The following is a 45,893-nucleotide window of genomic DNA, read 5'->3' on the forward strand; positions in this document are numbered from 1 at the left end:
GTCGCGGCAACAGCCAGCGAATCGCGAACGTCGACGGCAGTCGCAGCGTGAGCACAGCTTTCCCGCCGGCCTGCGCGTCCGCGTGCTGCACGAGACGCACGAGCACGTCGATCGCGACGGTCAGCAGTGCCTGCCCTTCGGCCGTGAGCGTCAGCCCGGATGCATGGCGCACGAACAGCGGGCAACGATAGTGCGCTTCCAGTTGCTGAATCTGGCGGCTGATCGCGCCTTGCGTCCGGCAAAGATGCTCGGCAGCACGGCTGATACTGCCCAGGTGCGCGGCCGCGACGAAGGCCTGCAGCGACGCGATCGGCGGCAGCGGGCGCGTGAGGTCGGCCAGCGGGTATGCACCCGCCGCATGGCCGGGTTGCGGATTTTTCGATTGTTCGTTCATCGGCGCATCACTATCGTCCCGGTACCGGAAGCACGTTCGTTCGAGCGGCTCCGGCCGTCAACCCCTGATCGGAGCACACGATGACGTCGTCGCCGGCAGCACTGTACACCCAGCGGATCCAGGCCTACCTGCACGCGCTCGAGCGCGGCGACGTGGCCGCGATCTGTGCGCTGTTCAAACCCGATGCGCAGATATTCTCGCCGTTCCTCGGCTGGATGGCGCCCGCGCCATTCTTCGGAAAGGTCCGCGCAGCGTCCGGCGAAAGCCGCATTACGCTGATCGACATCTGTGTCAGCGCGACCGGAGCGCCGCGCGCGACCGGCTACTTCGTCTACGACTGGGGCCTGAAGGACGGTTCGGCCGTGCGCTTCGAATGCGTCGACGTATTCGAGTTCGATCGCGACGGACTCATCGAACGCATGGTCATCGTCTACGACACCCACCCGATCCGCAGCACGGTCGGCGACAAGTATGCGTAGCGCACGGCGGGCAGCCGCTGCCGCTCAGCGGCCGTCGGCCGCCGGCGACGCGACCGCCAGCGCAAACTCGAACACCGCACCCCGCCCGGCCCGGTCGACGAGCCGGATACTGCTGCCGTTCAGCGCCAGCATCCGGTGCACGATCAGCAGGCCGAGCCCGCCGCTCGTCACCGCGCCGCCGCTCATCGGCCGCTGCGGCCGCTGGAACAGCCCTTCGCGCCGCGCCGCCGGAATCCCTTCCCCGGTATCCGACACGATCACGACCACGCGGTCGCCCCGCGGCTCCAGCGCGACCTCGACCTCGCCGTGCGAAGGCGTGTGCCGCAGCGCGTTGTCGAGCAGGTTGGTCAGCACGCGCTCGATCATCCCGAGATCGGCCGACACGACCGGCACGCGCGGCGGAATCCGCGCATGCAGCGCGACGCCGCGCGCCTGCGCGGCCAGCTCGAATTTCTGGAACACGTCCTGCACGAGATCGACGAGCGAGAACGGCTCGCGCTCGGCCTGCACGCCGCCCGATTCGAGCCGCGCGAGCTCGAACAGCGCCTGCGCGAGCCGGCCGACCTTCGTGCTCTGCGCGAGCGCGATCGACAGGTAGCGCCGCCGTTCGGGCTCGGCGAGCGTGTCGGACTTCAGCGACAGCGTCTCCAGGTAGCCGTGCAACGACGTGAGCGGCGTGCGCAGGTCGTGCGAGATGTTCGTGATCAGTTCGCGCCGCTGCTGGTCCTGGTGCGTCAGCGCGCGCCACTGGTCGCCGATCCGGTCGGCCATCTGCGCGAACGCGGATTCGAGCACGACGATGTCGTCGCCGCGCCGGCCCGGCGGCGAGCGCGGCACCGGCGGCTGCGTGTCGGGCGTGCCGTTCGCGTCGAAGCGGCGCATCGCGTCCGTCAGCCGGCGCAGCGGGCGCGTGATGAAGCTGAACGCGGTGAGGCCCGCGAGCAGGCCGAGCAGCGCGACGAGCGCCATCGACCACAACGTCGTGCGCAGTACGTTGCCGGCATCGACGCGCGCGGCCAGCCGGTCGTGCGCCTCGCCGAGCAGCACCACGTAGATATAACCCGACGGCGGCTGCCCGGCGCGCTGCAGCGGCGCGGCGCTGAACACCTTGCGCGCGTCGGGGCTGCGCGGATCGTCGCCGAGGATCGGCAGCGGCTGGCCCGCGATGAAGCGCTGCACGGGCGCGAGATCGACGCGGTCGCGCTTCACGTGGCCGGGCGGCGCATCGTCGCCCTTGATCCGCCCCGCGTTGTCGAGCAGGTACACCTCGACGCTCGGGTTCACGCCCATCAACTGGCCGAACAGCGTGCGCACGGCGTCGGGGCGCAGCCCGTTCGCATCCATCAGCGGCGCGCTGTTGGCGATGTTGGCGGCCAGGTCGCGCGACAGCGCCTGCACGACTTCCTTCTCGCGCATGTCGTTCGCACGGATCTGCAGCCACGCCGACGCGCCCGAGCACGCGAGCAGCAGGACCGAGAACACGAGCGACAGCCGCTGGGTGAGCGTGAGTTTCATGACGCGTCCCGCTGGCCCGGCGCGGCGAGCTTGTAGCCGCGTCCCCACACGGTGAGGATCCGCACGGGCTCGGCCGGATCGGCCTCGATCTTCGCGCGCAGCCGGTTGATGTGGGTGTTGACCGTGTGTTCGTAGCCTTCGTGCTGGTAGCCCCACACGGCATTGAGCAGGTCCATCCGCGAGAACACTTTGCCCGGGTGCCGCGCGAAGAAATACAGCAGGTCGAATTCGCGCGGCGTGAGGTCGATGCGCGCGCCGTCGACGCTCGCCTCGCGCGCGATCGGGTCGATCGACAGCCCGGCGATGTCGAGCGTGCCCGCGTCGATCCGCGAATCGCGCGCGAGCGCGTCGACGCGCCGCAGCAGCGCCTTCACGCGCGCGACGAGCTCGAGCACCGAGAACGGCTTCGCCAGATAGTCGTCGGCGCCGAGTTCGAGGCCGAGGATCCGGTGCACCTCGCTCGAGCGCGCGCTCGTGATGATGATCGGCGTGTAGCGCGTCATCGCGCGGGCGCGCCGGCAGATTTCGAGGCCGTCGACGCCCGGCAGCATCAGGTCGAGGATCAGCGCGTCCCAGTTGCCCTGTTCGAGCAGGCGCAGCCCTTCCGTGCCGTCCGCGCTGTGCACGACTTCGTAGCGCTCGTCGCGCAGGTGCAGGCTCAGCACGTCGGCGATGTCGGCGTCGTCCTCGACGATCAGGATGCGTTTGGGGTGGTCCATGGCGGTGGGTGGCGGCACATTGGGCTCGGTAGTGATGGTTGGTAGTCGGCAGGCGATCGGTGACCGGTTCGGGCCGGCCCCGGTCCGGACGGCCGGTGACCGGGGGCGAATCGCGGCGGAAAGCCGCGCTGCCGCCATTGTGCAAAATTTTGCGGCGGCAAGTGATCACATTTCATTTAACTTTGGATCGTGTCGGCCCGGGGACCCAATGCCCGCGAGGCTTTCAGCTCAGGCCCCCAAGACAAAATTTGGGTTATCCCGCCCGAACACTAAACTGGAGTTGCCCCCGTAGTCGCGGACACTGCCTCACACTGCGGTTGATGAATCCACGGTGCGTCGAAACTCGCGTGGCGAGCGATATTTCAGTGCGCGACGGGGATGCTTCTCGTTGTAATGCTCGAACGCATTGGCGAGGTTCTGCACGGCCGTCACTGCATCCGGTTTCGGCATGAAGGCCACGTAGTCGCGCTTCATCGTCTTCACGATTGCGCCGCTCGTCAGCGTGGTTGCATAGTCGACGTTCGCGTAGCGCCCTTCGGGCATCACGGATGCATGCGTATAGCGGACGCGCGTCCTGGCGCCCAGCCGCGATGGCTGACCGCACCGACGGTCTGGCGGGCTCGCTGCATGTCGGCCGCGAACTGGTCCTGCTTGATGCGCGCCTTCACGAACGCGGCGGTATCGCTCCGCACCGCGCCACACCGGCCGGCGTCAAGCTGCTCGAACACTGCATCCGAATCGCGGAGCAGCGTGTCGGCCGATTCGCCGTCCGACCGCCTGCGCCGGATTCGACGATCACCTCGTCAAGCCAGTCGAGATGGCCACGCTCGACGCGCTATTGCAACGTGTCGCGCGCGACCTGCTGCCGGATGCCTGGCCTGCGATGTGCCTGGTTCATCTTTTCGCGGTTCGCGAACCCGCAGTGGAGGTATGAGTCCAGTGCCACCATTCATGGTGGTCCAGATTTCTAAGCAGTTCCGCGCGACGATGCTCGCGGCGATAGCGGTTCATCGCGGCAATTGCCGCAAACGCCAGCACGAACGCGCCAACCACGAATCCGACCCATGCTCCGTTCATCGCAGTCTCCGTCATTTTCGACCCACTCCGGATCACTCAACGCATTCGCGAGACCGCTTTCAGGACAGCGCGGCCCTCTGCGGTAACCTGGACACGCCGACAACCCGATGCCGGCTGATCAACGGCGATCAGACGATGCTCGATGAGCGCGACGAGTTCGTCGCGATCCAGCTCGATCTGATCCGGAGCATCCCAAACGATGATTAAAGTAGTAATTTCGTGCGGACTTAGCATGGTCTGCATGGAATGCTCGTGTCGGACAATTGGATTGTGTATACATGCGCGAACGCATGCCTCCCGCATTCAGCGCAACAAGGTGCTCGAGAGTTTGTAACGACTCCACCATTTCCCGCGACGATTCAATACAAATTTAGTGGGCCCATTCTAACGCGCTCGCATCCATTTCTGGTCCGTCACCTCGTAGGTGGATGCCCTGATCCGGAAACGTTACCATTGATCTAAATTAAGCGAACACACCAAATGATGTGAATATATAAATCCCCCTATATTTTATATAATCAATATTTTTAAGACTTAAGATAATGCAGGGGGATGTTTTTTAACGAAACATTCTTCCGGATTCATTCGAAATCCTCACCCTCGCTGTATCGCCGGAGAGAAACGGCCAGTGCATCGACATCGCTTTGATAGCTTGAAATGACATCCGCCCGCTCCGGAAATCGTTCGCGTTGCAACGACAGTGCCTCAACGGCTGCGGCATGACGCCTGACAAGCTGCCCGCGCGCCACCCATTCGTCATTTCCGCCGGTGAAGGACGCCTTGATGTGCTTCAGCACGCCGTCGCCGAGCGCCTTGAGCGGCGCGTGCCCATTGATGAATTCTGCGTAGTGTCCAGAGAAAAACCGCTCCCACTCGCTCCCCTCCGAGTCGCGCCGAAACGCGAGGATATGCCCGCCGAGATCGACCACGTAGCGATAGGACAAATTCTCATGCACATCGGGTGAAGTCAGCTCGGCAGACCTGTTCGCCCGATGAAATCTGTCGGCGAGCGATCCAGCACCATCGGACAGATGCGCGGCAAGGAAAAACCGGGCCGCGCCGGATGGGCAGCCGTTCAGAGGAATAAAGAACGTTGCATGGCTGCCGTGCTGCAATGCGAACGTGTAAGTCGCAAGTATCGTCATTACGATTTCCTCTTGATCCTCATGAAGACGATCGGCATCTGGACACTATTTCCCGGATCACTCGTCTGCGGGCGCAATCTCAGTAGCAAGCGATATGCCATCGCGATGCATTCGATTCGCATGGCGATATGACCCGCCGGAATACACGGAAAGTCGTCGTGTGCGGATGCAAATGTTTCAGCGCTGATACGTTTCGCACGGCTCGAGCGCCTGCACACGTCGCTCGCCCCTTGTCTGACCTGTCCGTGTCGGCCCGGACGGGTCATCTTCCCGATCCCATTGGGCTCGCCATTTTCCGACTCGCCTGCCCGGTTACAACGCTGAAACCGGTCGGCTGGCTGGTCGAAGCGCATGCGGGAACACGAATTGCGCTATCGTTTCCGTGAAGCACAACCCGGGAGTGAAAGATGCGCAACGGCCATACCGTCGGCAAGGTGGCTGCGTGGCTCGCCGGTGTCGTTACCCTGACGATTGCCGTGTTGTTCGTCTTCATCGTGACGTTCGACTGGAACCGCGCGCGCCCTTGGATCGATGACAAGGTATCGGACGCGATCGGACGACAGTTCGCCATCAACGGCGACCTGCGTGTCGGATGGCACCGGCCCGTGAGCGAGCATGGCTGGCGCGCCTGGGTGCCGTGGCCGCGATTCAGCGCCCGCAATGTCACGATTGCCAACCCGGACTGGGCGCGCACGAAGCATTTCGCCACGCTCGACGCGATCAGCTTCGAAGTCGAGGCGCTGCCGCTGATCGCGCGCCGCATTGTGATTCCGGCCATCGACCTCGTCAATCCGTCCGTCGACCTCGAACGCCTCGCGGACGGGCGCGTCAACTGGACGTTCCAGTTCAAGCGTTCCGATCGTCCGGGCAAGTGGACGCTCGACCTGCACGATATCGCGTTCGCCACCGGCAAGCTCCGCTACTACGACCAACAGAAGCAGTTCGACCTGAGCGGCGCGATCGACACGCTCGGCAGGCCGATTGCGTTCGGCGATGCGTTGAAGCAGCAGGCGGCGCTGGCGCGCAGCGAATCGGCGCAGACCGTCGGCCAGGAGGGCCAAAAGAAACTCGCGGCACAGGTGCACCGCGGTTCGACACGATCCCCGGCGCCCGTGTCGGGTATCGATGCGGCTTCCCGCGCATCGGCAGCGGCGTCGCAGGCAGTGGCCGCGGCGTCGCAAGCGTCGGCCGCGGTATCCACTACCGCGATCGCTCCGGCGGCATCGGCTGCGTCGAGCGCGTCCGCGACAGCGGCGTCGGGCGCGACGGCCTCGGCAGCGTCCGGCGCGTCGGCAGGCGCCGCGCCCGCGGCGTCCGTCAGCGCGGGCGATTACACGATCGGGTGGACCGTCGACGGAACCTACAAGAAAGGGCACGTCACCGGCAATGGCAAGATCGGAAACGTGCTGGGGCTGCAAGGAGTTCAGCGCCCGTTTCCGGTCCAGGCCAATTTGCGCTTCGGCGATACGAAGCTGGCGCTCGTCGGCACGCTGACCGATCCGGCACACCTGGCGGCGGTCGACCTGCGACTGTGGCTCGCGGGCACCAGCATGGCGCACCTGTACGACGTCACCGGCATCACGCTGCCCGAGACCCCGCCCTATGCGACCGACGGACGGCTGATCGGGCAATTCCGCACGTCCGGCGATGTCTTCAAGTACGAGGACTTCACGGGGCATGTCGGCGGCAGCGATCTCTCCGGCACGCTGGTGTACGTTTCGCGCGAACCGAGGCCGCTCCTGTCGGGCACGCTCGTGTCGAAGGTGCTGCGGTTCGCCGACCTTGCGCCGCTCGTCGGCGCCGACACGAATGCCAGCAAGGCGCGCCGCGGCGCGGCGGTCGTGCAGCCCGAGAACAAGACGCTGCCGGTCGAGGCGTTTCGCACGGAGCGCTGGACGAAGATCGACGCCGACGTCCGGTTCACCGGGCAGCGCATCATCAAGTCCCCGAGCTTGCCGATCAACGATCTGACGACCCACGTCGTCATGCAGGACGGCGTGCTGACGCTCAACCCGCTGAACTTCGGCGTCGCGGGCGGCACGCTGGCGTCGAACATCCACCTGGACGGCAGCGGCACGCCGCTCAAGGGGCGGTTCACGCTGCAGGCGCGGCACCTGAAGCTGAAGCAGCTATTCCCGACGTTCGCGGTCATGCAAACGGCGCTCGGCGAAGTCAACGGCGATGCCGCACTGTCGGCCACCGGCAACTCGCCGGCGGCGCTCGCCTCAACGTCCAACGGAGAAGTGAAGATGCTGGTCACGGACGGCACCGTAAGCCTGGTGCTGATGGAAGCGGCCGGGTTGAACGTGGCGAACGTGGTGTACGAGAAGCTGTTCGGCGATCGCGACGTGAAGATCAACTGCGCGGCGGCCGATTTCGTGGCCACCAATGGCGTGCTCGACTCGCGCGTATTCGCGCTCGACACCGAAGATGCGGTGATCGGCATGAACGGTAACGTGAACTTGCGGGACGAGACCATGAACCTGACGATTCGTCCGCATACCAAGGGGTTCCGGGTGATATCGCTGCGCTCGCCGCTGTACGTCACCGGCACCTTCAAGCAGCCTCACGTGGGCGTGAAGCCGGAGGCGCTCATCGCCCGCGGCGGGGCCGCGGTGGCGCTGGGCCTGCTGAATCCGCTCGCGAGTTTGCTCGCATTGCTCCAGCCGGGCCGCGATCAGCCGCTGCCGTGCAAGCAGATGCTGACCGACATGGAGCAGCGCCCGACCGCGCCGCCACCGGGAATACGAAAGGAGAAAAAGGCTGCACCTGCGTATATGGGTGCGGCGCCGCCTGCTTCACAGGCACACGCGCCGGCGAAGGTCGAACCCGAGCAAGCGACGCGCGCAGGCCGTACGACCTCTCCCGGCCGGTAAGGCAGCAGTACTCGAGATCGGACGGAGACGTCGGCCCGTGCGTCGAGCAATGGCGGCATGGGAGCGTAACGGCCCGGCCGCGCTCGAACGCGTCGCTCGGGTCAGCTTCCAGCGCCGAGCACGAGCACATCGCAAGCGATCGGCAAGCGTTTCCACGACAGGGACGTGATCCGTGGCGCGCGCACGAACACGAACATCGTGAACAGTGACGATCCGCCGCTCGAGCACAGACCGGGAACGCCCTTGCAGTACTTTCGCAGCGCTTTCGTTGAACGCCCCCAATACTCCGATGCGTCCTTTTCGGAAGCAACGATCCCCGCGCACGCACGCTCACTCGCCGGTTGGTCGGTGCCGGCGGCCAGCCCCTCGCTGACACGAAGTGAGCAGAATCGTCAGGATACCTGCACGGCAACCCCACCTCAGAAATTGTGGGCCAATCCGATCATGAACATGTCCTGGTCCGTGTTGTTGCCGGTCGCGACACGGTTGAAGCGAAGATTCGCAGTCCAGTCCTTGGTAAATTCATAGCCGATCTGCGCGCTGAAAAGCGCAGCAAGCTTCATCCGGCTAGACGGCGCACTCTTGTCGTATGCAAGATAGGGGCCGACGCCGGCACTGAGACTCCATCTGCTCAAGATCGGCGCAACGTACCAGAGTTGGGCTGCGGCGCCCCTTCTGGCAGCGACGTCGTTGACGCCCTCGTAAACGAAGCTTGCCGAATATGCCCAGGCAGTGCCGATCGGCCGTTTGAGCTCGACCAGGTAACCCTTCTGGATCGGAACCCTCGGCCGGTTCGTTTGCGAGGTTCCGGCCCAGACGCTCAGCTGAGTCCTGCCGTCGGAAAGCGACGGATGAGGGTCGCCGCCGAATCCCGAGCCGATGCCGAACAGCACCGCATCGGATGAGTGGCCGCCTGCCATCTGAACACGGTTGTACTGCGCCTTGAGGTAGATGCCATTGGGCGTGAGCTCGTAACGCAACGCAGCCGACGCGCGGATCCCGAGACGTTTTTCGTTGCGCGCCTCATCATCGACGTGTGTCGTGTTCATGCTGAAATACGGGCCCGCCGCCAATTCGAGCGTCATCCTCGCGCCAAGCAGCAAGCGCGCCGCGCCGAGCAGCGCGAAACCGTCGCGATGGTTGTCCGTCGGATGGCCTTCGTTCAGATAGGCGACGAACACCGACGCGTAGTCGTTCAGTGCCTGGCCGAAGCCGATTTCATAAGCGCGCCAGTGCATGTTGCCGCCCTCGCTCGCACGGCCATTACCATAAACGGCGTACGCGTCGAATGTGCGTTGCCCCGGACCGAGCCCACTCGACGGGCCCGGCGCGCCTTCGTCGGCATGCGCAAAGCCCGCAGCAGCCAAGCCAACGACGGCGACGAAAGCAAAACGGAAGCGAACATCAGAGTGTTTTCCCATTCCGGCGCGCTCCAACAATAACAACGGCTACAAACCAGAGGAACGGAGCGCGCCGCGCTTTGCAGGCGCCGGAACCCCTGGCGCCTTATAGCGCTAGCCGCGAGCGTTCACGCCTGGCCACCTCTCCAACGACAGTCAGCCATTACCGCTTGATGGATGTCGAGGTTGCTTCGGGCGACCTGAACCGCCTGCCGGCCGGTTCATTGCAGTGTTTCGCAAAGCGCGCTTGGCGGCAAGCGCCGAATCCGGCGCCGTGCTGGCGGCCTCGGAGCCGGCGGACGCAGTGTTCGCGACGTCCGCCACCGGCGTCCTGACTGATCGATCCGGATTTACCGGATCGTCTTTTCCAGAAACCGCGAGCGATCACGCAGCGGATGGCCGTCAAGTGCCGGCGGCGAGACGCGGGCCCGCGCCAAGCGGAGTCAACTCGGCTTCAGGCCGTGGCGACGGCAGCGCATGTACCCAAGGATCGATGCCCTGCTGCTGCACTTCTTCGAGAAACGCAACGCGCGTGCTCCAGTAGCTTGCTCGCAGTTTCGCATCGATGACACGCTGCTCGGCAGCGAACAATTCCATGCGTGCAGTCACCAGCATCGACGCGGCGGCTTTTTCCGGCGTCGGGGCGTGATGCATCGCCCAGCGGCTGATCCAGTTCACCATGCTGCCCCCCGTGAAAACGAACGGCCCCGGATCGGGCAATCGCGATCGGCCGCGCGCCTGTCTCGATGCGTCGCGGCCGCCATCGAACGTCACCACCCAGGTCCAGGCGCCATCGACACCCCGTATCGATGGCGATCGCCGCGGCATGCGCGCGCGGTTTACCTATCCTATGAATACTTTCCGGTTTGCGCGATACGGGTTTGCATCCAACGACACGTTTCATTCTTGAATCCGTGCATAGCACATGCGACTGTCAATTTCCATAAGCAATCGAAGTTTTTTCGCTACGGAGGAACGGGCGGCGCATCGTCGATGCGTGCACGCATTGGCATTGCGGCGGCGCACCGCTGTTGCTCGGCATTCCGGATCGCCCGACCCCGTATCACGCGTTATCGCACGCGCATGCGCCATGCCGTGCGAATCCCCGCGATTCCTTCACCCCGCCCGACGCGCACCCTGCGCCGGCTCACGCGACGGCATCTCGACGGCGGATTGCATGAACCGCTGATCGACCGTCGCGGAGATGCGCTGTGCCGTTTCGCACAGCGCGACGCCAATCTGCTTGATCGACATCCCCCCGGCTTCTCCCGAGAGCGCCAGGTAGGGGCAAGCGAGGATCGCGATTGCCGAGCCCGACTTGTCGACGATCGGCGTTGCGATATCCGTGATGCCGGGAATGCGCTCGTTCGGGCGGCAGATATAGCCGTCGACCAGATGGGTCGGCAATGCTTCATCGCTACGTGGCGGGTTCCACGACTCGACATCGTGCCCGATGGTCCGGAGCAATCGCGTTCGCACGTCGTCGTCCTGAAACGCCAGGTACATCTCTCCCGCGGCGCTGCCGTGCAGCGGAACGCGCGTGCCGACCCGGACCGCCAGGTTCCATTCCGTTTCAGCGCCGGCCGTTGCGATGACAACCAACGTGTCGCCATCGAATACCGTCAGGTAACACGACTGCATAGTCTGCAATGCGAACTGCTGCAAGAGCGGCGTGACAAGCGTGCCGAGCGATCGAGTCGGCGCATGATGTTGTCCGAGAAAGTAAAGCTTCATGGTCAGCGCGTAACGGTCGTAACGATCCACCCTGTAGATGTAGCCGCGATCCTCGAGCACCTGGATCATGCGATACAGCTCGCTCCGGCTGCGCTTCAACGCGCGACAGATGTCCGCCTGCGCCATGCCGAACTGGCGATCGACGAGCAACTCGAGGATATCGAGACCCTTCTCGAGCGCCGGCGCACGATAGTTCGCTTTTTTCTCGAGACCCGAACGGTCGGGATCAACCGGGTCTTCGTCTGGATTCCGCATGTGAAACGATGCCTCTGGAAGAATGCGGCGCAACTGCGAATGCAGGAAAAATATCGTGGATACCGCTCACGAAGGCCGGATCGCATGGATCATGCCGCGCAGGTTTCTGCATGACGCCTCCTTCACGCGCGGCAGCGTGGCATGCACCTGGTTGCGCAATTGCGGGAGTTCAGACACGAACCGGTCCAGTACCGCCGCCAGATGACCGGAGCGCATCGCTTCCTCGGGCTTCAGCAAGAAGCTGTCCGACAGACCGAAATGACTGAACAGCCCCTGGAACTTGTCCTGATAGGTCAGCGCCGCGACAGGCACGCCCATGCCAAGACTCGCGATCGCCAGATGCATGCGCCCGGTTACCACGCCGTCCACCTGCCCTGAAATGGCCTTCAGTTCCGCCGCCGACATCCTCGTGCGCGGGTAGCAAAGCCGCTCGCCCATCGTCGCGGCCAACGCGTGATGCAGCGGCTCGAGACAGGTATCGTCGCCGTCCCGGCCGCGATAGTCGTGGGACAGCAAAACGATGCTGATCCGATGAAGCGCCGCGAGTTCGAGAATGGCTGCCTGCGCCGACGCGACCAGCGCAGCGATATCGTCGTCGCTGGCCCGGCGGATCAGCATCGGGTGAAGGTTGAAGGCGATCACGATGTCGCCGGCCGCGCGGCGCGATTCGACCCACGCCGCCGTCCCCCTGACGCAATCGGACGAATCGTCCGGCTGAAGCATGAAGGCGGAATCCGCCACGAGCTCCGCGCTCGCCGAACTGAAACGCCTGAATCGATCGAGCGAGACGCCGTCGCGGACATTGACCAGCAGCCGGGCGTCGATCCGGTCGAATGCATGCCGCAACGGCATGTACGGCAGGCGGTTGAAGCTGAAGCCGAGAATCGTGCCGTGCACGCCGCGTCTGACCAGCAGATCCGCCGTTGCCAGCAACCTCAGCGACGTAATGGGCGAATAGTAGCCGTCCATCACGTCGGCGCCGATGACGACCACCGCAGTGGGTCGCAGTGCGGCGAGCCGTTCGACCGTGTCCGTCAGGCGCCATGGCTCGTTCCAAGCGTCGATCGCATGCAAGCCGAGCCGGGTCGCGGCGTCAGCTGCCGCGGGCGTGGCCGTGACGACCGACACCTGCAACGCGCCGTTCGCCTGTCGCAACCGCTCGACGACCGCGCGCAGCATCGCTTCATCGCCTTTCGAGCCGACCAGCGTCCACGGATCGCACGGCAATATCAGCAGATGGGCGCCGGATGCGCCGTCATTGCCTGCGGCACCTCGTGCGGCCTCGCGACGCCACTGCATGGTCAGTCGCTTCACATACAACCACACGCGAAGCCGCTGTTTCAGATCGGCCAGTTTCGACATGTTCGATTCCCCTGGTTGATTCGATGATTTCGATGGACGCATCCGTCAGGCCGGTGCGGCGACCGGCGGCCGCCGCCGGAGCGTGTCGCGAAGAACGCGCAGCTGCGCGTCGTGCCACGCTCGTGCGGAATCGCGCGCCGCCGCACCCTGGGCGATACGATGCGCGCGGTCCGTCGCAAGCCGGACGACCGCATCCGCAAAGCCCTGCGGATCGCCGTCCCGCACGACGGTCACCCCGCGCAGGTCATGCTCGCCGAGGCCGCGCGCGCCCGTCCGGGTACTGACGATCGGCACGCCGAGCGCCATGCTTTCGAGCAGCTTGATGTTGATGCCGGTGCCGAGCAGCATCGGATTGATCGAGATCGGTGCGATCGCGAATGCGTCGCCCAGCTCGGCGACGGGGCCGTGCTTGACGATGTGCGGCCCGTCGGGGACGGCCGACGCGATCGTGCCGGCGAGATGCACGCGAAACGCCGGCAGCCGGGCCACGATATGCGGCAGGATCTCGTCGACGAAGTATTTGACGGCGTCGCGATTCGGCTGGTTGTCGCTGCCGAGGAAAGTCGCGTCGGCATGCCCGGCACAATCCACCTGCGGCGGAAACGCCAGCAGGTGACTCAGCACCGCAACCTCCGGGGCGTCGCCGCTGCCGAGGCGCGCCGCCAGCAGGTCGCCCTCGTCGGCCTGGATGGCCAGCGCGACATGCGCGCGGCGCAATCCGTCGCACTCCCGTTGCGGCGGAATCGAAAACATGTAGCGCTTCGCGCCGGGGCGGCCGATGAACGGAACATGCCGGTCCGCAAAGATGTCGTGCGTATCGATGACCTTGACCACCGTATCGGGAAACGCATCGAGCGCGCGCGAATAGAACACGTATTCGACGAACACGGCATCGAATGCGTGGCGGTGCTGCAGCGCGCGCAACTGTCCGGTAAAGCGCCCGCTGAACAATTCGTCGAGCCCCGTGTAGTACGCATGTCGACTGCCGGCCGCTTTCGCGGCGAGACGACGCACCAGCCACGCCACCCGCTTGGCGCGATAGAGCGCGAGCGCCAGGCCCGCGCGGCGCAATATCGACACGCGGTCGGCACCGAACTCGCGGCAATGCGCTTCCAGGTCCATGCCTCCCGTCTGGCGCGATTCCAGATAGACGAAATGCACGTCGCAGCCGAGCGATTTGACCGCCCGCGCGAGATTCAGGATGCGACTGCGGTTGCCGGCATTGACGGGAAACAGCGGAATGGGCGAAACGATCGCAACTTTCATGAGGCGTTTCCTTTGAGCGGGACCGACGGCAGCGCGCCGCCCGGCGCACGATGACGAATGGCGATGAAGGTGCCGACGCGCACGGACTGACCCTGCGCGAATCCGACGCCGTGGACATAAATGCCCTTCTCGTGATCGGCGTCATACGCAAACGGGCCGCCCGGGACGGGCAGCCACCCGAATCGCGCGTCGTCGAACGTGCGCGCCGGCGTGTCGGTGCGCAGCGTCATCGGCGGGTAAGCCCCTACGCGCACGGCCGCCGCGCCCGCACCGCCGCCGTCCGGCACACGCACCGATGCGTAGAGATCCCAGCGCCCGTCGCGCGGCAGCTTGTCGAGCTTGAGCTGGACTGCCCAGACGCCCGAGTCGCCGCGTATCGCTATCGCGGCGCCGTCCGGCGCAGCGGGGTCGGCCACCACGTGTGCGCTGTCGTAGAGATTCACGCGCGAAACATCGATCGCGCGCCAGTCGCTGTCGGCGAGGCCCGCCACGAACGGCGGCGGAACGACGGGATGCCGGTCGATATCGAGCAATGCGCCGAGCGCCGCGAGATTGCCGCTTTGCCGGTACTGACGGACGCCCGCAGCCGAGATCGCCGCGTCGAAACGCGCGCGCCGCCCGCGAATATCGAGGTCCCAGCCTTCCTGCCCGGCGCGCGCCGCGTATCGATCGCGCAGCGCCAGGATCACGAAATCGAGCGGCATGCGCGCCTCGCGGACGCGCGCGCTGCGCACGGCATCCCCGTCGACCGCCCGGGCGGCGGCGTCGAAATCCCATTCCGACTGGCGGACGAAGTCGTACGTGTACATCGCCATGCCGACCGGCGTCTGTTCGGCCAGCACGTCGCCGCTCGCGCGCAGCGCGGCATGCATGCGATCGATGTAGCGCACGACGGCCGGCGCAGCCGCGCCGTAATAGGCGTCGCAGTATTCGCGGACGAGCGTGCGCGGGTCCGCGGTCGGCGTCCAGAGCAGCCGGGCGATCAACCACACGCGCAGGCTCGCGAATTCGCCGCCGCGCGACTGCCAGTCGCCTTCCGCGAAGTAGCCGTCGACGCTCGGCAACGTGGCGAGCCACGCGATGCTGCGGCCGATCGGATAGAGATTCGGCGTCGGCTGGAGGTAGCCGCCGAAGTTGACGACGTGATCCCACACGGTGACGTGCCGCGCGAGCTCGCTCCATTTGCGCAGACCGTCGCGCAGCGACGCGTTGCGGTCCTCGTTCAGCGCGACGCTGTAGTCGACCTGGATCGTCATCGGATACACGCGAACGTGATCCGGAACCTGCATGCCGTCCGGCGGCGTGAAGCCCCAGTGATAGGCCGGCATCGCGAAACGCGCGCCGGGAACTTCCTCCCGGACCCGCGCCGCCACGTCCCGCACCATATCGAGAAACGCGGCCGACGGCGCATCGCCATGCGCATCGGCAAACGCGCGGCTGGCTGCGTCCAGGTCCCAGCCCCAGTCCATGTCGCGGATCCCGAACCAGATGCGAGCCGGGTCGGATTGCCGCTTCAGGCGCTTCACGATCTCGGCCGCCATGGTGGCGCGGACGTCGGCCGACATCATCGCGAGTTGCCCGCCGGCATACCAGGCGGGATGTGCTGCCGCATACCGGTCGTGCGGCACGAGCGTCCAGAAATCGGCATCGCCGTCCCGCGCGAGCCAGCTGCGATCCCACATGTCGATACCGGGCGGGGAAGCGCGATACGACGTGCCGTGCGACTCGCCGTTCAGCAGGTTATGCGCGCGGAACGGCTTGTCCTCCCCTTCCGCGCTCAACACCTCCCGATACGCGAAGCGGGGAACCTGCCGGACGGGTGCCGTGTCGACGCGCAGCTCGGGCTGTCGCGGCACCTCGGTCGCATCGGGCGCGAGCCACTTCACGCCGAGCTTGCGGTCGAGCCACCAGTACGCGCCGAACAGCGTGCCGCGCGGCGTGTCGCCGGCCACGACGAGGTCGTCGCCGCTGCGGCAAACGACGAAGCCGTCGCTGCCGAGCGGGGCGGCGTTTGCCGAACGGCATCGTTCCGCCGCATGCTCGCCGCCGACGACAATGGCCGGCGTACGATCCTGCGCGTCGCCCGACACGGCAAACGACGCGCCGCTGATCCGCGACAGGTAGTCGGCAATCTCGTCCGCCGCATGCCGCGTCACGGCATCCGTCGCACCGGCGCGAACGATGTAGCGCGCGACGCCGTTCTGCGCGAGCAGCACGCGCGGCACCGACACCCGGGGATTTCCGGCGACGACGTTCGCGTCGTGCGGCGGCCGCGCCGGCTGCGCGCACTCGCCGCCGCGCGCGACCATCGCGCACAACACGACCACCGCGGCACGCACGGCGACACGAACCGGCGAGGCAGGCTTCATTGCCGTGCGATCCGCGAGATGCCGGGCGGCAACGACAGCGGCACGTGGAACTTGCGGTAGAACCGCCACAGGCTGCGCAGATGATGCCGTCCCGCGCGCGAAACGGGGCTCGCCGCCGACTGCCGCTGATGATCGTGCACGAGCGTGACGCCCGGCATGCCGAGCACCCGATAGCCGGCCAGCCAGGTCCGCGCGCACAGATCGACATCCTCCATGTACAGGAAATACGATTCGTCCATGCCGCCGAGCGACTCGAACAGGTCGCGCCGCACGACGAATCCCGTTCCCATCACCCATTCGGCATCGAACGGATTACCGCACGACCATGCGTCGATCATCAGGTGCCGGTTCATCCGGGCGCGAAAGCGGTCCGAGCGGCCGAGCGCGGTGCGTCGCGCGACGATGTCGAGCCAGCTGTAGAACCGTCGCGCCGAGTACTGGCGCCGGCCGTCGGGATACTGCAGATCGAGCCCGACGAGCCCGGCCTCCGGCCGTGTCTCGAACAGCTCCAGCACTTTCGCCAGCCCGTTCTCGCTGAAGCGCGTATCGGGATTGACCACCAGCACGTAGTCGCGTCGGCAGGCGGCCATGCCGAAATTCACGCCGGAGCCGAAGCCGCGATTGCAGGCGGCGCGCAGCAGCCTGACGCCGCGCGGCAATGCGTGTCGCAATCGCGTGTACGAGTCGTCCGGCGACGCATTCTCGACGACGACGATGTCGTCGGCGAGCGCGACGCGTAACGACGTCAATGACGCCACACATCGTATCGTCAGGTCGGGCGTGCCGTAATTGACGACGATGACGCTGATGCTTCCTTCGGTTTCCATCGTGATACCCCGCGCCGTGGTGGATTGTGTCGGCCGGTTTGCCCGGCTCTGTTCGTTGATGTGCGCGTCATGCCGACGCGCCGACCTGCTCGACGAGTTGCCAGAACTTGCGCGCCGACGTGTCCCAGTCGAACTGGCGGATCTGCTCCCGGCCGCGCGCGACGAGTGCGTCCCGCCACGCGGCCTCCGTGCCGAGCCGGCGCATCGCGACCGCGATGTCGACGACCGACAACGGGTTGACGAGCATCGCGGCGGCACCCGCCACTTCCGGCATGGCCGACACGGTCGACGTCAACACGGGCACGTCGGATGCCATCGCTTCCAGGATCGGCAAGCCAAAACCTTCGTACTGCGACACGAATGCGACGAACAGCGCGCCTCGATACAGTTTCGGCATCGCATCGTTCGGCAATACCCCCGCGAATACGAGGCCGTCCGCGCATCGGTGCTGCGCGGCGTGCGCCAGCAGCGCCGGGTCGGGATTGCCGGTCAGCATCAGACGCACGCCGAGCGGCAACAGCCCGCTCGCGCCGAATGCCTCGATCAACCGATGCAGGTTCTTGTAGTTGCGCCGGTTGCCCGGATAGAGCACGTACGGAAACGGATAGTCGAGCGTGTCGCGGTTGCGCTGGTATGCCGCGTCGGTCCCGTTGTGGATCACGTGAACGCGATCCGGCGGCATGCCCGACCAGCGGAGGAATTCGTCGCGCGTGAACTCGGACACGCAGACGATCGCCGTGCAACGCCGGTACAGCGGCCGCAGCACCGTGTCGTAGTAGAAGCGATGCGCGCGCGTGTAGAAATGGCGATGCGTGAGATCGTGCACCACGACGACCGACGGGAATCCCGGCAACGCGGCCGGGACGAACCCGGGATTCCAGAACACGGCGTTGCGGGCCGGCAGCCGCCTCAGCGCGCGGCTCAACGCGAGCGGCGACAGCGGGTGCGCGACCTCGCCGCCGACCGGCAACGGTTCGATGCGGACGGTCGACGGCGCGCGCTCGGCATAGGCCGCCATCACGTTGTGGATGCCGGTGCCAACCGGCCAGCGGGTGTCGGTATAGACCGTGAGGTGCGCGCGCTCAGTGCCGTCAGTGCGCTCGGCGCGCTCGGCGCATTCGGTCGAAGCGGAGAAGATCGTGTTCATCGTTCAATCCATCCAGCCAAGCAGTCGATGCGACGCGGCGATCCAGTAATACTTCGCACGCCGGGGATTGCGGCGCACACATGACAGCAGGCAGCCGGCGACGGGCCGCGCGATCATGTAGAGGACGTAGGCGAGCGGATAGCGATTGATCCGCAGCACGTGCCCGAACCCGCGGTTGTAGCGGCGGCCGCGCGCATAGGCCTGCTCGTCGAGCACGGCGAGCGGTTCGGGATGATGGACGCGCAGATGCGGGTCGTAGTCGATCCGGCACCCCGCTTGCAACGCGCGCACGAGAAAGTCGACTTCTTCCCCCGCTCCCCAGCGCGTGGTCGCGCCCACGCCGAGGTCCACGTCGAACTGCCCCGCCGCATGCACGGCGGACCGGCGCAGGAAGATCGTGTACGACGTCGCGCACACCCACACGTTGAAGCGGTTGACGATCTGCGCCGTGGTCGCCCACCGCCCTTGCGACGGCCGGCCCGCGGCGTCGACGCTCATGCCCGTCACGCCGTCGAGCATCCGGTCGGCGGACAAGCGCGCCGCGACCGCATGGAGCATCCCGGGCCGATACCAGCAATCGTCGTCGGGGAACCCGACCACGTCGCCCGTCACGGCCTTCAGGCCGACGTTCGTCGCCCGCGACTTGCCCTTGTCGGATCTCAGATGGACGATCGTCAGCCGGTCGCGATACCGGTCGACGATCCGCTCGACCCGGTCGTCCGGGTTCTGGTCGACGACGATGACTTCGAGGTCGGCGTAGGCCTGCCGCACGAGCGAATCGAACATGCGCTCGATCTCGTCGCTACGGCCGAGCGTCGCCATGATGAGAGAGAATTTCATCGAGGTTGTCCGGACGGGAAGATGGATCGGGGCCGCGACACGCACGGCGCAGCGCGCGCTTTCCGGCGTGCCGCCCGCGGCACGAACGCGAACGACGCGAGAAAGCCGACGAACAGGTATGACGTTTCGCTCTGGTGCATCGGGTTGATCAGCGACCAAGCCGCGATCGGCGCCAGCATGACCATCGCGCGCCGGCCCTGGCCGAGCCCCGTGAAGAACACCGCCCATGCGAGCAGCCCGATCGGGCCGGCGACCAGCATCAGATCCAGCGGTGCGCAAAAGACGGCGCTCGTGCCCTCGCCGAGCCCGCGAACGGCGACGGCCGAGTGCGAGAAGTAATGCTCGACGAAGCCGAAGCCGTGGCCGATCCAGTCGCGGCCGACCAGCTTGATCGATTCCGTAAAGGCCAGCCCGCGCTCCTGTTGCAGCCGGACCTGAAGCTGGTCGCCGGTCAGTTCGCGCGTGAACATGTACAGATAGAACGCCGCTCCGGCGGCCATCGTCAGCACTTTCGCGAAGAAATGGCCGCGCACCTGCAGCAGGATCACGATCGCGCACGCGATCAACACCGTCTTCGATTCGCTCAGCAGCGTCACGACGAGTGCGAGCGCAACGAACTTCACGACGTCGGGAATGCGGCGCGGCGACTGCCGGAAACACGCGTAGGCGGTCAGGAAGAAAAACGCCGCGAACCAGTTGCGCTCCTTGAACGAACCGTGAATCGCGTTCTGCATGAAGTCGACTTTCTCGTACAGCACCGGGACGTTGAAATACTGCAGCGCGTACTGAAGCGCCAGGAACCCCGCGATCGCGACATAGCCGAACGGCAACGGCCGCGTGCGTGCCCGCGCGCCGTAGTAGCGGCCGATCAAATAGAACGCCGGCATCACGAACACGAACTTCACGATCTGCTCGGCCGCCTTGAAGCGCGGATAGCCGGACAGGAACGTCGTCGACAACGCGACGCCGACAAACAGCGCAAAGGCCCAGATTTCCCACGCGCCGACGGGGATCCGGCGCCGCACCAGCAGCACCGGCAGCACGAGCACCGCGAACATCTGACCGAGTTGCGCACCGCCGATCTTCAGGAACTGGATCGAGCTCAGCAGCAGCAATACGAGCAGGACCGCGTCCGCGAGGTCGAAGCGCACCTGCGCCCCGATCGTCGACGCACCGGACGACGACGCGCGTGGCCGCGGCACCTGCAGCGCGACGCGGCTCATGTCCGTTTCCTCGCATCGCGCAATGCGATCAGCATCGCCACGGTTTGCCGGGCGGCCTGACGGCGCAACATCCAGGTTGCGCCGACATAAGCGGCGCCGAAGCCGACGATCAGCAGCGGCAGCCTGACCAGCGCCGGCACGCCGCAGAGGGTCGCGCCAAGCCGCGATACGATCAGCGCGCAGCCGAGCGCAAGCAGATACGGCGGCACCAGCCGACCCAGCAAGCGGCCGGGATCGACCTGCAGCTCGACGACAACGGCGCCGAAGCTGAGCGGCGTGATGAACAGCACCGCGCCGACATACAGCCACGCGAGCCCGGCGACGTCGTGCGACGGCAGGCAGACCATCGCGCCCAGCACCAGGACGAGCTTGACGACCGTCAGCCACATCGTGACGTTCGGCCGGCCGCGCGCCGACAGGAATGCACCGTTGACGAACTGGACCGTCTGAACCGCGCCGAGCCCCATCAGCGGCGTCATGATCGCGGCACTATCGGCCCAGCGTGCACCGAACAGCACGATCGTGATGTCGCGGCTCAACACGGCCATCAGGACGAACAGCGGCGCCGCGGCCATCGCGGCCAGCCCCGTGACGTCGAGGTAGGTGGCCGCCATTTTCCCGGCGTCGTGCGCGACCCGTGACAGCACCGCGAGCGCGACGTCGGTCGCGGCCCGGCACAGCAGTTCCAGCGCCGTCTGGTACAGCCTCGCGCCGATCGCGTAGATGCCCAGCCCGGCTGCGCCGTACAGCGCGACGACGATCAGGTCCACGGTGCGCGTCGCCCACCAGTCGATCAGCCTCGCCGCGACGACATGACCGCCGAAGCGCGCAATGGGCCAGAACGTCGACGCGTTCCGGCGGCCGCGCGGACGCCAGACCGGTCTGCGCCAGAGCCAGAGCGCGGACATCGTCATGAAGGTCGCCGCCTGCGCAATCAGGCTCCACGCACCGGCGCCCGCGATCGCCAGCGCGACCGCAACGGCGCCCGCAACGCTCACCGACACGAGTTGACGCATCGCCAGGGTACGGAAATCCAGCCGCCGCTTGTACAGCGCCTCCTGGAACGAACTCGCCGACCCGATCGGCACGAACGCGCACGCCACCCGCAGATACGGCGTCAGCCCGGGTACGCGCAGCCACGTTTCGACGTGCCCGGCGAGGACGAACAGCGCGGCCGCGAGCACGACCGCCATGCCGATCGAGCACGCGAACGGCCATTCGAGATCGTCGTCGTCGAGCGATGCGCGCTGAACCAGCGCGTCGCCCAGGCCGCCCTCGGCGATCATCAGGACCAGCGACAGCGACAGCGTGACCGAGGCCGCAAGCCCGACGTCCGCCGGGCCGAGCCAGCGCGCGACCAGCAGATAGGTGACGAGCGTGACGAGCTTGCCGCCCCATGCCTGCACCAGCGCCCACGCGAGGCTTCGCACCGTGCGCGCACCGAGTCGCTCGCCGGCGGGCGACGCACGGTCGCTCGCGGCGAGCAGCGCGAGGTCGCGCATCGCGGGCTCAGTGCTCGGTTTCATACGCGTATTTCCCTTCGCCGTACGCGCCGTAGACGGCCTGGCGCCGCGGCACGTCGTTCAGCACGACGCCGCTGATCGCGATGCCGGCGTTGCGCAGGCGACGCTCTGCCTCGCGAATCTCCGGCATCGAACTGCGGCCATGCCGGACGCACAGCAGCGTCGTCGCGCCGTGGCGGCCGATGGTCGCCGCATCGTGCAGCGCGAGGATCGGCGCCGTATCGACGATGACGATGTCGTAGAGACGCGATGCCGTGGCGAGCAGCAGCTTGAAGCGGCCGTCGTTGAACAGCTCCGACGTGCGGGCGACGGCCCCGCGCGCCAGCACGTCGACACCGGCGACCGCCGATTTCTGGACGCCGCGCTCGAGCGCGCCGCTCGCGATCGCGTCGGGCAGGCCGGGCGCCGCCGGCAGCCCGAAGTGACGATGCGACTGGCCGCGGCGAATATCGGCATCGATCAGCAGCACGCGCTTGCCGCCCGATGCGAACAGCGAAGCCAGATTCGCGCAGAGGAACGACTTGCCCGCACTGGGCTGCGGGCTCGTGACCATGATCACGTTGTGCCCCGACTCGGACATCGTGAACTGCAGCGTTGTGCGCAGGCTGCGGATCGCGTCGACGGTCACATCCTCCGGAATTTCCGATGCGAGAACGTGCGCGCCCTGTCCCGCACGCTGCTGGTTGCGCACGAGGCGTCGCTGCTCCCGACTGTGCGGCACCACCGCATAGACCGGCACGCCCAGCACCTGCTCGAGGTGCTCGGAATGTTCGACGCGGCCCCATACCGCCCGCTGTGCGAACGGGGCGGCGACGCCAAGGGCAATCCCGACACACAACGACAGCGCGACCAGCAGCAGGCGCTTGGGCTTGACGGGTTTCACCGGCAGGACCGGCAAGTCGACGGCGCGGACATTGCCGATCTCGCTTCGCTTCGCGATCTCGAGCTGTTGTCCGGTGTTCAGCAGGTTCGTATACAGCTCGGTGTTGACGCGCACGTCACGCAACACGCCGAGACCCTCCCGCTCCGTATCGGGCAACTTCGCTTCGAGCGCCTTCAGTTCCTTCGCCTTGCCCGCCAGCTCCGCGAGGTTGGCGTCGAGCGCCTGCACGGCCGGATGACCGTCGGCGAACCGCGCGATCAGGTCGATGCGTTTTTGCTTGAGTTCGAGCGTGCGCGTCTCGATGTCCACTTCCTGACCGAGCAGCAGCTTGCCCTGTTCGTCGAGATCGACCGTCCCCGTGCGCGCGCGGAACGCCGCGTATCGGTCCTCGGCGTCCTTCAGTGCCTTCATGACCGTCGGCATGCTGCTCTTCAGCGATTCCAACGTCGCGGCGGCCTCCTCGCTGCGGTACTCCTTGTTCTGCTGGACGTAGCCGTCGACCACGGCCCGCAGGATGTCCCGGATGCGCGTCCGGTCGTCGCCCTCGAGCGTGACGGTCAGGATGCCGGATTGCTTGGCCTTTTCCTCGACGGTCAGATCGTCCTGGAGCTGGGAAACCGCTTCGAGCTGCGGGATGCGCTTGAGCCGGAACGTCGTGCCCGGCCGCGCATCGAGGGCGGCAACCAGCAGCGTCAGCGGCTGCGCCTTGTACTGCCCGTGTGCCGGCACGCCGACCTCGCCTTTCAGCACGATGTCGTCATCCTCGTCCCTGACCACGTAGCGCCCGCCGCCTTTGGCGGTCACGACGAACCAGAGCCCGTCCAGCGCGTCGATGCCGTCGTGGCTTTTCTTGCCGGCCGTCTCGAACGTGACGACATCGAATCGCTCGCCGCCCCATGCAAACCGGGACATTCCCCACAGCGGCGGCGCGACGCCGTCGTCCCGATAGCGACGGGCGACCCAGCGGCCGATCAACGGGAAATAGCGCGGTTCGGCAACGATGTTGAGATGCTGCTTCGTGACGACCGAGTCGATCACCATGCGCGCGCGCACGAGTTCGAGTTCGGCCGCGGTCGTGCTCCCGTTGTCGAGCAACGCCGCGATGTCGTGCAACGGAGAATTGCCCGCCGCGGTCGATTCGTTGACCTGGATCGTCGCGTCGACACGATAGACCGGCGTCGCGAATACGACATACAGCAGCCCCAGCAGGAACACGCCGGCCGCGATGCCCAGCACCAGGCGCCACCGGGCCAGCACGATGTCGACGTAGGACGAAAGCGGCGCATCGTCGTACAACGCCGCGTCGTACAGCCGTGCTTCGGAAAGGTCTGTCATGGCAAATCCAGTGTCGATCGGGTTCCGGCGGTTCATTTCGCGACCAGCGCGCCGGTCATGCCGGCATTGATGGCGGGCAACAACAGCGACAGCACGCGGCTGAGTCGGACGAGGCCGTTGCCATCGACATAGACGACATCCTTCGGCGCCAGCCTGAAGTCGTTCGCGAGCACCATCGCGACCGGCGACTTCGCATCGAGATGAAACACGTCGGGCGTACTCGAGCCGCGCCCGCGAATCACGTAGACCTGCGCCGTGTCGGCGGTGCCGCTGTTGAAGCTGCCGGCTTGCTGCAACGCATCGCCGAGCGTCAACGAGCCGTCGCGCAGCGGCAGCGCGAGCGTCGGCTTCGCGACCTCGCCCATCACGAACGCACCGTTGTCCTCGCGCGACTGCACGCGCAGCACGTCCCGGTTGCGCAACAGGATGCTGGCCGGGTCGATCCGTCGTGCGACGAGCTGCGACAGGTTCAGCACGTAGTGCTCGTCGCCGCGCATCAGCTCGATACGGCTTCGATCGGCCGTCGGCTGAAGCCCGCCCGCGCGATCGATCGCCTCGATCAGCGTCATCGGCACGTCGTTGATCGGCTGGACGCCCGGATTGCGCACCTCGCCTTCGACGTACACCTGCTGGCTGCGGTACGACGTGACGCGCACGGTGACCTGCGGGTCGCGGAAGGTTTTCGTCAACGCGACGCGGAACGCATCGCGAACCTCGGTCGTCGTCCTGCCCGACACCGCGAGCGTGCCGACGTACGGAAACTGCACGCTGCCGGTTTCATCGACGACAAAGCCGCTGACGGGGTCGCTCTGCCGCTGTGCCGACGACGACTGAGTCGTCGGCGCCGCCGCGGACAGTTCGGGGTGATCCCACACCGTGATCTGCAATACGTCGCCGGCGCCGATCCGATAGCCGCCCTTCGCGCGCTCGCGCAACAGCGCGTCGACGTGCCCGGTCGCTTCGCTGTCGTCGCGCATCGACTGCAGCAGGTTGACATCGATTTCCCGGATCGGCACATCGAGCGACTGTGCCGGTTCGCCGTTGCGCGCGCTCGCCACCGGCAATTCCTGCGAGCCGGTCATCCGCATGCCGGGCGCGACGGCGCACGCCGTCAGGAATACGGACAACACGAGCGGCGCCAGCGCGCGGCCCCGTCTGCTGCCTGTCGATACACCGTCGAATGTTTTGCCCATTGCTGCCTCGTATGTCGCGCTATCGTCAATTCCGTCCGTGGCGCCGTGCTCACGGTCGTGTTCATTTCGTCGCGTATTGGTTCGGTTCGCTTCGCCCCCGTCCCGCGCCGCCCGGTCGATCACCATGACGAACGGGCCCAGGGCGGCGCCATGCCCGGCCAGTCGTCTGTCGCGTTGTCGTTCCCGCCGCGCGGCCGAATCTGGACGCGCGCCGCGCCGCGCGTGCGACGCACCGTCGGCATGCCCAGCGCGTCGATCGACAACGCCCGCATCTGCCGCTCGATCGGCAGCGGCGCGTAGTGGTCGACCGCCGGCGCGGCGACGCCCGACGCGACCGCCGGCTTTGCGACCGACCCGCGCCACGGATTCGAGGTTTGGGGCGCGGTATCCGCGAGACCCGCGATCCGCCGTGGCGCGTTCGTCGCAGGGCGCGCCGCCGGGGCACTGCCCTGCGCAGCCGACGCACACGTCAGGCCGATCAGCATCGCGAGTTGACCGACGTGGCGTCGCATCAGCAGTGCCCTCGTGCGGCAGCCGCCGGAATCCGCGCGATCCAATGCGCCACCGCGCGCTCGATGTGGCGCGCCACGGCATCGAACACTTGCGCCGACTTGCCGACCGGATCCGCGATATCGCATTTCGCGGCATGGTCGAGCTGGAAGACGCGACCGCGCGCGAACGGATAACGCCGCTCGATCTCGCGGCATTGCACGAGCGTCATCGCGAGGATCAGTTGCGATGCGCGCACGTGGCCGAGATGCACCGGTTGCGCGATATGCGACGTGATGTCGAAGCCGCGTTCGCGCATCACGTCGATCGCTGCCTGGGCGGCCGGCCGGCCCGCCAGCGCGATCAGCCCCGCGCAACGCACCTGCACGGACGGCAGCGCGCGTGCCAGCATCGCGCTCGCCATCGGGCTGCGGCATGCGTTGCCGTCGCAGACGACCAGAATGCGTTCGATCATGGCCGGGCTCAGTACGCGTTCGGATGGACGAAGCCCTTCAGCACCGTGGCTGCGACAATCTTCATGTCGAGCCCGAAGGACCAGTTGCGCAGGTAATAGAGGTCGTGCTGGACACGGCCGACCATCTTGTCGAGGTGATCCGTCTCGCCGCGATAGCCGTTGACCTGCGCCCATCCGGTGATGCCCGGCTTGATCCGGTAGCGATGGATGTATCCCTCGACGAGCGGCCGGTACAGATCGTCGTGCTCGATCGCGTGCGGCCTCGGCCCGACGACCGACATGTCGCCGCGCAGCACGTTGAAGAACTGCGGCAACTCGTCGAGGCTGGTGCGACGCAGGAATGCGCCGACGCGCGTGATGCGTGCGTCGCCCCGGGTTGCCTGGCGCACGATGCCGGCCTGTTCGGCATGCACGCGCATCGTGCGGAACTTGTAGATCCGGAACACCCGGCCGTCGGCGCCTTTCCGGTACTGCGTAAACAGCACCGGGCCCGACGACGACAGCTTGACCGCCAGCGCGATCATGCCGAGCAGCGGCGCCAGCGCGACGAGCGCTGCTGCCGCGAATATCCGATCGAACAGCGCCTTCTGCATCAATGCGCGATGGGACATCGGCGATGCAACGAGGTTGATCGCCGGCATGCCGACGAGATCCATCATCGTTCCGCCGAGCAACGCGATGCTGCACATGTCCGGCATGAAGCGGATATTGATCAGATCGTCGCCGAACGTCTTCAGCACGCGCCGGATCGTCCCTTCCTCGGAGATCGGCAACGCGAGCCAGATTTCCGTCGCGGCTTCGGCACGCACGGCCGCGACGAATTCGGTGAAATCCGCGATCGTCGGGATGGTTCCGTTGGACGATCCCGCGGGATCGTGGAGCATGACGGGGCGAAACCCGCTCGCCGGGGACAGCGCCAGCGTTTCGATCACACGCACGGCATGCGCGCCGTTTCCGACGATCGCCACCTTGCGAAGATTCAGGCCCGCATGCCTGACGCGTGCGAGCATCGTATAGGCGGCCAGGCGGATAACCATGAATCCGCATCCCGCGATCGCCGTCCAGTAGACGAACCACAGCCGCGACACCTGATCGGCGCGATGCATCGCGAACAGCAGCACGAGGTTGCATGCCTGCACGGCGACCCATGCAGCACTGATGCGGCTGATCATCGCGATCCACGATCGCCCGCGCCACGACTGATACACCTGAAATGCCGGAAAGACGGCAAGCGTCAGCATCGCGACGAACGGGACGACCATCGCGTCCGGCCGGCCGAGCGTATCGTCATCGAACCGCACATGCGACGCGGCAGCCGCCCCCAGCACCACGACGAGTGCATCGAGCAGGCGCGCAATGATCGACTGAAATCCGAACATGGTTCTTCTCCACGCGGCGCACGATGGCGCCCGTATTTGCCGTCAAACGCGGCCGTATGCGTCGTCGAAGCGCACGATGTCGTCTTCGGCACGGCGCGAATCGTCGACGAACTCAAGAGTGCTCATTTCATGTAGTCCTCAACATCCGGTGTTCCGCACGCAATCAACCCCTGGCGCTACCCGACTGCCCGTGCTCCGCGCCCGCCGCCACGCCGACGGACATTTCCCGACTGACGCCGGACATGCTCCGCCCTCGGTATCCCGATGCATCGACAGCATTCATCCCGGGCGTCATCGCCCCGTCGATGAATCAATCAATTCGTATTCCTATATGAAATGGAACGCCCCTTTATCGAACGGACGGTTCAATTCACATCAGAATTCCAGACGACGGACGAACTGCGGCTTGCCCAGGCTCAGGCGCACGCCCCCGCGCCGATGCATGACCGCCGCAAGGACGTGTCGACCCGGTTCGGTATGGCAACGGAAATGCCGCGCCCGCGCCATCCTGAATGGATTGGCGAATGGACGCGATTTATCGATTGAATGTCCGGAATCGACCGCTTCGCCCCCGCGTCGCGTCCGGAAATCGGAGTGTGGATCTTATTCATGATTGGTCTAGCGTTATGGTATTAACTACTTCGGCACGTAGCGTTTAAAGCATGATCCGTGCCACCGGAACGCATTCTCGTGTTGCAACGCGGAAAATCCTCGCTAAACCAATGACCTATGTAGGAAATACGAAAGGTATGAATAAATCGAAATAATCCGGTGCAACGTTTGCGCAATCGCACCGTTCGCGCACGTTACGTAACGACACGCCGTAACGCGTCTGACAGGAACGGGATCCGGAAGGCGCAGATTGCTGCCGTGTGCACGGCAGTGTGAGGGGCGTTATTCCTGCCGTAGACAGGCGCACTTCTCTTCCGCGCGTCAGGCCGCGTGAGTCCGGGGCAGGCCCGGTGGGCGTTCAGGGCCGCAACGACCGCAGAGCGATTTCGTTGCCGACATGCGGGAGGGTATGTACTCAACCCCGCGTCGAATACATCCGCGATCCGGCGCTCATGAAACGACTCCGCACGGGCGGAACGAGATTTTCCGGTTGATTACCAGCACCGTGTCGCCTTGCAAAACCCGAGTTGTTTCGCGGGGTGGCGGTTCGATGCGGATGCTCGCGAGCACGAGCTGAATCGAAGCGAGTCATTTCTCGAAGCAAGATCGAACTTCGAGCGATCAGCTATCGGAAGTATGGGTAGACATTTCAATTTTGACGCAGCATGAGCATTTTTCCCGATTACCCGCGGAAAATGGCCGATGCGGCAAGAGAAACGCGTGGCGCACTTCTGTCGTCGCTTCCGGACGATTTTTTTAATCCGTTTGCCCTTTATATCGACAGCGGCATAATGTCCGTTTCACGGGCGGCCTGATCTGCAGACGGCCCGTCCAGCGCTCAAGGCTCCGGATGCGGCGCATTCATTCCCGCTCCCCGGACAGGTACGTTCGTAGCGTTTCGACACGACGTCGACATTCAGACCATCGCCTCCGCCGCTTCGGCATCGCCGGCGAGCCAGTCATTCATCACGCGCGCGTCCGCCTGCCGATCCAGCGACAGGCACAGGTCGCCCAGCGCATCGACCTGCGCACTGTCGAGCGCCATGCCCGCCAGCGCACGATATTTCGCCAACAGCGCCGCGTCCGACAATGGATTGCGCGGGTCGCCGAGCGCGATCGGCACGTGTCGCGATTCCCGCGCTCCGTTCGCGCGATGCAGGATCACCGTCGGCTCGTCGAGATCGCCGAGCGCCGGATCGACGTCGACCACGATGCGCGCGAGCAGCGCGGTCACGCACGGATCGGTACGCCGGCCTGCGCGATACACGCCGATCCCCGTGTCGCCGAATGCAAGCGCCGCCGCCACCGCGTACGGCAGGCTCATCTGCGCGGACGACAGCGTCGACAGGTCGCGACCGCCGCACATGCGGGCCACGAACGCGCTCGCGCGCACGACTACCCGCTCGATCTCGCCGGCCCCGACGGGGCGGCCGTCGGCAAGCTGCAGCGCCGCGTCGACGGCCGCATGCGCGCTGCGGCACGATGCGTGCGGCTTGATCGAGCAGCGCATCAGCTTCCAGTGCGCGCCGAGGCCGTCGGTCAATGCGTCGGGCGCATGCGATTGCGCGGCGAACGTGTTGAAGAATCCGCCCCATACGTCGTCGAACACGTGCGCGGGGCCGCTCACGCCTTCGCGCGCGAGCAGCGCCGCGAGCACGCCGCCCTCCGCCGCGCGCCCGGCGTGCAGCCGCTTCGTCTGCGAACCGTCGTGGATGAAGCCCCACAGGCCGCCCGCGAAACTCGCCGCATGGCCGAGCGCGTCGAGCGTGCGAACGGCGTCGAGCCCGAGCACGCGCGCGCTCGCGGCCGCCGCGCCGAACACGCCGCAGCTGAGCGTCGAGTGCCAGCCCGCCCCGTTGTGGGCCGAGTAGCCGCCCGCCGCCTCGAGCACGCGCCGGCCGACGTCATAGCCGAGCACGATCGCCGCCACGCATTCGCGGCCGGTCACCGGGCGCCCCGCGCACGACAGTGCGGCGAGCACGGCCGGCAGCACGACCGCGCCGGAATGATCGCAGCCGCCTGAATCGTCGAGTTCGAGCGCGTGCGCGGCAATCCCGTTGACGAACGCTGCATCGCGCGCGCCCGCGGCGCGGCGCGTGCCCCACAGCGACGCGCCGCCATCCGCGACGGCGCCGGTCAGCGCACGGGCACTGCGCGTCTCGACGGCCGACGCGCCCGCCAGCGCGGCACCGAACGTATCGAGCACATGACGCTTGGCCTTCGCGACGACCTCATCCGGCACTGCGTCGGCATCGGTCTGCGCGACGAACGCCGCAAGCTGCATTGCGCGCGTTTCGGTTTTCATCGTCATCGTGCCGCCTCCTCTGCCACGCAGTGCGCGAACACGTCGACCGGATGCCCCGGGGCATTGACGGGCGCCTGTGCACGCCACCAGTTCGCAATGTCACGCCCCGTCGCGAACCAGACGTCGCCCGCATCACGCAGATGCGCGAGCAACGCGCGCAGCAAGTCGATCCGCGCTGCCGTGCCGATGATCTCGGGATGCACGCGCAGCACGCAGCACAGCCCGAAGCGCCGAAACCCGTCGACGTCGCGCCGCCAGTTGTCGAGCACGTCGCGATACGCCGCGATGCGCGGCTGACCGGCCGGCACCGGCGGCGACAGGTTGAACTCGAAATAAGGCTCGTCCTCGAGTTCGTAGTGCAGCGGCAGCTCGACGAGCCGCGCGCCGTCCGCGCGGCCGTCGCCGCGTGGATGCACGTACGGCAGATCGTCGCCGCGCCACGACGACGACCACGTGAAGCCTTCCGCGACGAGGAAATCCGCAAAACCGTCGGCCCAGTTGCCGGTGAACGAGCGAAAGCCTTGCACGTCGCGTCCGATCGTGTCGGCGAGCGCCGCCCGCCCGGCGCGGCATGCATCGACCTGCGCGGCGAGCGGCAGCGCGTCGAAATCCTCGCAGCGATAGCCGCTCACGCCGAGCTCGTGGCCGGCTGCGGCGATCGCGCGCACCGCTTCCGCATGCGTTTCGGCGACGACGCCCGGGACGAACCAGCTCGCCGGTACGCCGAACGCGTCGAATGTCGCAAGGAGCCGGTCGGCGCCGCGCGTCGCGCCGTAACGCCAGACCGACAGTGATTTCTCGCGGCCGACGATGCGCGGTTCGCGTGTCTGGATACCGTGAATGTCGTTGAAGTCGACCGTGATCGCGACCGCGCATCGCGCGCCGCCCGGCCATGAAGGGAGTGTCGTCACAGGCTGCTCCGTTGCGTGGGTTGCGCGTCTCGCGCGTGCTGCGCAAGCCACCAGTCGGCCACTTCGCGGCAGCGCGCGAACCAGACACCGTCCTGTGCGCGCATGTGACCGAGCCACGCCTCGAGCAGCGCAATGCGGCCGGGCTTGCCGCAGACCTTCGGATGCAGCAGCGTCGTCAGGCACAGCCCTTCGCGGTAGACGCCGTCGAATTCGCGCATCCAGTTGTCGAGCGTCGCGCCGTAGCCGGCGATCCGGTCGAGCCCGGCCGGATAATCGGGGTTGCGGTGATACGCAAGCGACGCGTAGTCGTCGGTCTCCCAGCGGCCCGGTATCTCGACGAGCGGCGGCTCGCCGTCGGCGCCGGGCAGCAGGTACGGCCGGTCGTCGCCGCGCATCGAACTCGAATAACGCACGCCGGCTTCGCGCAGCACGGCCACCGTCGCCGCGCTCCAGTCGCCGGACGGCGTGCGGAACCCGACCGGCCGCACGCCGAGCGTACGCGCAAGGACCTCGGCCGACTGCGCCATGATCTCGCGTTGCCGCTCGGGCTCGAGCGTCCAGAACGCTTCGTGCCGATAGCCGTGGTAGCCAATCTCGTGGCCGCGCTCGACGATCGCCGCGCATTGCGCGGGCCACGTCTGCGCGACCCACGCAGGCACGAAGAACGTCGCGGGCAGTTCGTACGCCGCGAGCAGGTCGAGCAAGCGGCCGAGCGCACGCCACGGCCCGTAGCTGCCGAGCGTGAAATACGCGGGGTTGCGCCAGATCGACCCGTTCAGCATCGCGTCGCCGGTCGGGCCGTCGAGATCGAACGCGAGCGCGACGCATGCGCGCTTCGCGTCCGGCCAGCGGGGAGCGAGAGCCGTCATCGCGCGCTCAGTGCGTGCCGTTGATCATCGCTTTCGTCACCGCGTGCTCCTGCAGCCCCCACTTCGCCAGGATCTTCTGGTAGGAACCGTCCGCGATCAGCTGGTTGAGCGCCGTCGTCAGCGCGCTGCTCAGCGCGGTATTGCTCTTCGCGACGCCGATGCCCGTGTATTGCGACAGGAACGGCTTGCCGACCGGCGCGTACGCGTTCTGCTCGAGGCTGTTCTGGTACGGCAGCGTCTCGCCGCCCTGCACGGCTGCATCGATACGGTTCTGGCGCAACTGCATGCGCGCGTCCGACGAGCCGTCGGTGCCGACCACGACGATCGCCGGCTTGCCGGCCTTCACGCAGTTCTCCGCGCTCCATGCGGTCGTGTTGTCCGGGAACGACGTGCGCCGGCTCGACCCGACGCGCTTGCCGCACAGCGCGCCCATCTGCGCGAACTCGCCGGCGCGCGCCTTCAGCGTGTAGAACTGCGGCCCCGTCTCGATGTAGTCGACGAACGTCACCGCGTCGCGGCGCGTCGGCAGGTCGGTCATGCCGGACAGGATCATGTCGACGCGTTGCGTCGCGACCGCGCTCATCATCTGGTCGAAGCTCGTCTCGACCCAGTTCAGCTTCGCGCCCATCTTCGCGGCGAGCGCTTCGCCGAGATCGACGTCGAAGCCCGCGAGCTTGTCGGTCGCCGGATCCTTGTATTCGAACGGCGGATAGTTCGGCACGATCGCGACGTTCAGCGTGCGCTTCGCGCTCGCGGCCTGGGCGACTGCGAAGGAGGCATGAAGCGCGAGCGCGCCGAATGCAACGGCGGCCAGCGTGCGGGTCAGGACGGATGCTTTCATGGGTGTCGCCTTGTCGTGGTGAAGTAATGGGGTGCTGCGCCGGTCTGGTTGACGGCTCCATCGATCGGGCGCGGCAATACGGGGCGCCCGGCCCGTTTACGCAATCACGGCCGAGATGAAATCGCGCGTGCGCGCGTGCGTCGGCGCGGACAGCACCTGGTCGGGCGGCCCGCTCTCGACGATCCGGCCGCCGTCCATGAACACGACGCGGTCGGCCACCTCGCGCGCGAAGCCGAGCTCGTGCGTGACGACGATCATCGTCATCCCGCTCTTCGCGAGATCGCGCATCACGGCCAGCACTTCGCCGACGAGCTCGGGATCGAGCGCCGACGTCGGCTCGTCGAACAGGATCAGTTGCGGATGCATCGCGAGCGCCCGCGCGATCGCGACGCGCTGCTGCTGGCCGCCCGACAGCTCGACCGGAAACGCGTCGCATTTGTGCGCGAGCCCGACGCGCGCGAGCAGCGCGCGCGCTTCCTCCTCCGCTTGCGCGCGGCGGCGCTTGAGCACCTGCACGGGGCCCTCGATCACGTTCTCGAGCGCGGTCTTGTGCGGGAACAGGTTGAAGCGCTGGAACACCATGCTCGTCGCCAGCCGCTGGCGCGCGACCTGGCGCTCCGACAATTCGTGGAGCCGGTTGCCGGTGCGCCGGAAGCCGGCCAGTTCGCCGTTGACCCACAGCGCGCCCGCGCTGATCGTCTCGAGCTGGTTGATGCAGCGCAGGAACGTGCTCTTGCCCGAGCCCGACGGCCCGATGATGCACAGCACTTCGCCCTGCGCGACGTCGAGCGTGATGCCGTGCAGCGCCTGGAAATCGCCGTACGACTTGCGTACGTCGACCGCGCGAACGACCGCGTTCGTCATGACGTTCTCCCGATGGTTGAGGGTCGTGTCGTTCATGCGCGGCCCGCCGCGCGCCCCGCGCCGCGTGCAAAGCGCCGTTCGACGCGTGCCTGCGCGAGCGACAGCACGGTGACGACCGCGAGATACCAGATGCCCGCGACGATCAGCAACTCGATCACGCGGGCGTTCGCGTAGTAGATGTTCTGCGCGTTGTGCAGCATCTCCGCGTACTGCACGACGCTCGCGAGCGACGTCAGCTTGACCATGCTGATCAGCTCGTTGCCGATCGGCGGCACGATCACGCGCATCGCCTGCGGCAGGATGATCCGGCGCAGCGCCTGCAGGCGCGGCATGCCGATCGATTTCGCGGCCTCGTACTGGCCGGTGTCGACCGACAGCAGCCCCGCGCGCACGACTTCCGACGTATAAGCGCCCTGGTTGATGCCGAGTCCGAGCACCGCCGCGAGGAACGGCGTCATCACGTCGACGGTCCGGAATTCGGCGATACCCGGGATGCCGAGCGTCGGAAACACCAGCGCGAGGTTGAACCACAGCAGCAGTTGCAGGATCACCGGCGTGCCGCGGAACAGCCAGATGTAGCCCTGCGCGATCGTGCCGAGCACCGGGTTGGACGACAGCCGCATCACCGCGGTGACGACGCCGAGCACGACACCGAGCGTCATCGCGAGGACGGTCATCACGATCGTGTTGCCGAGCCCCGTCAGGATCGAGCGCGCGGTCAGGAACTGGCCGACGACGCGCCACTCGATCTGCCCGCGCGCGAACGCGGCGGCCACGTAGGCGAGCGCGGCAATGATCGCGATCGACGCGACATAGCGGCCCCAGTAGCGCCGGCGCACGCGCACGAGGCCCGCGGTATCGTCTGCCGCGGCGCCGGCCGGCCCGGGTGCGCCGTCGACACGGCGCGAATCGGATGCGCTCAGCATGACGGCCCCCGGTAGTCGGCCGCCCATGCGGCCTGGCGTTCGATCGCATCGCTCAGGCGGCCGATCTGCTCGCGCACGCGCGCGGGCGACGTGCCGCCCGCACCGCCGCGTGCGGCGACGGCCGCGTCGAGCGTCAAATGCGCGCGCACCGCCGGCGCGAGGCGCGAGTCGACGGCCTGCAGCTGTTCCGCGCTGGCGTCCGCGAGCTCGATCCCATCGCGTTCGCACGCCCGCACGAGCGCACCGGTGATTTCATGTGCTTCGCTGAACGGCACCCCCGTCAGCGCAAGCCAGTCCGCGACCTCGGTCGCGAGCGTGAAGCCGAGCGGCGCCTGGCGACGCATCTCGTCGACGTTCACGCGCATCGTGCGGATCATCCCCGCCATTGCCGGCAGCACGAGTTCGAGCGTGTCGATCGAATCGAACGCGGCGATCTTGTCTTCCGCGAGATCGCGGTTGTATGCGAGCGGCAGCGACTTCAGCGTCGCGAGCAGGCCCGTCAGGTTGCCGATCAGGCGTCCCGCCTTGCCGCGCGTCAGCTCCGCGATGTCCGGGTTCTTCTTCTGCGGCATGATCGAGCTGCCCGTCGCATAACCGTCGTCGAGTTCCACCCAGCGGAATTGTCGCGACGTCCACAGGATCACTTCTTCCGACAGGCGGGACAGGTTCACGGCCAGCATGCTCGCGACGAACGCGAATTCGGCGACGTGATCGCGTGCGGCCACCGCGTCGATCGAGTTCTCGCACGGCGCGTCGTAACCGAGCTCCTGCGCGGACAGCTCGGGCCGCACGCAGATCGCCGAGCCCGCCAGCGCGGCGGCGCCAAGCGGAGAGCGCGCGGTGCGGCGGTCCCAGTCGACCAGACGGTCGGCGTCGCGATACAGCGACTGCGCATGCGCAAGCAACTGATGGCCGAACACGATCGGCTGCGCGGGCTGCAGGTGGGTGAAGCCGGCGGTCACCGTGTCGACGTGCCGGCTCGCCTGGGCGACCAGCGCCTGCTGCAGGTCGAGCACGCCGCGCACGAGCTGGCGCGCCTTGTCGCGCAGGTACAGGCGCAGGTCGTTCGCCGCCTGGTCGTTGCGCGAACGCCCGGCGCGCAGCTTGCCGCCGAGCGCCGGCAGCCGCTGCGTGAGCACGCGCTCGAGGAACGTGTGCACGTCTTCGTCGGCAAGCGACGGCGCGATCGCGCCGGCCGCGTAGTCGCGCGCGATGCCGTCCATCGCGGCCAGCAACTGCGCGAGGTCGTCGTCGTTCACGATGCCGGCGCGGTTCAACTCGCGCGCATGTGCACGGGAGCCCGCCAGATCGTACGGCACGAGACGGTAGAAACTCGGATCGGAGCGGGACAGGTTCTGCAGCGCGTCGGACGGTTCCGACTGGAAGCGTCCGCCCCACAGGCGTTCGATCGGTTCGGTAAGGCTCATTGCGGTCGACCTCGACTCGGTTGGATTGCCCCCACTGTAGGCATTCAATTTTTTTTGTTGTAGCGAGAAATTGACTCCGCTTAAATGGAATTTTTCTCAGCACCGTCGCCTCCGACGCACCCGCCGATGCGCAATCGCCTGCCCCCGCTGAACCCGCTTCGCGCATTCGAGGCCGCCGCCCGGCGCGGCAGCGTGTCGGCCGCAGCCGACGAGCTGCACGTGACCGCGAGCGCGGTCAGCCACCAGATCCGTATTCTCGAAAGCACGCTCGGCGTCGCGCTATTCGTCCGATCAAAGGCACGCGTGAAGCTCACGCCCGAAGGCGAGGCGCTGCTGGAACCGGTCGGCACCGCGTTCGACATCATCGCGAACGCGACCGTCAGGCTGGATTCGCCGGCCGCCGTCGGCGATCTCGTCGTGTCGACGCCGCTGTCGCTGACGTCGCGCTGGCTCGCCCGGCACATCGGCGATTTTCTCGAGCGCTATCCGGGGATCCATCTGAAGGTGATTCCGTCGAACGATGAACGCGAGATCTATTCGACGGACGTCGACGTGTGCATCCGCTACGGGGAAGGCAACTGGCGCAACCGGCACGTCGAGCTGCTCGAGCATCCGGCGCTGTTCCCGGTCGTGAGCCCCGCGTTGATGAACGGGCCCGATGCGATCCGCAAGGTGCAGGATCTCGCGGGACGCACGCTGTTCTGCGAGCATGCGGGCTCGTGGATGCGCTGGCTGGCGGAAGCGAACGCCGACAAGCTGCCGGGCATCCGCATTCTCGAAATCGGCAACGCGCACATCGGCGTCGAAGCCGCGGTGCACGGGCAAGGCGTCGCGCTCGGCGACAGCCTGTCCGTGCGCGACGACCTGATCGACGGCACGCTCGTGCGGCCGTTCAGCGCCACGGTGCCGTCGCGTCATGCGTACTATCTCGTCACGCGTCATGAGCTGACCGAGACGCCGCTCGTGACTGCGTTCACGTCGTGGCTGCGAGCCTGCCTCGCGTGATGCGCGTGATTCGCGTCGTGGCTTGCGGCAGGGTTTCAGTCAGGCAATCAGATTCGCCAGGTCGTCCCACACCATGACGATGTTGTGCGACCGCCAGATTGGCCCCGCATCGATGTACTCGCCTGCCAACCGACCATTCAGCGCCTCGTAAAAGGCGATCGCGGATGTGTTTCCGTTGACGACACTCAACGCGGCGCCCTGATACCCCAACCGTCCCAAATGCGTCGCGAGTTGTGCAAGCAGCGTGCGGCCGATGCCGCGGCGCTTGAATTCGGGATCGACGTACAGGAATTTGATCTCGCCGCGGCCGTCGAAGATCGGTTCCGACGGTGCGCCGGCCGCCCCGATGCCGACGATCCTGTCGTCGGCCTCCGCAACGAGCACCAACTGGTCGCCGTCGTTCGACGCCAGCTTTTCCTGCCATTTTTTGCCGCGATAGACCTCGTCGAGGATCGCATGCGCTTGCGCCGGTGCGAGATTCCGATAGGTATGCCGCCAGACCTTGACGTGAAAATCGGCGATCGCCTGTGCGTCGTCGATATGGGCGGACCTGATGGATATTCCGGTCATGGGGGACTCTCTCGGGCGGCTTTGCAATAGGGGGCGCGGTGTACGCAGCGGATTGTCGGCGATCCGGGCAGCGATGTCGAATGACCGGTTGCGGTCAGGCAAGGCCCCGTCCGGCGAGCGAGGTCGCGCTTTCGAACCCGCCGCGGCCGATGCATTGCGGCGGCGCATCCCGGAACGACTGCATCGCCGTCGACGACGTGGAGATCGATCCGGCATACGCCGCATGCGTGTACGTCGATCAGCAACTGGCCCGCCGCCGGCAGCGGGTCCGGCATGCGCGCCTCGCGCAAGGTCGGTGTCGTGCCGTCAAACATCTTCGCTAGCATGCTCGCCTCCTCGCGCGATCGTCTTCGCGCGCTTCGCCTTCCAACGCTAGTCGCCGGCCGCCGAGTCCGCACGACCCGTTGACAGGCGCTTGACGTGCGTCGACGGCCGCCGGGCGGTTGCTGAAACGGTTCCTTCCGAAGTCAATCCCGGCGTGCCGTGTAGGAATCCGCCGACGACATTTGCGCAATTCCTACCGCAACTTCAGAGCACGCCGATTGAATCGCACTGGCACGGCCACGATACTGGAATCACGGATACCGGCTGCGCGGTACACCGGTTGCAGGCCACCAGGAGAGACGTCATGTCACACGCCATCTATCGTTCCGAATCGGGCAACCAGACCGTCAGCCACGCCGACAAGTCCGACACGGCCGCACTCGACACGCTGGCGCTCGTCGCGCTCGCCCGCGACGCCGGCATGCTGGTCATACTCGACGGACAGATCGGACGCGAGCGGTACGAAAGCGTGACGGGATCGATCGCCACACTGGCCCGTTTCGCACAGGCACTGCAGCTTTCGGCGCTGAAGGCGGCGTGACGCCGGGCGCCGCCGTGCCGCGGCGCCGGCAAACGGCCCGCTCACACGGCAAGTTCGAAGAACGATCGCGCCACAACCCGGCCGTTGACGATCAGCTCGACCTCATGCCGGCCCGCATAATGCCGGCGCGTCGTGAAATCGCGGATCGACCGACTTTGCCGGAGCGTGATGCGCTGGCCGGGTTCGAGCGTCAGTACCTTCAGCTTGAACACCTTCGGCGACGCATCGCCATTTTGCTTCACATAGCCGATCCGATAATCGACGACGAGCCGCTGCACCGCCTCGGCCGTCGAATGCAGCTCGCACGCGAGCGTGATCGACTCGCCGAGCACCACCTGCGCGGACGTCACGCCAAACGGGCCGACTTCCACGCGAGGCGCACGTTCGGCACCGAGTAGCGCGAGCGCTCGCGCATCGCCCTGCTTGACGAGCGTGCGAAGCGCATGACGGACGATCCATCGCGTATGCGGATCGTCGCCGCCCCATCTTTCGGCGCGATCGAGCACCCATGCCGGATGCGTCTTCGCCACGTCGTTCAGGTGATTCGCGACCGAGCGGCGGACATAGGCGCTCGAGTCCGCGCGAAGATGGTCGAGGATCCGCGCCGCCAACGCCGGGTCGGCCTCGATCTCGCGGAGCCGGAACGACCATGGCAGGCGCGGACGACTTCCCTCGCTTGCCAGCCGGCGCACTGCATCGTCCGCATCGTGCGCCCAGGTTTCCATGACTGCGAGCGCGCGCGCCGTATCGATGCGCAGGAATTCGCGCACCGCGAATTCCGACGAGCCGAACGGCGTGAAATATTTCAGCGCGTCCATCGAACGGTCGAACGTGTGCCGACCGTACTGCCCGACATAATCGGGGGCGATCAGCGAGACAAAGCCCCGGCCGAATCGCGGCGCCGCCTCCTGCAACAACGCCAGCACGGCATCGTATCCGCCGGGCAGCGACCGCGCCCCCGTGCCGATCGCCACGCTGGCGCGCCTGACGCGCTCCATCAACGTCAAGCCGTCAAGGCCGTCGAGCGCCGTCGCAAGAAATGCGGCCCGGTCGAACGCAGGCTCGATCGAATGCAGCACGTCGGACAGCGAGTGGAACTGCCGCTCTCCCAGCGATTCCTTCAGCGGGACGGGAACTTGATGGGTTGTCATTGCGAGGGGCTGCAGATCGATGGGGCCGAAAGCGCACAGTATCGCCGAAGCCCCTGCCAATTCCTGTCAGCAGTCTTTGCCCGGCCGGTGCACCCATGCGGGACGCTATCGACGTGCGCGGCACGCGAACCGCGCGCGGGCGCGCGGCGTTCATGCGTCCGTTCGCCGCTGCTCGCGGGATGGATCGCGCGAACCGCCGCTGAAGAGCCTGTTTCGCAACTGACCGCCGGCGAACGCAGCCGCAATCAACGACAGATAACCGACGACGAGCAGATGTCGCCAACTGTCGAGCGCGGCGCGGTGCGCAACCAGCGCCGCATCGGGTGCCGGTATGGCGAGACTTCCCGGCACGATCGCGCGCGTCATCTGCACGAATCCCGCCGCCGACAGCACGGGCAGCAGGACGAGCATGGCCAGCAGCACAAACTTGGCACGCCGAAACAATGCATGCCGGCGCAAATGAAACCACAGCCCGAGACTGCCGTGCACCCAACCCGGTGCGAGCAGCGCGATCTGCAGGCCCTGCGTGCCGCTTGTGAGGAGCGACACGATGACCCGTTCGTAGTTCGGTTCGAAGCCGTAGAACGATGTCGCAACCCGGGTCCCGACGACGTGACGGATCAACAGCATGGGCAGGCTGAGTCCCGCCCAGAGACGGAGCCATTCGGCGGGCGGCAGCGCCCAGTGTCGACGGCCGTAGATGGTGCGGATCGCCAGCGCGAAATGCAGGCCGGCCGCGCCATACAGCAGGATCGTGCCGGGCGCGCTTTGCCAGAGCCCGATGGCCAGGTGCAGTCCACGCTCGGCGATATCGATCGACCAGATGCCGAGCGCGTGATTGACCATATGGATGGAAATATAGAGCCACAGCAGGATGCCGGAGCCGAGTTGCAGCCTTCTCGCGGCCTTGTGGATTCCGTCGTGCGCCGGCGCCGGCTTGCCGGCATCGGCGTCGATCGCGTGCTGCGCGGGACGTGGCGCGCGGTTGCGCCACGGTGGACGCATGCCGATGCGATCCTGGAACGACGATGACCGCCGCGCGTCGTTCACTTTCGGAGCGCCCTCTCGATCGCGCTGCGATCGTCCCGGGATATCCCGGGTTTGCCTCTCCCTGCCGTTCATTGGGGCCTCCCCTCGATGCGTCCGCTGCTTGATCCGCATACCGCGGAGCGGGCCCGTTTATTCCGGCGACACGCGACATCCCGCAAATGAAGTGCAACGCGCGATTTCGGGAATAGGCGCCGTGCTCGCCGGGTATACGGTGTGTGAGAACGACGGATGACGATCGCGACGCGTCGGCACCCTTCACATCAAAACGAGCGGAATCAAGGAGACCATCATGTCCAATGTTCTATCCCACTGGATTCTGATCGGTTGCGACGCATACGACGAGTATGTGTTCGTGCCGTGGCTCGATAAATCCGTCTATCGGAGAACGGTCACCCTGCGTCGGGTCTGCCTGCTGTGACGGAAGCCGCAACGGTGCATGCGATCCGGTGGAATCCTGGGACGAGGGCCGGGCACGCTCCGCCCCTCCGGAAAGATCGGGTCGCGAGGACACGCGCCGAGCGTCACCCATGCCGACAACGCGGCCACCCATCCGCTGATCGCCATTCACGGAACGCTGGGGTCGGGCCGACTGCGGTCAGGCTGTCGACTGAAAGGCCGCAACCTTGTTGCGGCCAGTCGCCTTCGCGTAATACAACGCTTCGTCGGCCGCCTTGATCACCGCGCCGGCCTCGCCATCCTGGTCCGGCGTCCAGCTCGCCAGGCCAATACTGGCGGTGACGCGCCCGTGTTCGCTGCCGGCATGCTCGAGCGCCAGTTCGTCGATCGCCGCCCGAATCCTCTCCGCGATCTGGGCCGCTCCCGTCTGCGGCGTATCCGGAAGCAGCACCACGAATTCCTCGCCGCCGTAGCGGGCCGCGGTATCGGCCGGCCGGCGGATGTTCTCGCCGATACAGCGCGCGACCGCAGCCAGCGCGTCGTCCCCGGCCTGATGGCCGTAGGTGTCGTTATAGGCCTTGAAGCGATCGACATCGACGAACAACAGCGAGAACACGGAATGCGCGCGCCGTGCACGCCGCCATTCCCGGTCCAGCACTTCCCCGAAGCTGCGGCGATTGTTGAGGCCGGTGAGGCCATCCGTGCGTGCGAGCAGCACAAGCTCGGACTCCGCACGCATCCGGCGCCGTAGCTGTGCGCCGAGCATGACGGACAACGCGATAAAGGCGGCGCCGAAGGTCGCCACCAGCGCACCGATCTTTGTTGCGCGGTGCCGCCACGCTGCATAGATGTCCTCCTCGGCTTCCGCGACCATGATGATCAGCGGCAGCTTCGGCAGGTGCCTGAAGTAGTAGAGGCGGCGCACGCCGTCGATCGTCGCCGTTTCCGAAAACGAACCCTCCGGGGCGGTCTGGAACCGCTGAAAGGTCGCGGCCTTGCTGATGTCGCGACCGATGGTGCGCAAGTCGTACGGATGGCGCATCACCATGATGCCGTCGTTGCCGATCAGCGACATCGAACCGTGCGGCCCCAGCGACAGGCCGGCAAACAGCTGGTGGAAATATTCGAGGTTGACCGCGATCAGCACGATGCCGGCAAACGAGCCGTCCGGATTCGAAACCCGACGCGACAGCACAATGCTCAGCGTGCCGCCGCGCAGGCGCGACGCGAACGGGTCGCTGACATAAAGCCCTGCGTTCGGATTGTCGCGGTGAATGGTGAAGTACTTGCGATCCGCGAAATTGCCCTGTCGCGCCACGTCGTTGGCCGAATCCAGGATGATGTTGCCGCTCGCATCCAGCACCAGCATCGAGCCGAGAAATTGCGCGGTCATCGCGTTGTCGAACAACACGGCCCGCCGCAAGGCCGGTGCAGCAGTCATCACGTCGGAGCGTTGCAGGCCCTGGATCACCGCCTGCAAGGACAGATCGTAGAGCTCGAAGTTGCGCTCGATGTCGCGCTCGGCGATCAGGCCGAGATTGCGCGAGGTCTCGCGGGCACGGTCGAGCGCGTCGTGGCGGCTCTGGAACAGCTGCAACACGCACAGGCCCATCAGCGCGCAGGCAATCACTATGCCGATCACCACGATGGAATAGGGGGCTGCCGATCGGGGATGCATGGGTCTCCTCGCTGCATGGACGTGCGCGCCCGGCCCGGGCGCGGTTTCGTCATACTAAAAAGGGTCGGGCGCAGGTGCAAGCGCGGACGCCGTCAGGCGTACGCAGTTGCGAGCACAAAATTGTCTGGAATTTGGGTACAACGTTGGCTGCGTGAGCGATTCACGGTGAATCGTCGCACAATTCGGTTCAATTCGCGGGATTAGACGGTGTCACGTAGGGAAAGCGATGTGCCATCACAGGGGGGCCTTCGGCATTCAGGCTAACGCCGCAAAGGGCTGGCGCCGGGTGTCGATTCGTATCGACAGTCATCGGTGGAAATTGCCGGTCGGCACAGCGATGTCGCCTCGCGAGCCGGAGTAATCCGTCCTTCAGCGATGCGCGCCGCCGCTATGTCGAGCCAGCAGCCGATCGACCCGTTGATTTTGCGGACGGCGCCGGAACGACTCCTCGCGAACGCGTCACGCCGCCAATCCCGCCGACGGGGCATCCACGATATCCGGGTTGAACCGCGTCATGCAGTTCAGGTCGAGTGCGCGTATCTGCTCGGTCATGAAGTCGATGAAGATACGAATGCGTGTCGGAAGATGTTGCCGGCTGAGATAGCAGATATAGTGGCCTCGATCGTCCGGCACATGCTGCGCCAGCGCGACAACGAGCTCGTTCGACGCGATATGGTCGCGAATCTGATAGCCCGCCATCTGCGCAATGCCCGATCCGTTCAGAACCGCATGCAACACCAGATCCGCGTCGTTGAACGTGAGGCGGGACGTCGGCAGGTACTTTTGCACGCGGCCGTCGACATTGAATTCCCATTCGAATATACGGCCGCTGGCGAAACGGAAATTGATGCACTCGTGCCGGGCCAGGTCCTCCAGACTCTTCGGGAGGCCGTACCTGGCCACATACGACGGCGCTGCGCAGAGCGCCATCTGCATCGGGATCAGTTGCCGCGCAATGATGCTGGAGTCCTCGATGCGTCCGTTGCGAAACGACACGTCGATCCGTTCCGCGACCAGGTCGATCGGCCGGTCGTCGAGCAGCAGATCGATGACGATGTCCGGGTAGGCATTCGCAAACGCTTCCAGCAGCGGCGCAACGACTTTCCTGCCGAATCCCACCGCCGAACTGATACGAATGAGGCCGCGCGGCGGTCCCTCCCGCAGTTCCAGCATGTCGTTCATGGCTTCCACGATCTGCGCGACGCCCTGGTGGCAGTTCTCGAAGAATCGCTGGCCTTCGCAAGTCAGTTCGGTCATGCGCGTGGTCCGCTGGAACAGCCGCGTACTCAACTGCGCCTCCAGCTTCTGGACGCTCCGGCTCACGGCCGGCCGGCCGACGCCGAGACGTTCGGCGGCCTTGGTAAAACTCCCCTCGCTCGCCACCGCGACGAACGCAAGGATGCCCGCATAGCTCGCACCGAAGCTCGCCGACAAAGCGTCGGCGCGGCCTGGCAAGTCACGACGAACGCCGTGCTCCGATGTATCCGATTGATCCATTTCCGCTGCCCCCAGACATCCCGCTCATCCCGATTGCCCGTCGCAGGCGTACGCCTGCGAACCGCCACACTTGCGAAACGCGAATCAGCCTCTTGCGAGCCACTGGTCGAGACCGATGCGACCGAGTCGCGCATTCCCGAGCGGCACGAGCGATTTTTCCTCGACGCGGCCGCCGTAGTAGCGGGCGTCGCGATCGGTCACCACGGCGCGCGTGTCGCCGACCGATTTCAGATAGCGCGCGACGATCTCCGCGAACGGCGCGCGGTCCGGGCCCGCAATCTCGACCGTGCCGTTCAGCGGCCCGGCAAGCGCGATCTGCGCGAGGTGCGCCGAGACGTCTTCCGCGGCGATCGGCTGAAACAGCCCGTCGCCGATGCGAACCGTGCCGCCTTCCGTGCCGGAATCGGCAATACCGCCGATGAACTCCATGAATTGCGTGGCGCGCACGATCGTGTACGGCACGCCCGCCGCTTCGATCGCCTGTTCCTGCGCGACCTTGGCAGCGAAATAACCGTTCTCCGGCATCCGGTCGCAGCCGACGATCGACAGCGCGACGTGATGGCGCACGCCCGCGGCCACTTCGGCCTTGCCGAGATTACGCGCCGATGTGCGGAAGAAGTCCAGCACCGCCTGCGGTTCCCAGGATGGTGCGTTCGCCACGTCCACGACGACGTCCGCATCGGTCAACGCGTCGGTCAGGCCTTCGCCCGTGATGGTATTGACGCCGGTGCGCGGCGATGCGGCAAGCGCCTGATGGCCCGCTTCGCCCAGCAGCGTGACGACACGCGAGCCGATCAGGCCCGAACCGCCGATGACAACGATCTTCATCGCATATCTCCTGACGAAAGGATTTCATTGGAACGCGTGGGGTACGTCACGGGCGCCACGTCCGACCACGTCGGTGATGGCCTTCGCATCGCGTGGCGCAATTGTGGAAGAATCATGTCCTATCCATCAGTGCCAAGAATCGTCGATCGGACTGGTCCATGCCGTGCCTGTCCCCGTCACCCACGAGACCGTG

General features: G+C 66.3%; 42 protein-coding genes and 3 pseudogenes (1 of these 45 running past the window's edge). 7 read left to right on the plus strand and 38 right to left on the minus strand.

All coding sequences use genetic code 11. The annotated features are described in order from the left end of the window. A protein-coding gene (locus LXM88_RS04840) for a LysR substrate-binding domain-containing protein (protein WP_262530901.1) crosses the window boundary here: on the minus strand, positions 1 to 394 show its beginning. It extends 575 nt beyond the left edge of the window; 394 of the gene's 969 nt are visible here — the first part of the coding sequence; it begins with the start codon at positions 392 to 394; its stop codon lies off the left edge, out of view. Between the two features lie 80 nt (positions 395 to 474). Here LXM88_RS04840 and LXM88_RS04845 point away from each other — a divergent pair, with 80 nt between their 5' ends. Next, entirely contained in the window at positions 475 to 873 is a 399-nt protein-coding gene (locus LXM88_RS04845) for a nuclear transport factor 2 family protein (RefSeq protein WP_262530903.1), read from the plus strand. Positions 874 to 897: 24 nt separating this feature from the next. On the opposite strand, the gene LXM88_RS04850 is transcribed toward LXM88_RS04845, so the two are convergent. The 7 genes and pseudogenes from LXM88_RS04850 to LXM88_RS04880 form a co-directional block, all read right to left on the minus strand. Then, positions 898 to 2,388 (minus strand): HAMP domain-containing sensor histidine kinase, encoded by a 1,491-nt coding sequence (locus tag LXM88_RS04850; RefSeq protein ID WP_262530905.1) that lies wholly within the window; start codon positions 2,386 to 2,388, stop codon positions 898 to 900. Further along, a complete protein-coding gene (locus LXM88_RS04855; RefSeq protein ID WP_262530907.1) occupies positions 2,385 to 3,107 on the minus strand; it encodes a response regulator transcription factor in 723 nt (240 codons plus the stop codon). Before LXM88_RS04855 ends, LXM88_RS04850 begins: the two co-directional genes overlap by 4 nt. 306 nt (positions 3,108 to 3,413) lie before the next feature. Further along, a pseudogene (locus tag LXM88_RS04860) lies at positions 3,414 to 3,596 on the minus strand (integrase core domain-containing protein); the annotation flags it as partial. Continuing rightward, positions 3,588 to 3,874: pseudogene (locus LXM88_RS04865) on the minus strand (DUF4019 domain-containing protein); the annotation flags it as partial. The pseudogenes LXM88_RS04865 and LXM88_RS04860, both read right to left, overlap by 9 nt. A gap of 127 nt (positions 3,875 to 4,001) precedes the next feature. Continuing rightward, the gene (locus LXM88_RS04870) at positions 4,002 to 4,184 is read right to left on the minus strand and encodes a hypothetical protein (protein ID WP_262530908.1); all 183 of its coding nucleotides are present in this window, start codon (positions 4,182 to 4,184) and stop codon (positions 4,002 to 4,004) included. A gap of 36 nt (positions 4,185 to 4,220) precedes the next feature. Further along, a complete protein-coding gene (locus tag LXM88_RS04875) occupies positions 4,221 to 4,427 on the minus strand; it encodes a hypothetical protein (protein ID WP_318654667.1) in 207 nt (68 codons plus the stop codon). Between the two features lie 338 nt (positions 4,428 to 4,765). Then, complete coding sequence (locus LXM88_RS04880; protein ID WP_262530909.1) at positions 4,766 to 5,329, minus strand: hypothetical protein; 564 nt, start codon at positions 5,327 to 5,329, stop codon at positions 4,766 to 4,768. 407 nt (positions 5,330 to 5,736) lie between these two features. Here LXM88_RS04880 and LXM88_RS04885 point away from each other — a divergent pair, with 407 nt between their 5' ends. Next, positions 5,737 to 8,205 (plus strand): AsmA family protein, encoded by a 2,469-nt coding sequence (locus tag LXM88_RS04885; protein WP_262530910.1) that lies wholly within the window; start codon positions 5,737 to 5,739, stop codon positions 8,203 to 8,205. A gap of 419 nt (positions 8,206 to 8,624) precedes the next feature. On the opposite strand, the gene LXM88_RS04890 is transcribed toward LXM88_RS04885, so the two are convergent. The 16 genes from LXM88_RS04890 to LXM88_RS04965 all read right to left on the minus strand — a co-directional run bounded on the left by LXM88_RS04890 (position 8,625) and on the right by LXM88_RS04965 (position 27,905). Continuing rightward, positions 8,625 to 9,626 carry a hypothetical protein gene (locus tag LXM88_RS04890; protein ID WP_262530912.1) on the minus strand — a complete coding sequence of 334 codons (1,002 nt, stop codon included), beginning with the start codon at positions 9,624 to 9,626 and terminating at the stop codon, positions 8,625 to 8,627. 381 nt (positions 9,627 to 10,007) lie between these two features. Then, positions 10,008 to 10,286: a hypothetical protein gene (locus LXM88_RS04895; protein ID WP_262530913.1), complete on the minus strand. Its 279-nt coding sequence runs from the start codon at positions 10,284 to 10,286 to the stop codon at positions 10,008 to 10,010. A 435-nt stretch (positions 10,287 to 10,721) separates the two neighbouring features. Beyond that, a complete protein-coding gene (locus tag LXM88_RS04900; RefSeq protein ID WP_262530914.1) occupies positions 10,722 to 11,594 on the minus strand; it encodes an IclR family transcriptional regulator in 873 nt (290 codons plus the stop codon). Positions 11,595 to 11,660: 66 nt separating this feature from the next. Then, the gene (locus LXM88_RS04905; protein WP_262530916.1) at positions 11,661 to 12,956 is read right to left on the minus strand and encodes a polysaccharide pyruvyl transferase family protein; all 1,296 of its coding nucleotides are present in this window, start codon (positions 12,954 to 12,956) and stop codon (positions 11,661 to 11,663) included. A 45-nt stretch (positions 12,957 to 13,001) separates the two neighbouring features. Beyond that, a complete protein-coding gene (locus LXM88_RS04910; protein WP_262530918.1) occupies positions 13,002 to 14,222 on the minus strand; it encodes a glycosyltransferase in 1,221 nt (406 codons plus the stop codon). Beyond that, positions 14,219 to 16,591 (minus strand): DUF4838 domain-containing protein, encoded by a 2,373-nt coding sequence (locus LXM88_RS04915; protein WP_262530919.1) that lies wholly within the window; start codon positions 16,589 to 16,591, stop codon positions 14,219 to 14,221. Before LXM88_RS04915 ends, LXM88_RS04910 begins: the two co-directional genes overlap by 4 nt. Next, positions 16,588 to 17,418 (minus strand): glycosyltransferase family 2 protein, encoded by an 831-nt coding sequence (locus LXM88_RS04920; RefSeq protein ID WP_262530921.1) that lies wholly within the window; start codon positions 17,416 to 17,418, stop codon positions 16,588 to 16,590. The genes LXM88_RS04915 and LXM88_RS04920 overlap by 4 nt, the downstream gene beginning before the upstream one ends. 67 nt (positions 17,419 to 17,485) lie before the next feature. Next, on the minus strand, positions 17,486 to 18,565 hold the full coding sequence (locus tag LXM88_RS04925; protein ID WP_262530922.1) for a glycosyltransferase family 4 protein: 1,080 nt from the start codon (positions 18,563 to 18,565) through the stop codon (positions 17,486 to 17,488). 3 nt (positions 18,566 to 18,568) lie between these two features. Next, positions 18,569 to 19,405: a glycosyltransferase family 2 protein gene (locus tag LXM88_RS04930; RefSeq protein WP_262530924.1), complete on the minus strand. Its 837-nt coding sequence runs from the start codon at positions 19,403 to 19,405 to the stop codon at positions 18,569 to 18,571. After that, the gene (locus LXM88_RS04935; protein WP_262530925.1) at positions 19,402 to 20,628 is read right to left on the minus strand and encodes a hypothetical protein; all 1,227 of its coding nucleotides are present in this window, start codon (positions 20,626 to 20,628) and stop codon (positions 19,402 to 19,404) included. The genes LXM88_RS04930 and LXM88_RS04935 overlap by 4 nt, the downstream gene beginning before the upstream one ends. After that, positions 20,625 to 22,154, minus strand: a complete 1,530-nt coding sequence (locus LXM88_RS04940; protein WP_262530926.1) for an oligosaccharide flippase family protein — start codon at positions 22,152 to 22,154, stop codon at positions 20,625 to 20,627. The genes LXM88_RS04935 and LXM88_RS04940 overlap by 4 nt, the downstream gene beginning before the upstream one ends. Then, entirely contained in the window at positions 22,138 to 24,369 is a 2,232-nt protein-coding gene (locus tag LXM88_RS04945; protein WP_262530927.1) for a polysaccharide biosynthesis tyrosine autokinase, read from the minus strand. The genes LXM88_RS04940 and LXM88_RS04945 overlap by 17 nt, the downstream gene beginning before the upstream one ends. Positions 24,370 to 24,401: 32 nt before the next feature. Next, a complete protein-coding gene (locus LXM88_RS04950; protein WP_262530928.1) occupies positions 24,402 to 25,562 on the minus strand; it encodes a polysaccharide biosynthesis/export family protein in 1,161 nt (386 codons plus the stop codon). Between the two features lie 119 nt (positions 25,563 to 25,681). Next, positions 25,682 to 26,074 (minus strand): hypothetical protein, encoded by a 393-nt coding sequence (locus LXM88_RS04955; protein WP_262530930.1) that lies wholly within the window; start codon positions 26,072 to 26,074, stop codon positions 25,682 to 25,684. Continuing rightward, positions 26,074 to 26,526 carry an arsenate reductase/protein-tyrosine-phosphatase family protein gene (locus LXM88_RS04960; RefSeq protein WP_262530931.1) on the minus strand — a complete coding sequence of 151 codons (453 nt, stop codon included), beginning with the start codon at positions 26,524 to 26,526 and terminating at the stop codon, positions 26,074 to 26,076. Before LXM88_RS04960 ends, LXM88_RS04955 begins: the two co-directional genes overlap by 1 nt. A gap of 8 nt (positions 26,527 to 26,534) precedes the next feature. After that, positions 26,535 to 27,905: an undecaprenyl-phosphate glucose phosphotransferase gene (locus LXM88_RS04965; RefSeq protein ID WP_262530933.1), complete on the minus strand. Its 1,371-nt coding sequence runs from the start codon at positions 27,903 to 27,905 to the stop codon at positions 26,535 to 26,537. Between the two features lie 336 nt (positions 27,906 to 28,241). Between LXM88_RS04965 and LXM88_RS04970 the strand changes: the two genes are divergently transcribed. Together LXM88_RS04970 and LXM88_RS04975 are read left to right on the plus strand one after the other, a co-directional pair. After that, entirely contained in the window at positions 28,242 to 28,451 is a 210-nt protein-coding gene (locus LXM88_RS04970; protein ID WP_262530934.1) for a hypothetical protein, read from the plus strand. Positions 28,452 to 29,182: 731 nt separating this feature from the next. Further along, on the plus strand, positions 29,183 to 29,332 hold the full coding sequence (locus tag LXM88_RS04975) for a hypothetical protein (RefSeq protein ID WP_262530936.1): 150 nt from the start codon (positions 29,183 to 29,185) through the stop codon (positions 29,330 to 29,332). A 101-nt stretch (positions 29,333 to 29,433) separates the two neighbouring features. Here LXM88_RS04975 and LXM88_RS04980 read toward each other — a convergent pair whose 3' ends face one another. The 7 genes from LXM88_RS04980 to argH form a co-directional block, all read right to left on the minus strand. Then, entirely contained in the window at positions 29,434 to 30,828 is a 1,395-nt protein-coding gene (locus LXM88_RS04980; RefSeq protein WP_262530938.1) for an MmgE/PrpD family protein, read from the minus strand. Further along, a complete protein-coding gene (locus LXM88_RS04985; protein ID WP_262530940.1) occupies positions 30,825 to 31,733 on the minus strand; it encodes a polysaccharide deacetylase family protein in 909 nt (302 codons plus the stop codon). The genes LXM88_RS04980 and LXM88_RS04985 overlap by 4 nt, the downstream gene beginning before the upstream one ends. After that, entirely contained in the window at positions 31,730 to 32,602 is an 873-nt protein-coding gene (locus tag LXM88_RS04990) for a polysaccharide deacetylase family protein (RefSeq protein ID WP_262530942.1), read from the minus strand. Before LXM88_RS04990 ends, LXM88_RS04985 begins: the two co-directional genes overlap by 4 nt. Before the next feature lie 7 nt (positions 32,603 to 32,609). Beyond that, positions 32,610 to 33,443 (minus strand): ABC transporter substrate-binding protein, encoded by an 834-nt coding sequence (locus LXM88_RS04995; RefSeq protein ID WP_065504466.1) that lies wholly within the window; start codon positions 33,441 to 33,443, stop codon positions 32,610 to 32,612. 96 nt (positions 33,444 to 33,539) lie between these two features. Further along, a complete protein-coding gene (locus tag LXM88_RS05000; protein WP_318654668.1) occupies positions 33,540 to 34,343 on the minus strand; it encodes an amino acid ABC transporter ATP-binding protein in 804 nt (267 codons plus the stop codon). Beyond that, positions 34,340 to 35,233 (minus strand): amino acid ABC transporter permease, encoded by an 894-nt coding sequence (locus LXM88_RS05005; RefSeq protein ID WP_262530944.1) that lies wholly within the window; start codon positions 35,231 to 35,233, stop codon positions 34,340 to 34,342. Before LXM88_RS05005 ends, LXM88_RS05000 begins: the two co-directional genes overlap by 4 nt. Then, positions 35,227 to 36,660 (minus strand): argininosuccinate lyase, encoded by a 1,434-nt coding sequence (gene argH / locus LXM88_RS05010; RefSeq protein ID WP_262530946.1) that lies wholly within the window; start codon positions 36,658 to 36,660, stop codon positions 35,227 to 35,229. The genes LXM88_RS05005 and argH overlap by 7 nt, the downstream gene beginning before the upstream one ends. 126 nt (positions 36,661 to 36,786) lie before the next feature. Here argH and LXM88_RS05015 point away from each other — a divergent pair, with 126 nt between their 5' ends. Then, complete coding sequence (locus LXM88_RS05015; RefSeq protein WP_262530947.1) at positions 36,787 to 37,665, plus strand: LysR substrate-binding domain-containing protein; 879 nt, start codon at positions 36,787 to 36,789, stop codon at positions 37,663 to 37,665. A 39-nt stretch (positions 37,666 to 37,704) separates the two neighbouring features. Here the strand turns inward: LXM88_RS05015 and LXM88_RS05020 are convergent, their stop codons facing one another. Both LXM88_RS05020 and LXM88_RS05025 read right to left on the minus strand, forming a co-directional pair. Continuing rightward, entirely contained in the window at positions 37,705 to 38,337 is a 633-nt protein-coding gene (locus LXM88_RS05020) for a GNAT family N-acetyltransferase (RefSeq protein WP_262530948.1), read from the minus strand. 65 nt (positions 38,338 to 38,402) lie between these two features. Next, positions 38,403 to 38,561, minus strand: a pseudogene (locus LXM88_RS05025) (alcohol dehydrogenase); the annotation flags it as partial. Positions 38,562 to 38,863: 302 nt separating this feature from the next. Here LXM88_RS05025 and LXM88_RS05030 point away from each other — a divergent pair. Further along, positions 38,864 to 39,100, plus strand: a complete 237-nt coding sequence (locus tag LXM88_RS05030; protein WP_262530950.1) for a hypothetical protein — start codon at positions 38,864 to 38,866, stop codon at positions 39,098 to 39,100. A gap of 41 nt (positions 39,101 to 39,141) precedes the next feature. On the opposite strand, the gene LXM88_RS05035 is transcribed toward LXM88_RS05030, so the two are convergent. Further along, positions 39,142 to 40,251, minus strand: coding sequence for a DNA alkylation repair protein (locus LXM88_RS05035; protein ID WP_262530952.1), 1,110 nt, complete (start codon positions 40,249 to 40,251; stop codon positions 39,142 to 39,144). A gap of 150 nt (positions 40,252 to 40,401) precedes the next feature. Beyond that, entirely contained in the window at positions 40,402 to 41,373 is a 972-nt protein-coding gene (locus LXM88_RS05040; protein ID WP_318654669.1) for a hypothetical protein, read from the minus strand. A 217-nt stretch (positions 41,374 to 41,590) separates the two neighbouring features. On the opposite strand from LXM88_RS05040, the gene LXM88_RS05045 reads away from it, so the two are divergent. Further along, complete coding sequence (locus LXM88_RS05045; protein ID WP_258170546.1) at positions 41,591 to 41,719, plus strand: hypothetical protein; 129 nt, start codon at positions 41,591 to 41,593, stop codon at positions 41,717 to 41,719. A 177-nt stretch (positions 41,720 to 41,896) separates the two neighbouring features. Here the strand turns inward: LXM88_RS05045 and LXM88_RS05050 are convergent, their stop codons facing one another. The 3 genes from LXM88_RS05050 to LXM88_RS05060 all read right to left on the minus strand — a co-directional run bounded on the left by LXM88_RS05050 (position 41,897) and on the right by LXM88_RS05060 (position 45,700). Then, positions 41,897 to 43,375: a sensor domain-containing diguanylate cyclase gene (locus tag LXM88_RS05050; protein WP_262530953.1), complete on the minus strand. Its 1,479-nt coding sequence runs from the start codon at positions 43,373 to 43,375 to the stop codon at positions 41,897 to 41,899. A 459-nt stretch (positions 43,376 to 43,834) separates the two neighbouring features. After that, a complete protein-coding gene (locus LXM88_RS05055) occupies positions 43,835 to 44,872 on the minus strand; it encodes a LysR family transcriptional regulator (protein WP_262530954.1) in 1,038 nt (345 codons plus the stop codon). 84 nt (positions 44,873 to 44,956) lie between these two features. Then, positions 44,957 to 45,700, minus strand: a complete 744-nt coding sequence (locus tag LXM88_RS05060) for an SDR family oxidoreductase (RefSeq protein WP_262530955.1) — start codon at positions 45,698 to 45,700, stop codon at positions 44,957 to 44,959. Positions 45,701 to 45,893: the final 193 nt, after the last annotated feature.

This window comes from Burkholderia sp. S-53 (assembly GCF_025560745.1).
In the GTDB taxonomy this organism is placed as follows: Bacteria; Pseudomonadota; Gammaproteobacteria; order Burkholderiales; family Burkholderiaceae; genus Burkholderia; species Burkholderia pyrrocinia.

Coding starts and splice junctions, on each gene's coding strand:
- LXM88_RS04845 (WP_262530903.1), top strand. CDS start 475: ATGACGTCGTCGCCGGCAGCACTGTACACCCAGCGGATCCAGGCCTAC.
- LXM88_RS04850 (WP_262530905.1), bottom strand. CDS start 2,388: ATGAAACTCACGCTCACCCAGCGGCTGTCGCTCGTGTTCTCGGTCCTG.
- LXM88_RS04855 (WP_262530907.1), bottom strand. CDS start 3,107: ATGGACCACCCCAAACGCATCCTGATCGTCGAGGACGACGCCGACATC.
- LXM88_RS04870 (WP_262530908.1), bottom strand. CDS start 4,184: ATGAACGGAGCATGGGTCGGATTCGTGGTTGGCGCGTTCGTGCTGGCG.
- LXM88_RS04875 (WP_318654667.1), bottom strand. CDS start 4,427: ATGCAGACCATGCTAAGTCCGCACGAAATTACTACTTTAATCATCGTT.
- LXM88_RS04880 (WP_262530909.1), bottom strand. CDS start 5,329: ATGACGATACTTGCGACTTACACGTTCGCATTGCAGCACGGCAGCCAT.
- LXM88_RS04885 (WP_262530910.1), top strand. CDS start 5,737: ATGCGCAACGGCCATACCGTCGGCAAGGTGGCTGCGTGGCTCGCCGGT.
- LXM88_RS04890 (WP_262530912.1), bottom strand. CDS start 9,626: ATGGGAAAACACTCTGATGTTCGCTTCCGTTTTGCTTTCGTCGCCGTC.
- LXM88_RS04895 (WP_262530913.1), bottom strand. CDS start 10,286: ATGGTGAACTGGATCAGCCGCTGGGCGATGCATCACGCCCCGACGCCG.
- LXM88_RS04900 (WP_262530914.1), bottom strand. CDS start 11,594: ATGCGGAATCCAGACGAAGACCCGGTTGATCCCGACCGTTCGGGTCTC.
- LXM88_RS04905 (WP_262530916.1), bottom strand. CDS start 12,956: ATGTCGAAACTGGCCGATCTGAAACAGCGGCTTCGCGTGTGGTTGTAT.
- LXM88_RS04910 (WP_262530918.1), bottom strand. CDS start 14,222: ATGAAAGTTGCGATCGTTTCGCCCATTCCGCTGTTTCCCGTCAATGCC.
- LXM88_RS04915 (WP_262530919.1), bottom strand. CDS start 16,591: ATGAAGCCTGCCTCGCCGGTTCGTGTCGCCGTGCGTGCCGCGGTGGTC.
- LXM88_RS04920 (WP_262530921.1), bottom strand. CDS start 17,418: ATGGAAACCGAAGGAAGCATCAGCGTCATCGTCGTCAATTACGGCACG.
- LXM88_RS04925 (WP_262530922.1), bottom strand. CDS start 18,565: ATGAACACGATCTTCTCCGCTTCGACCGAATGCGCCGAGCGCGCCGAG.
- LXM88_RS04930 (WP_262530924.1), bottom strand. CDS start 19,405: ATGAAATTCTCTCTCATCATGGCGACGCTCGGCCGTAGCGACGAGATC.
- LXM88_RS04935 (WP_262530925.1), bottom strand. CDS start 20,628: ATGAGCCGCGTCGCGCTGCAGGTGCCGCGGCCACGCGCGTCGTCGTCC.
- LXM88_RS04940 (WP_262530926.1), bottom strand. CDS start 22,154: ATGAAACCGAGCACTGAGCCCGCGATGCGCGACCTCGCGCTGCTCGCC.
- LXM88_RS04945 (WP_262530927.1), bottom strand. CDS start 24,369: ATGACAGACCTTTCCGAAGCACGGCTGTACGACGCGGCGTTGTACGAC.
- LXM88_RS04950 (WP_262530928.1), bottom strand. CDS start 25,562: ATGGGCAAAACATTCGACGGTGTATCGACAGGCAGCAGACGGGGCCGC.
- LXM88_RS04955 (WP_262530930.1), bottom strand. CDS start 26,074: ATGCGACGCCACGTCGGTCAACTCGCGATGCTGATCGGCCTGACGTGT.
- LXM88_RS04960 (WP_262530931.1), bottom strand. CDS start 26,526: ATGATCGAACGCATTCTGGTCGTCTGCGACGGCAACGCATGCCGCAGC.
- LXM88_RS04965 (WP_262530933.1), bottom strand. CDS start 27,905: ATGTTCGGATTTCAGTCGATCATTGCGCGCCTGCTCGATGCACTCGTC.
- LXM88_RS04970 (WP_262530934.1), top strand. CDS start 28,242: ATGGAACGCCCCTTTATCGAACGGACGGTTCAATTCACATCAGAATTC.
- LXM88_RS04975 (WP_262530936.1), top strand. CDS start 29,183: ATGAGCATTTTTCCCGATTACCCGCGGAAAATGGCCGATGCGGCAAGA.
- LXM88_RS04980 (WP_262530938.1), bottom strand. CDS start 30,828: ATGACGATGAAAACCGAAACGCGCGCAATGCAGCTTGCGGCGTTCGTC.
- LXM88_RS04990 (WP_262530942.1), bottom strand. CDS start 32,602: ATGACGGCTCTCGCTCCCCGCTGGCCGGACGCGAAGCGCGCATGCGTC.
- LXM88_RS04995 (WP_065504466.1), bottom strand. CDS start 33,443: ATGAAAGCATCCGTCCTGACCCGCACGCTGGCCGCCGTTGCATTCGGC.
- LXM88_RS05000 (WP_318654668.1), bottom strand. CDS start 34,343: ATGAACGACACGACCCTCAACCATCGGGAGAACGTCATGACGAACGCG.
- LXM88_RS05005 (WP_262530944.1), bottom strand. CDS start 35,233: ATGCTGAGCGCATCCGATTCGCGCCGTGTCGACGGCGCACCCGGGCCG.
- argH (WP_262530946.1), bottom strand. CDS start 36,660: ATGAGCCTTACCGAACCGATCGAACGCCTGTGGGGCGGACGCTTCCAG.
- LXM88_RS05015 (WP_262530947.1), top strand. CDS start 36,787: ATGCGCAATCGCCTGCCCCCGCTGAACCCGCTTCGCGCATTCGAGGCC.
- LXM88_RS05030 (WP_262530950.1), top strand. CDS start 38,864: ATGTCACACGCCATCTATCGTTCCGAATCGGGCAACCAGACCGTCAGC.
- LXM88_RS05035 (WP_262530952.1), bottom strand. CDS start 40,251: ATGACAACCCATCAAGTTCCCGTCCCGCTGAAGGAATCGCTGGGAGAG.
- LXM88_RS05040 (WP_318654669.1), bottom strand. CDS start 41,373: ATGAACGGCAGGGAGAGGCAAACCCGGGATATCCCGGGACGATCGCAG.
- LXM88_RS05045 (WP_258170546.1), top strand. CDS start 41,591: ATGTCCAATGTTCTATCCCACTGGATTCTGATCGGTTGCGACGCATAC.
- LXM88_RS05050 (WP_262530953.1), bottom strand. CDS start 43,375: ATGCATCCCCGATCGGCAGCCCCCTATTCCATCGTGGTGATCGGCATA.
- LXM88_RS05055 (WP_262530954.1), bottom strand. CDS start 44,872: ATGGATCAATCGGATACATCGGAGCACGGCGTTCGTCGTGACTTGCCA.
- LXM88_RS05060 (WP_262530955.1), bottom strand. CDS start 45,700: ATGAAGATCGTTGTCATCGGCGGTTCGGGCCTGATCGGCTCGCGTGTC.